Raw genomic sequence first — 57,671 nt, 5'->3', positions numbered from 1 at the left:
CAGCGTCCCGGTCTGCACGGCGCGGCCCGCGCGGATGATGGTCACGCGGTCGCACAGCTTCTCGACCTCGGCGAGGATGTGGCTGGACAGCAGGACCGTGGTCCCCCGCGCGGCCGCCTCGCTCACGCAGCGCTGGAACTCCAGCTCCATCAGCGGGTCCAGGCCCGACGTGGGCTCGTCCAGCAGCAGCAGCTCGACGTCGCTGGCCAGGGCCGACACCAGGGCGACCTTCTGCCGGTTGCCCTTGGAGTAGGTCCGGGTGCGCCGCGTCGGGTCCAGGTCGAAGCGCTCCAGCAGGTCGGCCTTGCGGGCGCGGTCGACCCCGCCGCGCAGGCTCGCGAACAGGTCGATGGCCTCGCCCCCGGTGAGCCGGGGCCACAGGTTGACGTCACCGGGCACGTAGGCCAGCCGTCGGTGCAACCGGACGGCGTCGCGCCACGGGTCGGCCCCGAGCAGCCGGGCCGTGCCGGTGTCGGCCCGCAGCAGCCCCAGCAGGACGCGGAGGGTGGTCGACTTGCCGGAGCCGTTCGGCCCGAGGAAGCCGTGCACCTCACCGGGCACGACCTGCAGGTCGAGCTCGTCGAGGGCGCGGACGGCGCCGAAGGACTTGCTGAGGGAACGGATGTCGATGACCGGGTCGGTGCTGGTCGCTGTGCTCATGCTGGGACCTCTCTACGTCTGGGACTCCCGGGTGGGTGGGGTCGGCGGCGAGGGATGCTCCGGGCCGCCGGACGCACCGGGGGCGGGCGGGTCGCCGATGTAGAGCAGGTAGGCGTCCAGGATGGTGTTGTCGGTCATGAGGCCGTGCGTGAACAGCTCGACCGACGGCAGGGCCGTGCGCTCCAGGTAGCCGTGGAGCATCCCCTCGAGGTCCGTGGGGTCCTGCGGCGGGTGGAGCGTCAGGTCCAGCAGCAGCGCCCCGAACCCCATCACCGTCAGGTAGCGCGCCCGCGCCTTCTCGTCCCGGCTCGGCACCATGGTCCCCGCCGCGACCCCCGCGGCGCAGTAGACCTCGGCATCGGCGGCGAAGTGGTCCACGAAGTCCCGGGCCAGGTCGCCGCCGGCCTGCAGGCTGCGCAGCGCGTAGCCGAGCAGGGGCGCGTAGTCGTCCATGGCGACCAGCTGCGCGAACAGGCTCGAGACCGTGGCCCCCGTGACGGCCTCGGTCTTGGCGTCCCGGATCGCCCCCAGCACGTGCTCGTCGCACGCGGCGCGGAGCCCGTCCTTGGACCCGAAGTGGTGGACGATCAACGCGGCGCTGACCCCGGCGTCCTTGGCGATCGCCCGCAGCCCCACCCCGAAACCGTGCACGGCGAAGCTCAGCACCGCTGCGTCCCGGATCCGGGCCCGCGCCGTCAGGTCGGCCTGCACCGTCGGGGCTGAACTCATGTTCAGTAGACTAAACGCGCGTTCAGCACCTCGGCAAGAGCATTCCGACCACCGGCCGGCCGTCGGCGGCGTCGCCTGAGGCGACGCGTCGATCAGGACCGGTCCGGGTCCACCTCGGCGAACCAGTCCGCGTAGTCCGTCGTCCGGGCCATGCGCCGGGTCAGGTCCGGGGCACCGCCGTCCCACCACACCGGGCCGCGCTCCCCCAGGGCGTGCTTGGCCGCGTCGACCCGGGCCCGGGCGTCCTCACGGGCGGCGTCGTCGCCGGACCTCATGGCGGTGCCCTTGTCGCGCCGGGCCGTCATCAGCTCGCGGGTCAGGCGTTCCCGCTCGGCCGCCGGCAACGACGGGTCCGACGTGCGCCACAACCGACCCCGGACCACCAGGTAGCGACCGTCCGGGGTGATCAGGGGCTCCACGTCTCCACGCTACGACGACCACGCCGTGACGACCCACCGACGACCCAGGGTGGCCGACCGGCAGCGGACGGCAGGAGTTCACCTGCCGTCCGTTGTGCGTTCCCCCGTGACGGGCCTTGACTGGGGCGTCCGCCGCCCTCGGCCCCAGGAGTCCTCGTGCGCAGCCGTCACCGTCTCGTCGCCCTGCTCGGCGCCGCCGCCCTCGTCGCCACCACCCTCACGCTCTCCGCGCCCGCCGGCGCCGGCACGAGCCCCGGCATCGCACCCGGTCCAGGCCGGGCCACCGCGGGCGACCCGCTCGTCTTCGGCCACCGCGGGGCCAGCGGCTACCGTCCCGAGCACACGCTGGAGGCGTACCGGCTGGCCATCGCCATGGGCGCGGACTACATCGAGCCGGACCTGGTCCCCACGAGCGACGGGGTGCTCGTGGCCCGCCACGAGAACGAGATCTCCGGCACCACCGACGTCGCGCAGAAGCCCGAGTTCGCCGACCGCCGGACCACCAAGGTCGTGGACGGCGTCTCCTACACCGGCTGGTTCACCGAGGACTTCACCCTGGCCGAGCTCAAGACGCTCCGGGCGGTCGAGCGGATCCCCGCGATCCGGCAGCGCAACACGCTGTACGACGGCCGCTACCAGGTGCCGACCTTCGACGAGGTGCTGCAGCTGGCCCGGGAGGAGTCCGAGCGCACCGGGCGCCGGATCGGCGTCGCCCCGGAGACCAAGCACCCCACGTACTTCGACTCCATCGGGTTGTCGCTGGAGGAGCCGCTGGTGCGCTCGCTGGAGGCGGCCGGGCTGCGCACGCCCGGGGCGCCGGTCGTGGTCCAGTCGTTCGAGACCGCCAACCTCAAGGAGCTGGACCGGATGACCCGGGTCCAGCTCGTGCAGCTGGTCGCGGGCAGGGGGGCCCCGTACGACTACGTGGCCGCCGGCCGGACCGAGACCTACGCGGACCTGCTCACCGACCAGGGGCTGCGGGGCATCTCGCGCTACGCCGACTGGATCGGGCCGGACAAGAACCGGATCGTCCCCCGCACGGCGGGAGGCACCCTCGCCGCGCCGACCGACCTGGTCGACCGGGCGCACGCCCGCGGCCTGCGCGTCGTGCCCTACACGTTCCGCAACGAGAACACGTTCCTGCCCGTCGAGCTGCGCGTGGGCACCGACCCGACCGCCTACGGCGACGCGTTCGCGGAGTACGAGCTCTTCTACTCCCTGGGGGTCGACGGCGTCTTCAGCGACAACCCGGACACCGCCGTCGAGGCCCGCGACTCCTGAGGTCGTCGGCGCCCGCGAGCTCAGGCCCGGCTGAGGCCGGGCCCGGGCGCGGGGTCCCACGGGGCAGCCAGGTCCGACAGCCGCGGTGCCCACAGCGGCGGGGTCACCCAGCGGACGTCCACCTGCGCGGTCTCCGACGAGCCGCGCAGGCGCAGCGTGTGGGGCGTCTGCAGCAGGGCGACATCCACGGCCAGCGTCCCGTCCGGCGTCCAGCCGACGCTGGTGGCCATCGGGACGCGGGTCACCTCCCGGCCGTCGTCGTCCACGACGGGCGCCTCGTCCCTCGACCAGCCGACCCCACCCACGACCATCGTCAGGCGCTGGTCGCCGTGGCGCAGGACCACCTCCCACCTCTCGCCCGCGCGGCTGACGAGCACCGACGTCGGCGCGGGCGCCTGCGTCGAGCTGCCGCTCCCCGCCCGCAGCTCGACGCCGTCCCAGGCGTCCGGGTCGGCCGGCGCCACCGCACCCTCGACCGCGGGCAGCCGCAGCCCGGCCAACCGCCGCAGCAGCACCTCGTCGGCGTCGGTGGACACCTGGGCGCCGTCGGACAGCGCCGGCAGCAGGTGGGTCCACACGGCCTCCAGGAGCGGCTGGACCGAGTCGCACTCCGAGGTGAGCGCCACCACGGCGTCCTGGTCGGGCAGCACGAGCCCGAGCTGGCCGTAGGCCCCGTCGGCGCGGTAGCCGTGCCGCGACCGCCACAACTGCAGGCCGTAGCCCAGCCGCCAGTCCGGGTCCTCCTCGTCGGGGGTGCCGACCTGCACGCGCGAGGCCTCCTCGACCCAGGACTCGGGCAGCAGCTGCTCCCCCGCCCACCGCCCCCGCTGCAGGTACAGCTGGGCCAGGTTCGCGATCGCGTCGACGCCGGCGTGCAGGCCCGAGTAGCCGATGTCACGTCCCGGCGGGTCCTGCTGCCAGGCGACGGGCCCGATGCCGAGCGGGTCGAGCAGACGCGGGCGCAGGTGGTCGCTCAGCCGTTGCCCGGTGACGCGTTGCAGGACCGCCGCCAGGGTGTAGGTGCAGGGCTGGCTGTAGGCGAAGTGCGTGCCCGGCTCGCGCTCGGGCGGCAGCCGCAGGAACCCGCGGACCAGGTCCTCGGGGTCCAGCGCCAACGCCGGCTCCAGCGCCTCGGTGAGGTGCCCGGCGGACATGCTCCCCAGGTGTCGCAGGGTGAGCGAGCGGCTGCGCGGGTCCGTGACGTCGGCGTCCAGCTCCGGGAAGTAGCTCAGCACGGTGTCGTCGAGGCCGACCAGGCCCTCGGCCACCGCCAGGCCCAGCGCCGTGGTCGTGAACGCCTTTGGACACCGAGTAGACCCGGCTGAGGGTGTCCGGGCGGTAGGGCGCCCACGCGCCGCGCGCGACGACGTGACCGTGGCGCAGGACGACCAGGCCGTGGACCTGCACGTCGGGCAGCTGCTCGACGGCGTCGACGAAGGCGGTGACGCCCCGGGCGTCGACCCCCTGCTCGGCGGGCGGGCTCACGGGCAGGGTCGCGGCTGGGACCAGGGGCGGGCTCACGTCCGGACGGGCGGTGTCGGGCACCCGTCGACCGTAACCCGCGGCGCCGGTGCGGTCGGCCTCGGGCCTCAGCGGCGGAAGTCGGCCACCGAGTCCTGCAGCTCGCGGGCCGTGACGACCAGGTCGTCGGCCGCGGCCTGGATCGCCTCGACGCCGTCCCGGGTCTCAGCCGAGCCCCGGGCCGCCTCGGCCACCAGGTCGGCGATCGAGCGCCCGCTGGACGCGGCACCGTGGATCGAGCGGCTCATCTCGCCCGTGGTCGCGGTCTGCTCCTCGACGGCGGAGGCGATGGTGGTCTGGTAGCTGTTGATGTCGGAGATGATCCCGGTCACCGTCCCCAGCGCCTCGACGGCGCTCGCGGTGTCGCCCTGGATGGTCTCGATGCGGCGCGTGATGTCCTCGGTGGCCTTGGCCGTCTCCTGGGCCAGCTCCTTGACCTCGCTCGCGACCACGGCGAACCCGCGTCCGGCCTCACCGGCCCGGGCGGCCTCGATGGTGGCGTTGAGCGCGAGCAGGTTGGTCTGGGCGGCGATCGCGGTGATCACCTTGACGACGTTGCCGATCTCGACCGACGACTCCCCCAGGCGGGACACGGTCTGGTTGGCGCTCTCGGCCGCGGACACGGCGGTCGAGGCCACCCGGGCGGCCTCGGTCGCGTTGTGGGCGATCTCGCGGATGGAGGCGCCCATCTGCTCGGCCCCGGCGGCGACGGCGTCCATCCCCGAGCTGACCTCCTCGGCGGCCGCGGTGACCTCGTGGGTCTGCGTGGTGGACCGCTCGGCGGTCCCGGCGATGACCTGGCTCGTCTCGGACAGGCTGTTCGCGGACTCCCCCAGCCGCGTCGACGCCGCCGTGACCCCGGCCACGACGTCGGACACCTTGACCAGGGTGCCGTCGATCGCCGCGGCCAGCCGGTCGAGCTCGTTGCCGCGGCCGTCGGCGTCCGGCGGGGCGAGGCGACGACCCAGGTCGCCGGTGCTCAGCACCTCGGTCATGGCCAGCAGCGGGCGGCTGATGCTGCGGGACACCAGCAGCGACAGCCCGGCCGTCACCAGGACGACCGGCAGCGACCACAGCAGCAGCGTGATGAGCTCGGCGCGGAAGGCGCCGTCCAGGTCGGCCACGTACACGCCCGAGCCCACGACCCAGCCCCACGGCTCGTAGCCGGCGACGTAGGAGATCTTGGGCTGCGGGGCCTCCTCACCCGGCTTGGGCCACATGTAGTCGACGAACCCGGCCCCGTCGGCCTCCACGACCTCGACGAACTCGACGAAGAGCCGCTTGCCGTTCGGGTCCTCGTTCTCCGTCAGGTCGGCGCCGTCCAGCTCGGGCTTCACCGGGTGCATGACCATCGTCGGGTTCATGTCGTTGATCCAGAAGTACTCCTCGCCGGCGTAGCGGACCTCACGCAGCGCGTCCTGCGCGCCCTGCTGCGCCTGCTCCCGGGTCAGCACCCCCGACGTCTCCTGCGCGCCGAAGAACGCCACGACGCCCAGCGCCGTCTCGACCGCGGACTGCGCCTGGCGCTGCTGCTCGCGCTCGATGGTGCTGCGGACCTGGGACGCCCCGATCACGGCCACCAGAGCCATGCCGACCACCGCCGCCACGACCAGGACGAGCAGCCTGGTGCTCACCTTCACCCGCCGGAACCGAGACACCATCTTCTGCACGACCTGTCTGACTTCTCACGAGCCCGACGGTCGGGCTCACAACGGGTGTTCGGCACCGGGCACCGGCCTCCTGAGCCGTGGCGTCCGTCCACCAGGGACCAAGGTCCTGGTGTGGCCCGATCGGCCCACCTCCCCGCACCGGCTGTCGGGGGCGGGCCGCACACTGAGCCTGTGACGGACTCCCGGGGCGCCGCGCCCGAGGTCCGGCGGCTGCTGCTGCGACGCCTCGACGACGGGGTCGAGGCCCTGGAGCTGGACGGGGCCAGGGTCGCCCGCCGTACGCAGGTGGCGACGAAGGACCTGCCGGCGTTCGTCGGCGGGCAGGAGGCCGACCGTCCTCGCTGGACCTGGGACGACACGGCCCGCTGGTACCCCGACCTGCTCCGGGCCGGCATCCGGGTGGAGCGGTGCGCCGACCTGCGGCTGCAGCACGAGCTGCTCCGTCGCTCCCCGCTCGTCGCGCCGGCTCCGGACCGCGACGGCCCCCGAGCCGACGAGGCCGCCGAGGCCGCCAGGTGGGACTCGCTGCCGCCGGTGACCGCGACCGAGGGCGCCCTGTTCGACGGCCACGAGGTCGACGACCTGGACCCCCTGGCCGAGCACGTCCGGCAGCAGCGGACGCTGGCCGCCGGCGAGCACCGTGCGCGTCTCGGGCTGCTGCTGGCGGCCGAGTCCTCGGGTGCCCTCGTCGCGGCCGAGCTGACCCACGCCGGGCTGCCGTGGCGGGCCGACGTCCACCTGGCCGTGCTGGAGCAGATGCTCGGGCCGCGACCGGGCCCGGGCCGGCACCCCGCGGGCCTGGAGCGTCTGCTGCAGCAGACGCGGGACGCCTTCGACGCGCCCACGCTCAACCCGGACTCGCCGGCGTCGCTGCTGCCGGCCCTGCGCGCGGCGGGCCTGGAGGTGACCGACACCCGTTCCTGGACCTTGGAGCGGCTGGACCACCCCGGCATCCCGGCGTTGCTGGAGTACAAGAAGCTGGCGCGCCTGCTGAGCACCAACGGCTGGCACTGGCTCGACACCTGGGTCGAGGCGGGCCGGTTCCGTCCGGAGTACGTGCCCGGAGGCGTGGTCACCGGGCGATGGGCCTCCCGCGGCGGCGGTGCCCTGACCATCCCGGCGCCGCTGCGCCCTGCGGTGGTGGCCGACGACGGCTGGTGCCTCGTGGTCGCCGACGCCGCGCAGCTCGAGCCGCGCGTGCTCGCGGGTCTGAGCCACGACCTGGCCATGGCCGACGCCGGACGCGGCTCCGACCTGTACGAGGGCATGGTCCGGACGGGCGCCGTGGCCACCCGGTCGGAGGCCAAGCTGGGGATGCTGGGCGCGATGTACGGCGGCACCCGCGGCGAGAGCGGACGCATGATCACCCGGATGAGCAGGGCGTACCCCGCCGCCATCGGCTGCGTCGAGGACGCCGCCCGGGCGGGCGAGCGCGGCGAGGTGGTGCGCACCCTGCTGGGTCGGGGCTCGCCCGTCCCGACCGGCAGCTGGACCCTGGACGCGGAGGACCGGCCCCGCGACGTCGAGGCCGAGGCCCGCGACCAGCGCGCCTGGGGCCGCTTCACCCGCAACTTCGTGGTGCAGGGCACGGCCGCGGAGTGGGCGCTGGCCTGGCTGGCGCGCCTGCGCAACCGGTTGTGGGCGCTGGGCGACGGGCTCGTGACCGACCGCCCGCACCTGGTCCTGTTCCTGCACGACGAGGTGGTGGTGCACTGCCCGCTCCACCTGGCCCCCGACGTCGAGGTCGCGGTCCGGGCGGCCGCGGAAGAGGCCGGTCGGCTGCTGTTCGGCGACTTCCCGGTCGACTTCCCGCTCGACGTGTCGACCGTCCGGTCCTGGGCCGAGGCCCGCTGAGGACGCTCAGCGGCGACGGACCAACGCCGACGGCTGCACCTGCACCGCGAACGGCCGCTCGAACCGCCCTCACGGGGGCATCACCGTCACAGCCGCCATGGTGCTCCTCCTCCCGGCGCACGTCACCGCCCTGCCCCGGGACGACGTCGCCTCGCGGGCCTCGTCCACAACCACTCGGGTGGCCGGCATGGCGCCGGCGGAACTGCTGGGTTACTCTTCAGTAACCTACGCAGGCGTAACCAAGGAGACCCACGTGAGCGGGACCACGAGCACCGACGTGAGCAGCACCGTGACCAGCACCGTGACCAGCACCGGCATCGACGCCGACGCCCTCCGTCGCGTCCTCGACGGACCGCACCACGCGCTGCGTGACGAGATCCGCGCCGTCCACGACGCCGACTGGTTCACCCCCCGCCTGCACGCCGACGACGAGGCCCACCGCACCTGGGTGCGCGAGGCCATGGCCCAGGTCGCCCGTACCCCGCACCAGCTGCTGGGCTTCCCGGCGGCCTACGGCGGCCACGACGACGTCGGCGCCTCGGTGGCGGCCTTCGAGATGCTCGGCATGGGCGACCTGTCGCTGACCGTCAAGGCGGGCGTGCAGTGGGGCCTGTTCGGCGGCGCCGTCCAGGCGCTCGGCACGAAGGCCCACCACGACCGCTACCTGCGCTCGATCATGGACTTCACCCTGCCGGGCTGCTTCGCGATGACCGAGACCGGGCACGGTTCCGACGTGCAGTCCCTGCGGACCACCGCGGTCTACGACCCGGCCGCGGAGGAGTTCGTCGTGCACACCCCCGACGAGTCCGCCCGCAAGGACTACATCGGGAACGCGGGCCGCGACGGCCGCCTCGCGGTCGTGTTCGCCCAGCTGGTGGCCGACGGCGAGGACCACGGGGTGCACGCCCTGCTCGTCCCGATCCGCGACGAGGCCGGCGGCGCCGTCCCCGGCGTCACCATCACCGACTGCGGCCCGAAGGCCGGTCTAGCCGGCGTCGACAACGGTCGGATCGCCTTCGACCAGGTCCGGGTGCCCCGCGACGCGCTGCTGGACCGCTACGCCCAGGTCGCCCCGGACGGGACGTACTCCAGCTCGATCGAGTCGGCGAACCGGCGCTTCTTCACCATGCTCGGCGCCCTGGTCCGGGGCCGGATCAGCATCAGCGGGGCCGGGATCAGCGCGACCAAGGTCGGCCTCGACGTCGCCGTCCGGTACGGCCAGGAGCGTCGTCAGTTCACCGACCCGACGACGGGCGAGGAGGTCCGCCTGCTCGACCACCCCTCGCACCAGCGCAAGCTGCTGCCCGCCGTGGCGCGTGCCTACGCCTTCACGTTCGCCCAGGACGACCTCAAGGACGACCTGCAGCGCTCCCACGTCGGCACCCTCGGCGAGCACGACGTCCGCCGGCTGGAGACCGACGCCGCCGCGGTCAAGGCCGGGTCCACCTGGAACGCCGCCCGCACGCTGCAGACCGCCCGGGAGTCCTGCGGCGGCAGCGGCTACCTCGCGAGCTCCCGCATCCCCGAGCTGCGCGCCGACACCGACGTGTTCACCACCTTCGAGGGCGACAACACCGTCCTCATGCAGCTGGTGGCCAAGAACCTGCTGACCGCCTACGCCGCGGGGGCCCGCAGCCCGCTCGGGCGGGCGCGCACCGTGCTGCGCTCGCTGCGGACCCGCGCGTCGGACCGGGTGCGGTCACCGCTGCGCGCCCGGCTGCTAGACCCCCGGGCCCAGGTGGCCCTGCTGGGCGACCGCGAGGACCACGTCCTGGACTCCCTGGCCCGTCGGCTGCGGGGGGCCGTCGCCGCCGGTGCGACGCCGGCCGCCGCGGCGTCGACGGTCCAGGACCACATGCAGACCCTCGGGCGCGCCCACGTGGACCGGCTCCTGGTCACGGCGTTCGAGGACCGGGTCCGACGCTGCGAGGACCCCGGGACCGCTGCCGTGCTGGCGCAGGTGCGCGACCTGTTCGTGCTGTCCCGCGTCGAGGAGGACCTGGCCTGGTTCCTCACCCACGGTCGCCTGAGCCGCGCCGACGCCCGCGCGGTCACCGACCACGTCGACCGGCTGTGCGCCGAGCTCCGCCCGCACGCCGTCGAGCTGGTGGACGCGTTCGGCGTCGACCCGGCCTGGGCGACCCGCAGCGAGCGCGCGAGCCGTCAGACGCTCGCGGCCTGAGGCACCGACCCGTCAGCGGGTCACCCGGCGAGCAGCCTCGCGTGCAGGTCGGCCACGCGGGCGGCGATGTCGTCGCGGACCAGCCGCATCCGCTCGATGCCCTCGATGCCCCGCTCCGACGGCTCGTCGGTCACCCAGGTCTCGAACCGCGTGCCCTCGACCGGTTCGACCTGGGCCTCCGGGCCGACGAGGACCACGACGTCGGCGGCGCGCAGCATCGCCTCGGTGACGGCCTTGGGGACCTGACCGCCCATGTCCGCGCCGACCTCGGCGAGCACCTCCTGGGACAGGCCGTTGACCGCGGCGCCGGGCCGCGTGCCCGCGGAGTCGACGACGACCGCGGCGCCCGCGGCCTTGCGCATCAGGCCGGCGGCCATCTGGGACTTGCCGCCGTTCTTGACGCAGACGAACAGGACGGACGGGGGCGTGGGCACGAGGGCTCCTCCTGATCAGGCGGGTACGGGCGAGGCGGTGAGGGCGCGCAGCTGCTCGGGACCCACCGGCGACCGGGTCACCCGTGGCAGCACGACCAGCCTGGCGCCGAGCCCGTCGGCCTCCAGCAGGTAGCGGTGCTCCTGGGCGGCCCGGGCGGCGAGGACCGGGTCGGTGGGTCGCGCGGCGGCCAGGCTCTGGTTGAGCACCCAGGCCGCGGGCGTGATGCCGCTGCGGGCCAGGTCCGCCTGCAGGTGCGCCGCCTCGTGCACCGGTGTCGCCTCGGGAAGGGCGACGAGCAGGACGTGGGTCCGGGCCGGGTCACGCAGCCGGTCCAGCAGGCTCAGGACGTGCTCGGGCATCGCCCCCGTCTGGCGGGCGAGCTCGCGGTGGTAGGTGCGGGCGGCGTCCAGCAGCAGCAGGGTGTGCCCCGTCGGGGCGGTGTCGACGACGACGAAGCCGTCCTGCGCCTCCGCGACGGTCCGCGCGAACGCGTGGAAGACGGCGATCTCCTCGGTGCACGGCGACGCGAGGTCCTCGGCCAGGACCGCTCGGGCGTCCTCGTCCAGCTCGGCGCCGGCGGTGGCCAGGACCTCGGCGGTGTAGGCGGCGGTCTCGGCCACCGGGTCGATGCGGGACACCCGCAGCCCCGGCACGGCCTCGCCGACCGCCTCGCTGACGTGGGCGGCAGGGTCCGTGGTGGTCAGGTGCACCCGGTGGCCCCGCTCGACCAGGGCCAGGGCGACGGCCGCGGCGACGGTGGTCTTGCCCACGCCGCCCTTGCCCATGGTCATGACCAGTCCCGCACCCGGCGCGGCCAGCGTCCCCACCAGGTCCTCGAACGGCGACCCGAGCACGAGGTCGACCGGGCCCGCGCCGTCGACCGGGGCGGGGGCCCGGCCCTGGGCCAGGTCCCGCAGCGCGTCCAGCCCGACCGGGCTCACGGTGCGCAGCTCGACGGTGGTGCGGGGCAGGTCGGCCAGCGCGGCGGGCACGCCGGCCAGGGCCTGGCGGGCCTGGGCGTGCAGGGCGGCGGCGAGGGGGTCCTCGACGCCGGGGGTCGCGCTGAGCAGGCCGTTGACGACGAGTCGCTGGCAACCCAGGCCCAGCGTGCGCAGCTCCGTGGACGCGCGGGCCGCCTCGGCCAGCGAGGCCGTGTCCGGTCGGGCGACGAGGACCAGCGTGGTGGCCGCGGCGTCCGACAGCGCCGCGACGGCCCTGGCGTAGCGGTCCCGCTGGGTGACCATGCCCGACAGCGGGCCGAGGCAGGAGGTCCCGGTGCCGTCGCCGATGAACGTGGACCACGCCGCGGGCAGGGCCAGCAGCCGCAGGGTGTGCCCGGTCGGCGCGGTGTCGAACACGACGTGGTCGTAGCCGGACGCCACCGCGTCGTCGGTCAGCAACGTGGTGAACTCGTCGAAGGCGGCGATCTCGACCGTGCACGCCCCCGAGAGCTGCTCCTCGACCCGCGCCACGGCGCTGTCGGGCAGCACCCCTCGGTAGGGGCCGATCACGCGCTCCCGGTACGCCGCGGCCGCGGCCTCCGGGTCCACGTTGAGCGCGGACAGCCCCGCCACCCCGGTGACGGGGGTCGCGGTCCGGCCCACCGGCTGGCCGAGCACCTCGGCCAGGTTGGAGGCCGGGTCGGTGCTGACCAGGAGCACCGACCGTCCCAGACCGGCCAGCCCGACGGCCGTGGCGCAGGCGGTCGAGGTCTTGCCGACCCCGCCCTTGCCGGTGAGGAACAGGAACCGGGTGGTCGTCGAGGCGACCAGCCCGGGGATGCCGACGACGGCCATCAGCAGCAACCGGCCGGGGGTGCCGCGGGGCCGTCGGCAGGCGCACAGCAGGCCTCGGTCGGGGGCAGCAGGTCGGCCCCGACCACGACCGGGCCGCCCGGGGCCGGCAGGCCGACGGCGGCGGCGAGGTCCTCGCGGGACAGCCAGCTGCCGGAGGAGCGCAGCCGGCCGTCGACCATGACGACGGGCAGCGCGTCCTCACCGCCGGAGGCGAGGACGGCCGCCACGAGCGGGGCGGCCACGAAGGCGCCGGGGTCCTGGGCCAGGTTGTGGCGGGTCACGTCGACCCCCTGGTCGGCGAGCCAGCGGAGGTCGGACTCGAACCGGGCCAGCGTCGGGTCCACCGCCGGCCCGCAGACCCCGGTCGAGCAGCACATCGCCGGGTCGTAGACCTCGACGACGCTCCGTGCCGGGGCGACCGGCTCCGGGCCGGTGGTCCCGGCGGCGGGCAGGACCGCCCGGATGACGGCGGCCTGGGCGTGGCTGTGCACCCGGTGGGTGGGCCGCACCTCGAGGTCCACGAAGCCGGCCGCGGCGAGCGCGGACCTGAGCTCGGACTCGGTCAGCGCACCCGCGATGCAGCCGGTCCAGGCGGCCATGTCGGCCTTGGTCGCCTCGTCCATGTCCTCGTCGGCGACCACGTCGGAGAACGCGAGCCGTCCCCCGGGACGCAGCACGCGGGCGGCCTCGCGGAGCACGACGGTCTTGTCGGCCGCCAGGTTGAGGACGCAGTTGGAGATGACCACGTCGACGGCGTCGTCGGGCAGCGGCACGTCCTCCAGGTAGCCCTGGACGAACTCCACGTTGGTGACACCGGCCGCGGCGGCGTTCGCCCGGGCCAGGTCGAGCATCTCGGTGGTCATGTCGAGCCCGATGGCGCGTCCGGTGGGCCCGACCCGACGGGCCGAGAGGAGGACGTCGCCACCACTGCCGGAGCCCAGGTCCAGGACGGTCTCACCGGGGTGCAGGTCGGCCACGGCCGTCGGCACCCCGCAGCCGAGCGACCCGGCCAGCGCGGCCTCGTCGGCGTCGTCGCCGGAGTACAGCGCCGCCCCGAACACCGCGGCCCCGGAGGCGTCGGTGGCGAGGTCCGCCGGGGCCGAGCCGCAGCAGCTGGTGCTCGTGGCGGCCTCCGCGTAGCGGGCCCGCACGGTCTCGCGGATGTCCTCGGGTGCGTTGCTCATGACGGTGTCCTCTCCGTGTTGACGGGGTGGCCGGCCGGTCGGCCGGCGGGGTCGCCGGCGGGACCACCGGCAGGACCGTGGTCCGGGGCGGCGCGGTCCGGGCGCTGGGTGAACCGTCGTCGCAGGGCGAGGCTGACGTACACCAGGCCGACGAGCACCGGCACCTCGATGAGGGGGCCGACGACGCCCGCGAGGGCCTGGCCCGACGTGACGCCGAAGGTGGCGATGGCCACGGCGATGGCCAGCTCGAAGTTGTTGCCGGCCGCGGTGAACGCCAGCGTGGTGGTGCGCTCGTAGCCCAGGCCGAGGGCGGCCCCCAGGGCGAAGCTGCCGCCCCACATCAGGGTGAAGTACACGAGCAGCGGCAGCGCGATGCGGGCGACGTCGAGCGGGTTGGACGTGATCTGGTCCCCCTGCAGGGCGAACAGCAGGACGATGGTGAACAGCAGCCCGTACAGGGCGAACGGGCCGATCCGGGGGATGAACCGCTCCTCGTACCAGGTGCGGCCCTTGGCCCGCTCGCCGACCAGGCGGGACAGGAACCCGGCCAGCAGCGGGATGCCGAGGAAGATGAGGACGCTGCGCGCGATGTCCCACGGCGAGGCGTCGATGCCGGTCTGGTCCAGCCCGAGCAGACCGGGCAGCACGTCCAGGTAGAACCACCCGAGCACGGCGAACGCGAACACCTGGAACACCGAGTTGATCGCCACCAGCACGGCCGCGGCCTCGCGGTCGCCGCAGGCCAGGTCGTTCCAGATGATGACCATGGCGATGCACCGGGCCAGGCCGACGATGATCAGCCCGGTGCGGTACTCCGGCAGGTCCGGCAGGAAGATCCAGGCCAGCGCGAACATGAGCGCCGGGCCCAGCACCCAGTTCAGCAGCAACGAGCTGGCCAGCAGCCGCTTGTCGCCGGTGACCACGCCGATCCGGTCGTAGCGGACCTTGGCCAGCACCGGGTACATCATGACCAGCAGCCCGATCGCGATCGGCAGGCTGATGCCGTCGACGGTGACGGCCTCGAGGACCTCGCCGAGGCCGGGCACCCCGCGTCCGAGCAGCAGCCCGACGAGCATGGCCACGCCGATCCATAGCGGCAGGAACCGGTCCAGCGTCGACAGCTTGGCGACGACGCCCTGGTCCTGGCGGTCGACGGTGACGGGGACGGTCACGCCGTGACCTCCGTGGGGACCGGGGCGGACGCGGCGGCCCGGACTTCGGGCGCGACTTCGGGCGCGACTTCGGGCGCGACTTCGGGCGCGCTGAGCTCGGCCGGCCCGAGCACCGCGGACAGCTGCACGAGGGCGGCGGGCACGACCCGGTAGTAGACCCAGGTCCCCCGTCGCTCGCACTCCATCAGCCCGGCCTCGCGCAGCACCTTGAGGTGGTGGCTGATGGTCGGCTGGGACAGGTCGAAGGCCGGGACCAGGTCGCAGACGCAGGCCTCGCCCCCGTCGTGGGAGGCGACCATGCTCAGCAGCCGGAGCCGGACCGGGTCCCCCAGCGCCTTGAACATCCGGGCGAGGTCGCCCGCCCAGTCCTGGGTCAGGGGCTCCTGGGCCAGCGGGCTGCAGCAGGCCGCGCTCTCTTGGTTCGACATGCGTCGATATTGACAGGCATCGATGCAGGGGGCAAGCCCGCCGGTCACGCCCTGCGGATAGTCAATTGTGACGACGACCCGGCGGGCCCGCCGCCCCGACGATCGAGCGAGCCGGCCCAGGCAGGGCCGGGCACCGGTCAGACAGGTCACACAGGTCATGGCTCCCCGCTCGGGGGGAGCGGGAATCGGAGTCGTCATGCGAAGCAACGTCCTCAAGGCCTCCCTCGCGGGGGTCGCCGCCGTCGCCCTGCTCGCGGGGGGCACCACGTACGCGTCCTGGTCCGACTTCTCGATCGACGAGGGCAACACCGTCGGCGCGGGCACCCTCACCCTGGTCGCCGGCGAGCAGGCCGGCAACGGCCCCCGGAGCCAGTTCGACAACGTCCGCCTCGCCCCGGGCGAGGACAAGGACGAGTGGATCAAGATCCTGTCCAGCGACGGCGACTCGGTCCCCAACGGCACCCTGTCCGTCGACATCGTCGACTACGTCGGCACCGAGGACGGCTGCGCCGGCAACAGCGAGGTGCTGGTCGACGCCGACTGCGCCGACACCACCAGCGGCGGCGAGTTCGACCGCTGGGCGCGCATCCAGATCAGCGCGTTCCGCATCGCCGACCAGGGCATGAACTGCTCCGACCGCGTCATCGGCGACCCGTGGTTCAACAACCGGGCGCAGTACACCGCCATCGCCCGGACCCGCCTGGACCAGGCCGTCGACCTGGGCAGCGTGACGTTCAAGAACGCCGCCGGTGAGGACGCCGTCCTGGGCGCCGGGAACGCCCTCTGCGTCGGGGCCGCCGTCCTGATGCCGCAGAACGCGACCAACGCCAGCCAGGGCGACAGCGGCGAGTTCTCGCTGCGCTTCGACCTCGTGCAGACCGACCAGCCCATCCGCTGACCCAGCGTCCCGCCCCGCACCACCCGGACCTCGGCACCACCTCACCCATCCAGCACCTGACCCAGACGGAGACATCATGAACAGCAACGTCATCAAGGCCTCGCTCGCCGGGGTCGCCGCCGTGGCCCTGCTCGCCGGTGGCACCACCTACGCCTCCTGGTCCGACTTCTCGATCGACGAGGGCAACACCGTCGGCGCCGGCACCCTGACGCTCGACGTGGTGGCGAACCCCAACAGCTCGACCACCTTCGACAACCTGCGTCTGGCCCCCGGCCAGGGCAAGGACGAGTGGGTCCGCGTCGTCTCCAACGACGGCGACTCGGTCCCCAACGCCACCCTCGCGGTGGAGCTGCTGGACCTGCAGGGCACGGAGGACGGCTGCAACGGCAACGGCGAGGTCCTCGTGGACCCCGACTGCGCGGACACCGCCTCCGGCGGGGAGTTCGTCCGAGACGCGCAGATCAAGGTCGTCGCCTACCAGGCGCCCGCGACCAACCGGTGCGGCACCAACGTCCAGGGCGGCGGCGAGTACACCGGCAGCGGCGTGACCGGCAGCGGTCTCAAGGAGTACGCCGCCATCACGACGCGGAGCCTCGCCGCCGCAGGCGGGGCCGGCAGCCTGACCTTCAAGGACAGCACCGGTGCCGACGCCGTCCTCGCGCCCGGTGCCGCCCTGTGCGTCGGTTCCAGCATCGTCCTGCCGCAGAGCAGCGACAACGCCACCCAGGGCGACAGCGCGAGCTTCTCCGTCCGGTTCGACCTGGTGCAGAGCAACCAGCCCGCCAACTGAGCACACGCGGCCCCCGACCGTCGTCACGGTCGGGGGCCGCACCCCCCTCGTCACCCCTCCCGGGCCCCACACCAGTCAGAGGAGCCGACATGGCACCCGTGCTCCGCATCGCAGGCCGCGTGCTCGGCTGGCTCGTGCTCCTCGCCGTGGCCCTGGCCGTCGTCGCCGTCGTGGTCGTGCCCCGGGCCGGCGGCGCCCAGGCCCTGACCGTCCTCACCGGCAGCATGACCCCGTCGCTGCCCGTGGGCTCCGTCGCCGTCAGCCGCCCCGTCGACCCGTGGACCGTCGAGCCGGGCGACGTCATCAGCTTCCAGGTGGCCCCCGGCGACCCGACGCTGGTCACGCACCGCGTGGTCGAGGTCGTCACCGACGACGGCGAGCTGGAGTTCCGCACCAAGGGCGACGCCAACGACGGGGACGACCCGGACCTCGTCCCGGCCGGTGCCGTGGTCGGCGAGCTCTGGTACCACGTGCCGTGGGTCGGGCACCTGACGGTGCGTGCCGGTGACCCGGCCGTCCTGCTCGCGGTCGCGGTCCTCGGCCTGCTCGCCTACGCCGGCTACCACCTCATCGCCGCCTTCCGCCCGGCCCGCCGGGGCCTGAGCCGGCACCTCGTGCTGGCGTCCGCGACCGGTCCGACCGCCCGCGCGGTGCTCGACGTGGCCCGCGCCAACGGCGGGCGGCTCGTCACGCCGGCCACCGACCCGCGCCGCCTGCCCGACGAGATCACGGTCGAGTGCGTGGTCGACCCCGACGCCGTGACCGTGCTCGAGCGCGCCCTGCGCGACGCCGGGGCCACGTCCGTCGCGACCGCCTCGGTCCAGCTCCCCGCCCCCGGCCGCCGGCCCGCCCCGTCCTCGGCCGACCACCAGGTGGGGACCACGGCGTGAGGCGGCTCAGCCCTCCGAGCACCCGGCTGGGTCGCGGCGCCCGTGTCGTCGGCGCCCTGCTGGGCGTCCTGGCCCTGGGCCTGGTGCCGGTCCTGCCGAGCACCCCGGCGTCGGCCCGCCACGACGCGACCGGCCGCCCCGTCGTCACCGTGCACGGCAGCGAGGCCACGAACCGGGTGGTGGTCAGCGAGATCGTGCCCGGCACGTCCCGCACCGTCGTGCTCGCGCTGGACCCGCGGACCCCGGTCCGCGACGTCCACCTGGCCGTGGCCGACGTGGTCGACGACGACCACGGCTGCCTGCGCCCGGAGGTCGCGGCCGGCGACACCACCTGCGGCCCCGGCGGCGGTGAGCTGTCGGCGCACCTGACCCTGCAGCTGCACCCCGGGTCCCTCGTGGCCGGCCAGTGCCGCCCCCAGCCGGTGCCGCAGGTGCCGGCGACGCCGTTCCTGGACGCGGTGCACACCCAGCTCGTCGCCCGGGCCCGGGGGACCGGGTCGACGTGCGCGCTGCTCACGGTCGCGCACGTGGACTCCGCGACCGACAACCTGACGCAGGGCGACACCGTCGCCTTCGCCCTGGTGGTGGGGGCGGGCCGGCCCGCGGCCACCCGCAGCCCCGGTCCGCTCCACGGGCTGACGCAGCGGCTGCCCGGGCGCGGTCCCGTCGACCTCGGCGGTGGACGGCCGTGAGGCACGCGCGACGCCGCAGCGGCGCGGTCCCCCACCTGCGGGGGCGTCGCCGGGGCCTGGTCACCCGGGCCTGGGCGCTGCCGCTGGCCGTGGGGCTGGTCGTCGTCACCGCCGCCGGGCTGGGCGCGACGACGGGCCGCACCCTGGCGGCCTGGGCGGACACCGCCGTGCTGCCCGGCGGCGCCCTGGCCGCCGCCACCGTGATCGCGACGACGACCGAGCCCACGACCCCGCCGGGACAGGCGGTCGAGCACGTCGGCTGGCCGTCGACGGGGGCCCCGCTCCGGTTGAGCGTCCGCAACGACGGCACCGTCGAGCAGGACCTCGTGCTGGTGGTCGGGGCGTTGGCCGACGACGGCCTCCCGCCCGCGGGGCAGCGTCCCCGCTCCTGCCCGGGGTCGGTGTGGCGGACCGCGACGGTGGCCGTCGACGACGTGCCCGCTGCCCCGGTGTGCCGCGTCGCCGGGACCCCGGTGGCGGTCGACGTGCCCGTCGGCGGCACCACGACGCTGGTGCTCGCGGGACCGCGCGGCGGCACCGCCGAACCGCTGCACGTCGTGGCCCTGGACAGCGCGAGCGGCCGGTTCGTCGACACCGCCGTCGTGGTGGACGTGACGCCGCCCGGTGCGGGGGCCCGGACCGCCGTCGCCCCGGCGGACCCCGTCGGGCCCGTCGGACCGCCCGCGCCCCCCGGCGGCAGCGGCTCCGGCGGCGCACCTGCCCCCGACGCGCCGCAGCCCGCTCCCGCGCCGCCGGCCCCGACCGTCGAGCCCGCCGACCCTGCGCCGTCCACCCCGCCTGCGCCGTCCACCCCGCCGGCGCCGCCCGTCCAGACCACGCCGCCCGTCGGGACCACGCCGCCCGTCCAGACACCGCCACCCGTGCAGACCGAGGCGCCCGTCGGGACCGAGGCGCCCGTCGGGACCACGGCGCCCGTCGGCGTGCCGTCGAAGGTGCCCGGCGAGCCCGACGCCGGCCCGTCAACGGCCCCCTGAGCGGCGCTCCCACCACCCCGAACGATGGGCGAGGGCCGCCGCCTCCAGCTGCGAGGCGACGCCGAGCTTGCTGAGCACGGCACGGACCTGGGCTCGCACGGTGGCCAGGCTCACCACGCGCTGCCGGGCGATGTCCGCCGCGCGGCGACCCAGCACGATGCCCTCCAGCACCTCGGCCTCGCCCGGGGTCAGCCGGTCGAACGGCTCCATCGCCGCCGACCGCTGCTCCCGCTGCCTGCGCGCGGCGCGGACCAGGTGCTCGCGCCTGGCCCGGTCGAGCACCGGGCGCCCGGACTCCACCAGCTCGACCGTGCCCACCAGCACGTCCAGCGGGACCGACTTGTCGAGGACGGCGACCGCGCCCGCCAGCAGGCACGCCCCGAGCCGGGCCTCGTCGGTCGCACCGGTGACGACCACCACCGCGTGCCCGGCGGCGTGCAGTGGCGCCACCAGGTCGTCGCCGAGCCGGTCCCGCCCGAGGTCCAGGTCGAGCAGCACGGTCGCGGGGGGCAGGTCGCGGGCCGTCGCCTCGACGTCGTCGAGCGGGCCCAGGACGGTGACCTCCCGGCCCGAGTGCCGCAGCACCAGCGCCACGGACTGCGCGAGCAGGGCGTGGTCCTCGACCACGACCACCCGGCGCGGCACGACCGGGCTCAGCGCACGCCTCGGGCCGTCGGCACGGCGGCCGCGGTGGCGGAACCCCCCGGACCGGTCCGCCTGCCGCGACCGTCGGCGGCGGGCAGGTCGAGCACGAAGCGGGCCCCGTGGTCGCCGAGCAGACGGCAGTCGCCCCCGGCGGCCCGCGCCAGACGCCGGACGACGGGCAGGCCGAGCCCGTCGCCGGCACCGGGACCGCCGCAGATCCCCGACCCGAACACCGTCGCCCGCAGCGACGCGGGGACACCAGGACCGTCGTCCTCGACCGTGATCCGCACGTCGGAGCCGTACGGCGCGGCGCCGAGCCTCACGGTCGCACCGGGCGCGTGGACCAGCGCGTTGGTGAGGAGGTTGGCCACGACCCGGGCGAGCGCGTCCTCGTCCAGCCCGACGAGCGTCCCGCTCGGCTCCCAGACCAGCCGCTGCCCGCGCTCGCGGAACAGCACCACCAGGGGTCGGACGACGTCGTCCACGGCCGTCGTCGACGTCCGGGCCGTACCGGGGCGCGACAGCAGGCGCTCGAGACGGGACAGCTCGACGGCCACCCCCTCCTCCAGGTCGGCGCGGTCGAGCGGGTCGAGCCGGTCGGCCAGCTGCTCGATGGCCGCGGCCGCGCTGCGGATCCCGGCCACGCTGGAGCGGGCGTCGTGGAGCTTCTCGGCGTGGCCCTGCAGCACGGCCTCGTCGGCGGCCAGCCGGAGGCTCAGCTCGCGGTCCCGGCGGACGACGGCGTCCAGGGCCCGTCGGGTGTCCACCAGCGCGCAGCGCCCCACCAGGGCGGCGGCGACCAGGACGAGCACGTGCATCGACGTCGCGGCGGCCTGCTCGGCCCCCGGCAGCGGGACCAGGTGGGCGAGGCCGCGCCCGACGGCGCCCAGGACGAGGGCGAGGAGCAGCACACCGGTCACCGTCGCCCACCGTCGGGGCAGCGCACCCGGCCGGACCAGCACCCGGAGCGCGCCGGCGGCCCACACCACCGCCGACGCGGACCAGACGGAGCTGGACCACGCCGGCAGCTGGGCCGGCGGGACGAGGGCGACGAGGACCGCGGCGGTCAGGACCGCCAGGACGGCGGCGGCCGCCGTGGCCACCGAGGTCCGGACCAGCACGCGGCCCGGGCGCAACCCGCTGTCGACCTCCCCGGTGGTCGTGGCGGCCACCACCACCGGGACGGCGAGCAGGGCCACCAGCAGCGGGCTCGCGACGGTGACGGTCTCGACGGCCAGGACCAGGTCCTCGGCCCGGGTCACCACGGTGGCCCCGCCGCCGAGCACCAGGAGGGCGGCCGACAGCAGGCCCTCGGGCGCCCGACCGTCCAACCGCCAGCGCACCAGCCCCGCCACCCCGGCGGCCACCAGCACCCAGGTCACCAGGTGGCGCAGCAGCGACGCCGTGGACGGGTGGACGAGCATGTCGCCGGACAGCCGCAGCAGGGCCGCGGTGGCGGCGTCCGGCAGCGTCAGCAGCACGAGCACGGCGAGCGCCAGGAGGGCGAGGACGGTCGTCACCGGCCCGACCGCCCGCCGCCACCCCCGGTGGCTGCGGGCCCCGCCCGGCCCCCGCGTCGGGGCGGCGACGGGGTCGGCGCCGGCGGTGGGCACCCCCGGCTCGCCGAGGTCGTCGGTGGCGGCGGGAGGGGTGGACGGGTGCGCGACGACGGGGTCGTGGCGACGCCGGCGGTCGGGTCCCCGGTAGACCTGGGGGACCGCTCCGACCACTGCCACGAGCTGGACGTTAGGCCAGGTCGGGCGACGGGCGGCGCGACGGGCACAGGGACTGCCCGAAGGGACTACCCGGGTTCCACCGGACGACCCATGGGGGTGGACGCGCAGGTCAGGGGCGGTTTCGCCCGATTGTGACGAATGGCCGGACGAATGGTCGGGCGGGCCGGCGGGGTCAGCGACCGGGTGGGCCTGCCCGGCGGCCCGGGGCGGCGGTCGACGGCCTCGGCCAGCGGCTGAGGGCGACCCGGACGGCCTCGACGCAGGCCTGGCCGTGACGACGGCCCGCGTCGTCGTCCGTCCCGGGGTCGAGCCCCCAGGTACGGGGGTCGGCGGCCAGGGCCGCGATGCGGTCGACCACGACCTGCGAGACCACCCGCGGACGCCGGACCAGCCAGGTCACGAGGTCGTCGTCGGTGAGGACCGTCACCCGCCGGGGCACCTCGGTGGCCCGGACCGAACGGGCCCCCACGAGCACCACCACGCCGCGGACCGCGACGTCGTGACCGGCGGCGGCGCCCAGCGTGGCCGCCACGAGCCGGACCTGGCGCTCGACCTCGCGGACGTGGCCCACCGGGCGGCCGTCGGCGCGCACCTGGCAGGCGTGCACGCTCACCCGTTCCCCGGCGTGGTGGGCGGTGCGGACCACGACGACCCCGTTCGGTCCCACGACCAGGTGGTCGACCCCCAGGGGACCACCGACCGGGACGGCGTGCAGGACGTGGCTGCGGGCGTCGAGCCCGCCCAGCAGGGCGGCCACCCGCTGCTGCGCGGCGACGGCCCGGTACCAGCGGCGCAGGGCGGCGGCGCGCGGGGCTCGGACGACGAGCCCGCCCGGGCCCTGCGCCGACGCGTCGTGGTGACGGGCCAGCTCGCGGGCGACGAGCTCGCCGGGCACCCGGGCCGACAGGTCCGACCCGCACCTGCGGTCCTCGTGACGGCAGGGGCCCGAGCAGGGCGTGGCGGACGGCTGGGGCCGGCGAGGGGTCACGACGAGGCCGGTGACGACGCGGCGTCGCAGCAGCGGCCCCCGCCCTGTCGCGGGGCCCTGCACCGGTGCCGTCGTCGCTGCCACCACCGGTGCATCGGCACGCGTGCGCCGCGACCTGAGGGCCGGGGTGATGACACCCGCCGCCCGTCGTCCCTACTGTCCTGCCATGGCCGCATCCCCCGGTGGTGACACCCTGCGCCGTGCCGGTGCGGCGGCATGGTCCTGGCTCGGCATCATCGGCCTCGGCGCCGTCCTCGTGCTCGGGCTGTCCGCCGTGGCCGGGCTGGTGGTGCCGTTCGTGGTGGCGGTGGTGGTGGCGGTGCTGCTCGTCCCCCTGGTCGACCTGCTGCAGGCCCGACGGGTCCCCCGGACCGTGGCCGCCCTGCTCGTGCTGCTCGGGTTCCTCGGGGTGCTGGTGGGGGTCATCTGGCTGGCCGTCTCGGCCGTGGCGTCCCAGTGGTCGGTGGTGACCGGCGACCTGCGGGCCGGGCTGGCCTGGGCCGTGCAGCAGCTGGACGGGCTGGGCATCGACGTCCAGTCCCCCGCCACGCTGCTGCGGCGCGGCCTGGAGGTGGCGGGCACCCTGGCGCTGGGCCCGGCCAGCGCCGTGGTGGGGGCCCTGGGCTCCATCACGTCGTTCCTCATCGGCACCACCATCTCGATGTTCCTGCTGTTCCTGATGCTGGCCGACTGGCACCGGTTGACGGGCTGGACCCACCAGCGGCTGTGGGTCCCGGCCCCGGTCGGCCACGGGATGGTCACCGACGTCGTGGACTCGCTGCGCCGCTACTACCTGGCCCTCACCCTGTCCAGCGTCGTGGTGGCCCTGGTCATCACGGTCACGGCGTGGTTGCTGGGGGTGCCGCTGGCGCTGGCGATCGGTGTGGTCACCCTGGTCACGTCCTACGTGCCCTACCTGGGGGCCATCTTCTCCGCGGCGGTCGCCGTCCTCATCGCCCTGGGCGCCGCCGGCCCGTTCGAGGCGGTGGTCCTGCTGCTGGTGATCCTCCTGGTGCAGAACCTGGTCCAGACGGTGATCCAGGCCAAGCTGACCGGCGCCGCCCTGCAGCTGCACCCGATCGTCACGTTCTCGGCCACGATCGTCGGCGCCGCGGTCGCCGGGATCCTCGGCGCGTCCCTGGCCGTGCCGGTCCTGGCCGGCGCGCGCAGGGTCGTGGCCCGGTTGCGGGACCACCGCGAGGCCGCCGCCGCGGCCGGGGCGGCGCTGTCACCGCCCGCCGTACCGACCAGCGACACGGCACGCGGGCCCGACGGTCAGGACGACCCCGGGACGGCTCCGCCGTCGCTGGTCGGTACACCGACCCCGCCACGCCCGCCCAGCTCGACGTAGCGGTGCTCGAGGGGCGCCTCCGAGCCCGCGACGACGCCCTCCCCCGTCGGTACCACCGGCACCCTCGGCAGGGCGTCCGGCAGCCCGTCAGGACGCCCGCACCCCCGGCTCGGCGGCGGCGAGCTCGGCCAGGTCGGCCGCGACGCCCTCGGGGGCGCGGCCCTCCCGGCGGTCGGAGGTGACGACGGGGTGCTGCGCCGTCCGCAGCAGCCGGGCCCCGGCCCGCTCCAGGGCCTGCACCAGGTGGACGTCCTCGCCGGTGACGACCTCGGGGTAGCCGTCCACCGCCAGGTAGGCGTCGCCCCGCACCCCGAGGTTGGCGCCGTGGACGTGCGGGTGCCCCTCGACGTGCTGCTGCTGCTCGGTCCAGCGGGCGGCCAGCTGGTCCCGCGGTGAGGACAGCACGACCGTCCCGACCCGGGCGTGGAAGCCGGCCTCGGCCGCCCGGACCTGCTCGAGCAGCCACCCCGGCGGCACGGTCGAGTCGGCGTCGGTCCCGGCGATCCAGGTCGTCCCGGGCCGGCCGCCCCCCGTGCCCGCCTGCTCCAGCAGGTGGGTGGCCCCCCGGCGCCGGGCGGCACCGACCCCGACGGGCTCGGTGCTGATCAGGTGCGGCAGCGGCAGGTCCGGGGACCAGGTGGCCGCGCGGGCCGCCTCCGCGCTGCCGTCACGGCAGCCGTCCAGCACCACCACCACCGTCAGGTGCACCCCCGGGCGGGCGGCCCGCAGCGCGTCCGCGGCGGACCCCAGCGAGCGCAGGCACCGCCCGAGCAGCCGCTCCTCGTCACGGACCGGCACCAGCACCCCCAGGTGCGAGAGCCCGGTCAGGGCCGACGGCTCCGACCCGTCCGGGACGCTCACCCGAGCCAGCCCTCGGCCCGGGCGACGGACGCCTCCCCGGACGTCCACACGTCCAGCAGCAGGTCGGGCTCCTCGTGGTGGGCGAGGTGGGCGAGGCCGGTGCCGCCGAGGCACTCGTGGACGCCGGCGGCCGTCCCGGGGTAGCCAGGGGCGGGGTGGCGCCAGTGGCAGGCCAGCAGGACCCCGCCCGGGGCCAGGCCGGCCACCGCACGGTCGGCGAGCTCGGCCAGGTCGTCGGCCCCCAGGTAGTAGCCGACCTCGGACACCACGATTAGGTCGAAGGTCCCGTCGGGCCACTGCCCCGGCACCCACCGCTGCTGCAGCGTGACCGCACCGGCCTGCGGCGAGGCCGACAGCCGCTCCCCCGCCAGCGCGACCGCGCGGGGGTCGCCGTCGCAGGCCAGCAGCTGCTCGCAGCGCGCGGCCAGCCGCTCGGTGAGGTGCCCGGCGGCGCAGCCGAGCTCCAGGCCGCGCCCGAACCGCTCCCGCGGCAGGGCCGCCATCACCAGGTCCCGCTTGCGCCGCTCGTACCAGCGGTCCGCGATGCGCCACGGGTCGTCGTCCTGCGTCCACCGGTCGGCGAAGTACTCCGGCGGGAGGGTCACGAGGCACCTGCGGTCGGCGTCGGGCTGCAGAGGACCACCTCGAACGGGCGGGCGAACCGGGCCAGGACGGTCGCCGGCAGGACGGCGCGGTCGACGTCGGCCGGGCCGAGCGGGTGCACCTGCGTGACGAAGCGCTGCACGGCCGTGGACTTGGCCGTGCGGGCGGTCTCGTCCAGGGCGACGGTGCGGGCGTGCGGCCATCGCGCCCCCACCTCGGCCGGCTCCGCCCAGTGCCAGGCCCAGATCGGCACCTCCCACACCGGCACGCCGTGACGGCGGCCCGCGGCCAGCGCCACCCGGCCGCAGACCTCGTGGTCGGGGTGGCCGTCGGCGTGCCAGGGCGCCACGACCAGGTCCGCCGCCGTCCCCGTCAGGGCGTGGTCCACCGCGGCGGCGACGTCGTCCTCGTGCGGCTGCAGACCGGAGTCCGGCAGCGCGAGCCAGGTCGTGGTGCCCTGCAGGCCGAGCTCGCGGCGCGCGTCCTCCGACTCCTGCCGGCGGCGGCGGGCCAGGTCCTCCGGCGCCAGCACGGTGCTGCCGGGGTGGGAGGCCTCGCCGTCGCTGGCCCACACCACGTCGACCTGCCAGCCGTCCCGGCCCAGCAGGTGCAGCAGCCCTCCCGCCCCGAGCACCTCGTCGTCGGGGTGGGCCGCCAGCACGAGGGCGCGCGGGCGTCCGCCGCCCGGGCGCACCGGCGGCACCGCCGGGGCCCAGCCCGTCGCCGCCAGCCACGGCAGCCACGAGGTCTCCGGGGTGCCCTCCCCCGCGATGACCGTCACGCGGGCGCACCGGTCGACGCGGGGACCCTGGCGGTCACGGCCAGACCGCCGAGCACCGCGAGGTCGCGGTCGCCGTGGCTCTGGCGCACGTACACCTGCAGGTCGGCGACGGCACAGGCGTGCTCGGCGTCGGTGGCCAGCGGGCCCGGTCCCGTGGCCCGGCCCGTCTCGTGGAGGGTGACCTCGACCGCGGTCTCCACCGCGGCCCGGCTGCGGGCCGCGGCCAGCCGCGCCACCGCCATCCGCCCGGCGTGGTCGGCGTCACCCCCACCGGAGGCGTCGTGACCCCCGGCGGCGTGATCGCCGGCGTCGTGCTCCCCGGCGGCGTCCGCGAGCCGAGCCACCTCGACCAGCGTGCACCAGGCCGCGTGCTGCGCGGCGTCGACGCGACCCAGCGAGGCCAGCACGAGGTCGCTGCCGTGGCGGGCGGCCGCCCGCTCCAGCGCCTGCGACACCCGCCGCGCCCCCCCGAGCCAGACCGCCGCCACCCCGGCGGCCCCCCACCAGAAGCCGAGCCGGTCGAGGTAGGCGTCCGGGCCCCCGACGGGCCGTGCCGGTACGTCGTCCAGGTCGAGGTCGCAGGTGGCGGACCCGGACATGCCGGCGGTGGGGGCCCACCGGCTGGGGCGGGCCGTGACGCCGGGGTGGCGCGGGTCGACGGCGAACAGCCGGTAGCCGTCCTCGGCGTGAGCGGTCACCAGCGCCCGCTCGCAGGTCCCGGTCCCGCTGCACCAGGGCTTGGCGCCGGTCAGCGACCAGGACGCGTCCGTGCCGCCGGCACGGCCGGCCCGCAGCGGCGCCTGGGGCGGGTCGGCGGCCCAGACGCCCCACAGCTGCCGGTGCGCGCCGGGGACCGGGACGTCGGCGGGCACACCCAGCAGGTCGGCCAGGACGGCCTGGGCGTCGACGTGCGCCTCGGCCAGGCGGGCGACCACGAGGTCGGCCTCGCCCAGGTCACGCAGGCGGGCGAACCGGTCCAGGGTGCGGCCGGAGCCCGGCAGCGGCAGGTCGAGCCCGCCGTCGTCCAGCAGGCTCGTCACGTCCGTCACGTCCGTCACGTCCGACCTCCTGCGCTCGTGGGGCAGGTCCGCGGCGTCGCTCACGGGACGCGGGGTACCCGCTCCGGAGCGTGCCACGCAGCGAGGCCCGGCACGAGCCGGGGCGACCGCCCCACCAGGGCACGGTCGCCGCCCGGCACGGCCGGCGGTCGCTCAGCGGTGGATCAGAGGTAGCCCATCGGGTCGACCGGGTTGCCGCCCTCGCGCACCTCGAAGTGCAGGTGGCAGCCGGTGGACACGCCCGTGGTGCCGACGAAGCCGATGGTCTCGCCGCGGGACACCGGGCCGCTGGTCACGGCGAAGGCCTCGAGGTGGGCGTAGGCCGTGCTCAGCCCGCCGCCGTGCTGCACCACGACGATATTGCCGTAGCTGCCGTTCCACTTGGCCGACTCCACGACGCCGTCCTGGGCCGCGACGACGGGGGTGCCGCAGCCGGTGGCGATGTCGGCGCCCTTGTGGAGCTTGCGGGTGCCGTAGACCGGGTGGACGCGGTAGCCGTAGGGCGAGCTGAAGCGCCCACCGGTGGGCTGCGCGAACTGCCCGGAGCCCATGACGGTCGTGGGCAGGGCGGCCTCGAGGTTGCCGCTGCGCGAGGCCTGCTCGAGGTTGCGGGCCTCCTCGGCGGCCAGGCGGGCCTGGTTCTCGGCCTCGACCAGGGCGAGCGCGTCCTCGGCGCCGGCGAGCTGCGCCTCGATGTCGGCCCGACGCTCGGCCAGGTCGGCCTCGAGGGACTCGACCTCCGCGAGCTCGCTGACGGCCGTGGCCTGGGCGCGCTCCAGGGACACCTGGGCGTCCTCGAGGTCGCTCAGCGAGGTCGCCTGACGCTCGGCCACCATGGTCAGGGTCTCGGTGCCCTCGGCGTAGTCGGCGCTGCCGGACAGGGCGGTCAGGCGGGGGTCCACGCCCCCGCGCTTGAAGGTCTCGACGGCGAGACCGGCGAGCTCGGTCTCCATCTGCTCGATGACGGCGGCCTGGCTGGCGACGCGGGCCTCGGCGGCCTGCACGCGTGCGCGGGACGACTCGAGGCGGGCCTCGACGGCCTCGTACTCGACGGAGGCGGCGTCGACGTCCTCGGCGAGCTCGGCGACCTCGGCCTTGGCCGACTCGACGTCGGCCTCCGTGACCTCGCTGGCCTGGGCGGCCAACGGGACCATCAGGGTGGCTGTCAGAGCGGTCGCTGCGAGCAGGGCGCAGCGGGGAAGTAGATCACGCACAGGTGTGTCCTCCGGGCAGGGGTGAGCCGGTGTTCAGGTAACAGACTGGTAACGAGGGTAGCGGGGGGCCTGGGGCCGCTCCACCGTCCCTGTGGATGACGCCCGTCCGGGTGAGGCCGGGCGTCATCCGCCGTTCGTCTCGGTCAGAGGCGGACCGCGGTGTTGAAGGGCTGGTACTCGAGGTTCTGGATCTTGACGACGTCCCCGGCGGACGGCGCGGCGACCATGCGGTTGCCGCCGATGTAGATGCCGACGTGGCTGATCGGGGAGTAGGTGAAGACGAGGTCACCGGGGCGGAGGTCGCCGCGGGAGACCCGCGTGCCCATGCCCGCCTGGGCCCGGGAGCTGTGGGGCAGCGAGACGCCGACCTGGGACCAGGCCGCCGAGGTGAGACCGCTGCAGTCGTAGGAGCCCGGACCGGACCCGCCCCACTTGTAGGGCTTGCCCATCTGGGCGCAGGCGAAGCCGAGGACGGTCGCGACCCGGTCGTCCGGGACGGCGACAGAGGTGCCACCGCAGTTGATGGTGCCCGACGACGTGAGCTGCGCCCCCGTGGAGCCGGAGTCGCTGGAGCCGGAGCTGGTCGAGCCGGAGCTGCTGGAGCCGGACCCGGCGTCGTCCGACGCGGGGCCGGAGTCGTCGGAGGCCGACCCGGAGGTGGACTCCGCGGCGGCGGCCTCGGCGGCGGCGGTCTGGGCGGCCGCGGCCTCGCGGGCCCGGGTGGCCCGTTCTGCGGCGGCGCGACGGGCGGCCTCGATCCGGGCGGCCTCGGCCTCGGCGGCGGCGAGGACGTCCTCGGCCCCCGCGAGGCGGGCCTCGATCGCGGTCTTGCGCTCGGCCAGGTCGGCCTCCATGGCCTGCACCTCGGCCAGCTCGCCCGCGGCGGTGGCCTCGAGGCGGACCAGCTCCTCCTGCGCGCCCTTGAGGTCGGTCAGCGAGGTGGAGCGACGCTCGGCCCCCGCGAGACGGGCCTCGATCGCGGTCTTGCGCTCGGCCAGGTCGGCCTCCATGGCCTGCACCTCGGCCAGCTCGCCCGCAGCGGTGGCCTCGAGGCGGACCAGCTCCTCCTGCGCGCCCTTGAGGTCGGTCAGCGAGGTGGAGCGACGCTCGGCCATCAGCGTGAGGGTGCTCGAGGAGGTGGCGAACTGACCGGGGTCCCCCAGGACCACGGCGAGCTGCGGGTCGACCCCGCCCCGCTTGAAGGTCTCGACCGCGAGCGCCCCGAGCTCGGCCGTCATGTCCTCGATGGCCTTGGCCTGGCTGGACACCCGGGTCTCGGCCGCCATGACGCGGTCCTTCTGGGCGTCGAGCTGGACGCGGATCTCGTTGTAGTCCTCGGCGGCGATCTCGACCTCACGGCCGAGCTCCTGGACGTCGGTCCGGGCGGTGTCCACGTCGACATCGGTCGCCTGGGCCGCAGGAGCAGCCACGAGGCTCATGGCGAGCAACGTGGCAGCGCCGAGGGCGCAGCGGGAGAGCAGGGAAGGCACTGGTGTTTCCTCCGGGCAGGCTGGGGGAACTAGCCGGGCGAGCACGAGCAGGCAGGCGGATCTGATAACGAACTGGTCACGGACCCTACATGAGGACCTGGGCCCGTGGGCCCATGGAACCTCATGAGGGTCCGTCGCCGCCCCCGGACCACCCACCGACACCGCCCCCTCACCGTCGCCGGGCGCCGGGCCGACCGCCGGAGAACAGCGCGTCCGCGGGGCCTGCCCGCGGCCCGCACCGGCGCGGGCACCGAGGGACCCGGACGGCCCGCCGACGTCGGGTACCGGCCCGCCCGACGACCGCCCGGCCGCTCCGGCGGTCACAGCCGTCTACGCGGTGGTCGATGACCACCGCTGACGCACCGGGTCATGACGTCGCCCCCGCGTCCGCGCAGGTGGCAGGCATGATCACCGACGCCGGGCCGGACCTGAGGTGCGCATGCTCCCCCCGGGGGCACGGGTCGAGGGACGGACCGGGTCATCGTGGTCAGACGCCGCCGTGACCGGGTCCCACCCGTCGGGCCCACGCCATCGGACCTCTCGGTCCGCGGTCGTCCTGCCGCCTGCCAGCGGTCGCGTCCGGGCACCCCTGCCCACCGGCGTCCGGGGAGGTACCCCGCCGCCGCCGGACCAAACCTTGAGCGTCGTGCGGTGTGAGAAAGACCGCACGCCCGTCCTAACTCGGGACGGTCGTCAGGACAGGAAGTCCACCAGCAGCGCCCCGAGCTCGTCCGGCGCCTCGACCGGGACCCAGTGCCCGACCCCCTCGATCCGCTCGTACCGCCAGGGGCCGGTGACGTACCGGGCCGAACCGGTCATCTGCGCCTCCGTCAGCGCGGGGTCGCCCGTGGACCAGACGCCCATCACCGGGCACGCGAGGGTCGAGGAGGGACGCGCGGGCCGCCGGGGGTCGACGCGGCGCCGGCGGCGACCGGGCAGGCGCGGGCGCGGGCGCGGCAGGCGGATGTTGGCCCGGTACCAGGACAGGGCGGCGGTCAGCGCGCCCGGTGAGGACATGTCCTCCACCTGCCGGGCCAGGTCGGGGACGTCGGCGGGCGAGGCCCCGCCCCAGGCGGCGTGGCGCAGCAGGTACCAGCCGCCCGCGGGGAGCAGCCGCTCGGCCAGGCCGGGCACGAGGAACACGGGGATGTAGGCGCCCTTGACCTGCTGGGCGAGCCCGGCACGACCACGAGCGGCCGGGTGGCCCACCGACACCGCGACCAGGCGGTCGACCCGGTCGGGCCTGGCCATGGCGTACGCCCAGGCCAGCACCGCCCCCCAGTCGTGACCGACGACGGCGGCACGGTCGACGTCGAGCGCGTCCAGCAGGCCGGTGACGTCACCGACGAGGTGGCGGACCTCGTAGGACGCGACGTCGTCGGGCCGGTCGCTGTCGCCGTAGCCCCGCAGGTCCGGTGCGATCACGCGGTGGCCCGCGGCCGCCAGCGTCTCGACCTGGTGGCGCCACAGCCACCGGCTGTCCGGGAACCCGTGCAGCAGGAGCACGACCGGGCCGTCCTGCGGCCCGGCCTCCGTCACCGCCAGCGTGACCTGCCCGACGTCCACCCGGCGCTCCCGCGTCACCATGACGACCAGCCTGGCACGGCCGTCGGGCGCGCACCCCGGGCTACTGCAGGGGGAACGTCGGCTGCCACCACGCGGGTCGGTCGTCGACCTCGACCCGGTCCACCCACTTGACCCACCAGAAGCCGCGCCGGCCGGGCACCACCAGCCGCAGCGGCGCCCCCAGCTGCTCCAGCAGCGGCTGCCCCGCCATGGTGTGCGCCAGCAGCACCCGGTCCAGCTCGTCCGGGGCGAACCGCCGCGAGTAGCCCGTGGCAGAACGGACGACGACGCTGCCGCCCGCGGGCACCGGGCCCACCAGGTGGGCCAGGGTCGGGCCGGCCCACTGCTGGTCGGAGTACCAGCCGGACGTGCAGTCGATGACCGCCCGCACGTCGGCGGCGGGCTGCTCGCGCAGCTCGGCCACCGTCCAGGTACGGATGCGGTCGGGGGTGGTGACCGTGAGCCGCCACGCCCCGGGGTCGACGTCGGGCACCCGGTCGGACAGCCAGATCGTGGGCCGCGGCAGGTCCGAGGCGTAGGAGCCGGTGAACCGTCGGCGGGCACCGGGCAGGTCGGCGAGGCGGACCAGTCCTTCCACCGCGGCCCACGCGGCGCCGGCGACCACGAGCAGCCCTCCGCTGCGCAGCAGCAGCCGGCGGTCCAGGTCGGTGCGACGGACCGGCTGACGGTGGCTGGTCGCGTGCCAGGCCAGCAGGGGCAGCAGCAGGAGGCCGGCCGCCACGTGCCACCACATCATCAGCTGCCCGGCCGCCGCGGTGACGAGCCCGGTGGAGTGCAGGACCCCGGTCAGCAGCGCGAGCACCGTCAGGGCGGCCAGGGCGGCCGAGAGCCACCGGCTGCGACGCGAGCGGGACCAGCCGGAGCGGATCACCGGCGCCTTCCACCGCACCAGCAGGACGACGAGGAGACCGCCGACGCCGTGCGCGACGACGACCCACGCCTGGGTGGGCTCCCCCACCAGCCACGAGCCCACCCCGCTCAGCAGGACCAGGGCGAGGACCAGGAGCAGGGCGAGGTTGGTCAGCCGACGCGGGACGGGGCGACGGCGCCGGGCGACGCCTGTCGCGGGGGCTGCGGCCACGTGACCAGTGTGCGCCCGGTCGGCGAGAGCACCCGGGTGAGCTCGTCCAGGGGCACGGGCCGGGAGATGAGGAACCCCTGGACGGTGTCGCAGCCCGCCTCGCGGACCGCGTCGAGCTGCTGGTCGGTCTCGATGCCCTCCACGGTCACCGACAGGCCCAGGTCGTGGCAGACCTGCACCACGGCGCGGACCATCCGTCGGGTGCGCTCCGAGGTGGCCACGTCCGCGACGAACGACCGGTCGAGCTTGACGATGTCGACCGGCAGGCGCATCAGGTGGCTCAGCGAGGAGTACCCGGTGCCGAAGTCGTCCAGGGCGATGGTGTGGCCCGCGGCGCGCAGGTCCTGCAGCAGGCCGCCCACCCGGTCGGGGTCGTCGACGACGGCGGACTCGGTGAGCTCGACGACCACGCGGGCGGGGTCGGTGCACCGCTCGGCCAGGACGGTCGCGACGTGCTCGACGAAGCCGTCGTCGGCCAGCTGCCGGGGCGACACGTTGACGTTGACCCGCATCCCCGACCGACCCGCCGCGTCCAGCGCGGCCAGGTCGGCGCACGCCCGGGCCAGGACCCAGCTGCCGATCGGGACGACGAGACCGGTCTCCTCCGCCACGGGGATGAAGTCGCCGGGTGGGACCAGGACGGGGCCGCGCTGCCACCTCACCAGCGCCTCGGTGCCGGTGACCTGGCCGCCGGCCAGGCTGACCAGCGGCTGGTGGTGCAGCCGCAGCTCGTCGTTGCGAACGGCGTCGCGCAGGGCGTCGACCAGCTCGGCGCGGTCCCGCCGCAGCTGCAGCCGTCGCTCGTCGTGCACGACCACCGCGCCCGCGCCCCGACGCTTGGCCTCGTGCATCGCCGACTCGGCCAGGCGCAGCGAGTCGTTGCCGCGCTGCCCGGCCGTGGACACCGCCCCCATCCCGGCCACGAGGCGGACCCGGCGCCCGCGTACCTCGACGCCGGTGTCCAGGACGTGCGCGACCCGTCGGGCCACGTCGCCCGGCGGGGCGACGAAGGCGGGTGTGACGACGGCGAACACGTCGGCGCCGAAGTGGGCGACGAACGCGCTGGGGTAGCTGCGCAGCTCGACGGCGTCGGCGACGGCCCGCAGGACCTCGTCGGCGTAGTCGTGGCCGGCCTCGTCGTTGACCGCGCCGAACCCGTCCAGGTCCAGCAGCACGATGCTGAACCGGTCGTCGGGGCCGGCGCCGTCCAGGTGCCGCTCGACGGCGAGCCGGTTGGCCAGACCGGTGACGCGGTCGTGGAAGGCCAGGTGCTCCAGGATCGACGCCCGGGCGACCCGGTCGGTGACGTCCTGGGCGTTGACCACGACCCCGCCGACGGCGGGGTCGTCGGACAGGTCCGTCAGGGACACCGACACCCAGGTGGGCGACGCGGTCCCGGGCTGCCCTCCGGGCTGCTCGCGCAGGCGCAGGTCGACCCGGACGGTCTCGCCCCCGCTGCCCGCCGTCCGCGCCAGCGCCTGCTCCGCCTGAGGGCGTTCGTCGTCGGCGACCAGGTCGACGAACGGCACCCCCAGCAGGTCGGTCGGGTCGGCCAGACCGACGATGCGGGCCGCAGCCGGGCTGGCGAACGTGACGACGCCCGACGTCAGGACCAGGATCATGTCGTCGCCCTGACGCACGAGGGCCGCGAACCGGCGCTCGGTGCGGGCGGCGGCCTGCTGGGCGGCGGAGCGGTCCTGCTGCTCCTGGACCAGGTGGCGCACCGCACGCTCGAGGTCGCGGCGGGACGCCCGTCGCAACGACACGGCGAGCACGCCGGCCAGCACCACGGCGGCCGTGGCCGCGACCACGGCGAGCGCCTGCTCGTCCCGACGGGCGGCGACGGCCTGCGCGTTCTGCTCGTAGTACTGGGCCTCGAACAGCGTCTCCAGGCGCTGCAGCGAGTCCTCGACGGTCACGGCGTCGGCTCGGGCGGTGGGCGCGGACCGCTCGAGCCGTCGCTCGTCCACGACGCCGACGGTGCCGGCGACACCGCTGTCGACGGCCAGCTCGTCCAGCCCCACCTCGACGCGGTCCGCAGACGCGACCGCCCGGGTGAGGCTGCTGCCGGTCTCCGGAGGGAGGTCGTGGGCCTGCAGGTCGTCCAGCCGCTGCTGCAGGGACGCGATCCGCGACCGGGTCTCCTCGACGGGGATGCCGTCCTGCGCCTCCAGCTGCAGCCGCAGCAGGAGCGCGTCGCGCCGGGCGTCGGAGACGTCGCCCAGGACGTCCTGCGCCACGGCGAAGCCGTCGGCCGTCGACGACAGCGCCCACACCGTCCGCAGCCCGAGCAGCTGGGCCCCGGCCACCACCGCCACGAGCAGCGTGAGCAGGACCAGCTGCCGCCGGCCCAGGCGCCGTCGGGACAGCCTCTCGGTGCCGGGAGGTCGTGCAGGCACAGCGGGACCTCCAGACGGGGTGACGGGCCGGGCTCAGGGCTCCGGTGGTGTTCGGCCGCCGGCCGCCGTGCCTGAGCCCCCGTCCCGCACGTGACCCGGTCGGCGGCCCCGGCGCCCCGCGCCCGGACGGGCCGGCCGGGGCTGCGCCGCTCGGGGCAGGACCTGCCCGTCTCACCCCGTACACTTCTGCCCGGTCGCGTGCAGGCACGCGCCGGCCGCCTTAGCTCAGTCGGTAGAGCGACGCACTCGTAATGCGTAGGTCATCAGTTCGATTCTGATAGGCGGCTCCGCGCTCCACCCCAGGTCAGAGGCCATCAGCCTTGACCCCTTCTACCACCGGCGCCGATGCCGGGTCGGGATTTGCCCCCGTTGTGCCCCCGAGGACCCCACCGAGGCGGTCCGCGGTGTCCCACAGGCTGCGGTCCATCAGGTGCCCGTACAGGTCGACGGTCATGCTCGCGGTGGCGTGCCCGAGGACCCGCTGCACCACCTTCACGTCGGCCCCGGCCGCGATCCACACGCTCGCCGCGGTGTGCCGTAGGTCGTGGATCCGCAGCGGCGCGAACCCCAGGTCGCCCGTCACCCGCGCCCAGCCCGAGTCCCGCCGCCAGTTCGACAACCGCAGCTGCTCCCCCTCCGGCGAGCCGAACAACAGCCCGGCCTTCGCCCGCCGACCGATGGCACGGTCGATCACCGGACGCAGCTCCCCCACGACCGGCACCGTCCGCGCCCGGTTGTTCTTCACCGAGTCGGTCACCAGCCGGCCCCCGCCGCCGGCACTCGTCGTCGCCCGCTGCACCCGCACCCCGAGCCCCGGCACCTCGATGACGTCGGACACCCGCAGCGCCGCGACCTCCGACCACCGCAGCCCGGTCAGACCGAGGAACAGGACCAGGTCGCCGTCCCGCTCCCCCATCGCCACCGCGAGCGTCCGCAGCTGCTCGACCGACAGCGCCTTCGGCTCGTGCACCGAACGTCGACGGGGACCCCCTCTGCGATCGCGGGGTGGTAAGTAGCCTGTAGGACCGGTTCGGCTACCCCGCTCGGACTGACTGCCGTTGCCGTCAACCCGCGGTGCGGCACCATCCCTGACATGGGAAGCGCACGCGCCGGTGGTCACGACCCTGCTGGGGCCGCTCCGACGGGTAAGGAGGCCGCCCCGGAGCGTCGGCGGGCGGACGGGGTCACGTCGCGGGGCCGTCGTTCGCGGAGTGCCCGGTTGCGGCGGGCACTCCTGGCGTGGGCGATCCACTCAGTGGTGATCGTCCTCATCGGCCTACCCCTGTGGTTCGGCCTCGTGTGGGGCGCGACAGGCGACAGGCCCGCGGTCGGCTGGCAGACACTGGTGGTCTTCTCCGTGCTCGCGCCGGTTCTCACGGTCTTCCTGGCGATGGTCCCAGTCACGTTCTGGAATCTGCCGCCGGCCGTGCTCGTGTGGCGGAGGTTGTGGCGCAGCGTCCGGCTGAGTCGGCCGTCGGCTCGGCGGTCGTGGGAGGCGCGGTACGGGCACACGCAGACGCTGAACGCGTGGGATCTGTGGGGGGCCACCGACCCCATCGGCGCCATCTCGGACACCGACGAGGCGTTGCGCCGCGAACGAGCGGACCGCAAGGATGCCCGGCGCGAGCAGCGCCGCGACGGGCGGCGCTAGGGCGACCCTGCCCAGCAGCGGGTGTCGGGCCGGCCTGGCCGGGCGGGGTAGTACGACCCGCGATCGGAGCGGCCCGTGTCTCCGGTGACTCAGCGGCGGAGTGAGGCCGGCGCGCGCTGGGCGGGGTCGAGCTGGGCCCCGGCGCCGGTGTCGTAGCCGGAGCGCTGCGCAGGCGGTACCCCGCGACGGGCGTCGCGCCAGTCGCGCAACAGGGTCGTGTACCTGCGGGCGTCGTCGGCGCCGTTGAGGTGCAGGCGGGCCAGGCCGAGCAACGCGGTCGTTCGGCGGGCGTTGCGCAGGACGACGCTGCGGGAGTCGAGCATGTCGCGGACGCGGCCCAGGTGGGCGTCCAGCGCCGCGGTGGAGTAGTGCGCCGGCAGCAGGTGACGGACCGCAACCTGGGCGGACACGGTGGCGTCCTTGTCGGCGACCCACGCGGCGGTCTCGGGGTGCTTCGCCCAGACCGTGCCCTTGAACGCCTGCCAGCCCTGCGGGCTCCGGAACGCGTCGTTCAGCGCCGCCATCCGCACCGAGCCCGGGCGCAGGAAGTCGGCCACTCCACCTCGGTGGCCTGGTGGTATGCGGCCAGGGCCCAGACCCGGGGCCGGCCCTGACCTGCGGCCGGGTAGCCGTAGGCGCCGAGCACGTTGAACGCCATCGACCGCTCACCGGTCCACGTGTTCGTGACCATGAACCGCGTCGCGCCCAGCACCAGGGTCTCCGGCCAGGACCTCTCCGCGTGCGCCTCGAGCACGACCGGGGCGAGGGTGTCGAGCCACTCCGCGACCGTGTTGCCACCCCGGGCTGCGCCGTCGCCGAGGTCCCGTCCGGAGCGGGCCCGGGCCCGTAGCGCAGCCTGCTGGTAGGACACCCCGGTCCCGACCGCGGCGAAAGCCGCGGCGACCTCGCGGACGGGGAACCCGTACTTGCGACCGGTGACCGGCCCTCGGTGGGCGGGGACCTCGCTATCGCAGGTGTCGCAGACCCCGGTCGGGGTCACCTGCCGGGGCAGTTCAGGGACGAACCGGTGGTAGGCGGCGGTGCCGACGCAGCGAAACCGCTCGCGCCGCGGTATCCCGTAGTGCCCGTCCTTGACGACCCGGCGGTCCTCATGGCCGGAGCGGGGGCACGGCGGCAGGTCGGTGGCCGGGCCACCGAGCAGTCGAGGCAAGAGCCCTCCCGGGCATCAGCGGCAGCAAGCCTGCCGTGCGCCCGGACGCTACCCCGAGCTCCTGACAGGTATCACACGGCAATCGCAGAGGGGGCCGGGGAGCCCGCACCTTGGCCGCGGCTACCGGGTAATCCGCTCGTCCGCCATCCCGTGGTCCAGGACCGCGGAAGATGGCCAGCGCGGGTCACCGTGGCCGGCGCCAAGCCCTGAGCCGTGACCAGTGCCTCGATTCACTCCGACACGTCCGCCTGCTTGGTCGTGACGGCAACTGGCTTGGACCAGTTTGTGGGATCCGGTGGTGTCCCGGACCGACGACCGATCCGACGACCGGCGCCGCCCCGCCAGTCGTGTCATTGCCGACGCCCTGCGCGAGCGGATCGAGAGCGGGGACCTCCCCGAGGGCGGGCAGCTGCCCTCCGAGCGGCAGCTGGCCGCGTGGTTCGACGCCGCACGCAACACTGCCCGCGAGGCCGTCAGGATCCTCACCGACGAGGGCCTGGTCATCGCCCACCACGGCCAAGGGGTGTTCGTTCGCCAACGTCACCCGCTCATCCGGCTCGGAATCGACAGGTACTCACCGCGGCACCGTGACCTTGGGCTGTCCCCGTTCCTGCTCGAATGCCAGCGCCAGGGCAAGACCGGCAGGTTCGAGGTCTTGTCGATCACCCAAGAACGCGCGTCGTCGGACGTCGCAAGCCGACTTGGGACAGTGGACGGTGACGACGTTGAGGTCACCCGCCGCGAGAACGTCTTCTACGCCGACGACGACCCGGTCTACCGCGTGAGCACCTTCCTGCTGGCGGCACTGACCCATGGCACCGACCTGAGCGAACCCGTGATCGACCACCCCTACGGCATCCACGGCCGACTCGAAGAGACCGGCCACACCATGACTCGCATCCTCGAGGACGTCACCGCACGAATGCCCACCCCGGATGAGGCCAACCGGCTCGCCCTGCCCAAGGGCTCACCAGTCCTCGACGTCTGGCACACAAGCGTCGACCAGAACGGTGACCCCTACGAAGTCACCAGGTTCGTCATGCGCGCAGACCTAACCGCGCTGCACTACAACACCCCCGTCGAATGAACCCCACACTCGCCGGAACGCTCCGCATTACAGCCCTAGCCCTCCTCTGGGGCAGCAGCTTCCTCTGGATCGACTTGGCGCTCGACGGACTAAGCCCCGTCCAAATTACCGTCGCCAGACTCATGCTCGGCGCGGGGCTTCTCGCCATGGTGGCGCGTCACGACGTCGCCACGGTTCTTGCTCGACGCGACGTCTACGTCCCACTGTTCATCGCCGCCCTACTAGCCAACGCGGTCCCGTTCACGCTGTTCGCTGTGGCGCAACAGACCATCCCCTCGAACCTCGCTGGTGCACTCAACGCCACCACACCCATCTGGTCGCTGGTCGTTGCGCTGGGAGCTCGCACTCAGAAGCGCACAGGCATCGTCCAGGTCGGGGGACTGCTACTGGGCTTGACCGGCACCACGATCATTCTGTCGCCGGGAGGCAGTGACGTTCCCCTCTTTGGTGCTCTGATGGCTCTATTGGCCGCTGCGTCATACGGGGCGGGGTACGTCTTCATCGCCGCGCGGCTCACTCCCACAGGACTTCCGAACTCTGGCATGGCCGCCACACAGCTGATTACAGCCGCCCTGCTCATGTCGATCACCGTGCCGCTCGCCGGGCTCACACCCGTCGCACTATCGCCGCAGGTGGCTCTCGCCGTCCTCGTCCTAGGGATCGGTGGCACTGGACTCGCCTACCTGCTGCTGTATCGGATCATCGCGGACGATGGCCCGGTGGCGGCCTCGACTGTGACCTACCTACTGCCTGTTGTGGCCATCATCCTCGGGGCGGTGGTGCTTCAGGAGCCGCTGACTCCGACACTCCTCATCGGGAGCGGCCTCGTGCTCGCAGGGGTCGCTCTGGCGCGACGTGGCAACGCCGCGCCCCGTCCATCTTGACGCGCGTAGAGAACGCCCAGCTGCGCCGAGCAGCGATCGTCAGCCAGCCATAACAACCGACGCGAACGTCCTAGTGGCGTCTTTCTAGTCGCGCTGAGCCACCTTCCGGTCGTGGCTCCGACGGCTGAGGACCCCGACACCGAGGACCATGCCGACGCCCGCGGCTACGAGGAGCAAGCGACTCGGCGTGGAGCCAGGCCAGAGCCCCGGTGCCACCCTGAGTTGAGCCAGCAGGAGCCCTAGGACCCGCTAGCCGTACCGCCAATCAGGGTGCGCTTCATCCTGGGACGGTAGCGACGAGCCTGCCCACACCCTGACGGTCAGCGGAGCAACGCGTCGTGCGAAGTGTCGAGCTCGAAGCGCGGTCTCACTATCGAAGCTTCTGGTTCAGATCCCAGTCCTTCGTCTCATTAAACCCCTTGCACGGCCCGAGGTCAGCGTCACAGTTGAGTCCACCGCGCTTTGCGGACTGAATCACGCTCGGGTTGTCATGTAGCCGTCCCATATCCACGGTCTTTTCGACGATGCGCGCCAACGGATACCGTGGACGCGCGACGAAAGAGACCTCACCAGCCTTAACCCTCCGTGCGATAGCGTGTGCTTCCGCGCGGAACGCTTCGCCCGCAGGGTGCTCGCACTCCATCGAGTCGCAGACAGGACAACTCCCTTCCGCAGTACGTCCGGCAATTTGCGAGTAGAGTTGACCCGCCTGATGATCGCAATCTTCGACCAGCTCGCCGCAGACCGAACACTCGAAGTCGCTGACGAGGCCAGCGGACACGCCCATGCGTAGGTGCGAGATGATGATGGGGCAGTCAGTCCAATAGTCGTCTCCACGCAAGACAACAGGGCAACCGAAGAGACCCCGATTTACGAACGCCGCCCGGTGAATAGCCGCGTGCGCCTCCTCCCTGAGCTTGTGATCTTCAAGGTAGTTCAGCGCGTCCGTCGCGGCCTTCACCGACTTCTTTATGTGCGGCTCCATCGCGTCGAGCGTGTACTTGTTCGTCTCCACGCGGAATCGATCCCAGTGCTCCCGTTTGTCGCGCTGAACGGCACTGCGCAGATCGTCATCGGATTCGACAAGTTCGAAGTCCATTGCGGGCATGAACGTGGTGCGGGTAGACAGCAGTTCCATGGCCTCGGCGTACTGGCAGATCGCGACCTTGAGTGCCTTTCGACCGTGATGGTCGAGGTACTTCTCTCGCAAGGGTCCGCCCGATGGCGGGATTGGTCCGGCCTGCAAGATCACCATCTTGAACTGCTCGCCCCTGCGCTTAATCACGACGGTCACGCCTATTACTGCTCGAGGTCCCGTTCCGGCCTCGTTCTCGGCTGGAACTCTTTCAGTGCTTCTATCACCTCGGCGCCGCTGCCTTCAATCATGTAGTTGCGACCCGTAGAAGTTTCGGCAACCGTCACCTTCAACGGCAGTTTTTCAGCTGCCTCCAACTCCCATCCTTGGGAGTCGGCTCGGTAGCTGATGTAGAGAGAGACCGTGAGGATAAGCCAGTCGCTTGCCATCTGTAGGCACGCCAGACCCAGCGACCACATCTCTGCGTCGATGCTGTACTCCGCGAGGTACTCACGCTTGCCGCTGGATGTCGAGAACTCAACCGGCACTCCTTTGGACCGTGCGACCTTGGGTAGGTACCTCACGGTTTCGTTGTAGCGAGGGGTTTCCGAGCCCTCGGCAGGCGTACGTGTGGGAATTACGGGCTCTTCCCAGTTGAGGGTGTAGTCAGCGGGGCGGTGGGCGAGGGAGCAGTCGGCGCGTCGGTGCCCGGATAGAGGTCGAGGCCTCCCGAGGATGGAAGTTCTCACGCTCACCATCCAGGAAGACCTCGACGTGCCTGACGCTACCTTCGCGACCCCTGACCTGACGACGTTCTGCCGCCTCGACGAACTCGGCCTCGAGGTCGTCGGCCAGCACCTGCAGCCGGACCGGGCAGTGCTCGCCTGCCGGGTCCTCGAGCCCGACAGGTGGTGCCGGGAGTGCGGCTGCGAAGGCAGAGCGCGAGACACGGTGACGAGGACGCTGGCCCACGAGCCGCTGGGCTGGCGCCCGACGACGCTGCTGGTCACGGTCCGCCGCTACAAGTGCGCCAGCTGCGGCCACGTCTGGCGCCAGGACACCAGCCGCGCCGCCGAACCGCGCGCCAAGCTGTCCCGGACCGCGCTGCGATGGGCCCTGGTCGGCCTCGTCTGCCAGCACCTCACCGTCGCCCGCCTCGCCGAGGCACTGGCCGTGTCCTGGACCACCGCCAACAACGCCGTCCTCGACGAGGGCCAGCGCGTCCTGATCAACGACCCGGACCGCTTCGACGGCGTCCGCGTCATCGGTGTCGACGAGCACGTCTGGCGACACACCCGCCGCGGCGACAAGTTCGTCACCGTCGTCATCGACCTCACCCCGGTCCGCGACAAGACCGGCCCGTCACGCCTGCTGGCCATGGTCGAGGGCCGCTCCAAGCAGGCGTTCAAGACCTGGCTCGCCGCTCGGCCGAAGGCCTGGCGCGACGGCCTGGAGGTCGTCGCGATGGACGGCTTCACCGGCTTCAAGACCGCCACCACGGAAGAGCTGCCCGAGGCCGTCGCGGTGATGGACCCCTTCCATGTCGTCCGCCTCGCCGGGGACGCCTTGGACCGCTGCCGGCGCCGGGTCCAGCAGGACCTGCACGGTCATCGCGGCCGCAAGGACGACCCGCTCTACCGCGCCCGCCGCACCCTGCACACCGGCCACGACCTGCTCACCGACCGCCAACGCCAACGCCTGACGGCGCTGTTCGGGGTCGAGGACCACGTCCAGGTCGAGGCCACCTGGGGCATCTACCAGCGCATGATCGGCGCCTACCGAGAGCCCGACCGCGGCCGCGGCAAGCACCTCATGACCAAGCTGATCGAGTCCGTCACCGCCGGCGTCCCGACCCCTCTCATCGAGCTCCGAACGCTCGGGCGGACGCTGAATAAGCGGGCCGAGGACGTGCTGGCCTACTTCGACCGACCCGGCACCAGCAACGGCCCCACCGAAGCGATGAACGGCCGCCTCGAGCACCTCCGCGGCTCAGCCCTCGGGTTCCGGAACCTCACGAACTACATCGCCCGCAGCCTGCTCGAGACCGGCGGGTTCAGACCTCGACTACACCCTGGAATGGGATGAGCCGAATTACGTAGACGACGTCAGCTTCGACGATCTCGGGCAGCGATCCGGGAAGGGGAGTCCACTCACCCTCAGAAACTTGTCTGGCCATGAGTCAAGTCTAGCCAATCCACGCGACTCACCTTCTGTTGCGCAGGGTTCGATCCTAAGCCGGGCCGCGACGCCGCGCGCGGCGCGCCCTGACAACCGCCAACTTCTGTTCCAAAGCTTGCTTATTGCTGGGTTGAAGACTCAGCTGCCTCTCAAGCCTCGATATCTCTCCTCGCTCAGCTCGGTCTAGCCGCCAAGACCAGTACACGCGACGCCACCAAGGCTCACGGAGTCGATCGAAGCGAGAGGGGGCTGGTCGGCCCGCCGGTTGGGGATTGTTCAGCATCGGCGGCGACCCGCCGTTCTTCATGTGCCACCTGTCCTCAAACCTACGCGCGTCCTCATCGACCATGTGGACCTTCAGCCCGTTAGTATGCGTAGTCCAGCGGCGCATGGAGTTGCGAATGTGACCCAACTCCTCAGCGATCTGATGCATACCCTTCTCCTGGAAGGTTAGCAATCCAAACCGATAGTTGAGATCCAGCACGTACGACAGGCTTTGCCTACCCCGCCCCTTAGAATTTGAAAAGGTGACGCGCGCCTTGTAGGACATCGGGAGTCCAGACTCTTTACGTTCGTGCGTCAGATCAAAGAGTGCTCTGACTTGGCGACCAGGAGGCAGGGTCGGAATTCCCTCCTTTAACAATATCGAGTTCTCAATCTCGTGACCCCGCTGTTTCTTGCTGGACTCTAAAGGTGGGTCAAATTCAACGCGCACATTCGTTGCTATGGTTTTGCCGGAGTTCTCTATAACTAGCTCAATGGCGTTCTGCCAAACTGGACTTGACTCGAAGTCCACCAGCACGACGGGCTGAGCTTGCTCAATCCGCAGCAGTCGCGCGTGACGGACCTGAATGAAGGCAAAGACCGCCGCGACGATGGCCACCGCCGCAGTTATGACCTGCGCTGCAGCCGCATACTGCTCCGCGTTCCACGCCCCTAGCCACCCAGTCATGACCGGACCCTACTCGCAACCGGAGCCGCTCATAGGCGGGGTCGTGCCCTGCTCCATTGACCTCTATGTGATCAAGGGCCGCGCTGCGCGCGGCCGGCCTGGCGCGTGTCACAGATTGCCGACCCAACCGCGCGTTCCTCTAGGTGTCCAGCGACGCGGGTTCCTCGAAGCGTCACCGGAGGGAGACCGATCATGCTCGCCAGCGTGACCGAAGCCATCGTGTGACAAGTTGCAATGGGAACCCATCTGGATCCGACGTCGGCACCAAGAACCTGGGTCGACCGCAGGTCAGAACCAGCAGCAGTAGGAGGCCTGCGCCGGCGTTCATGCTGAGAAGGACGTCGTGCACCAGCGGGTCTACGGGAACGCCCATGAGGTCTATCCCAGCTGGTATAGACCAGGCGGCGAACGTGGTCGAGAAAACAAAGAGGACCGGATATAGACCAGACTCTAGAAGCAATGCCTCTACTGGCTCGGAAACCTTCTTGCGGGCGTAGGCGGCTCGTGCCCTGCTGAGAAAGTAGAACCAGAAAGAGACGCCCATGCACATCAGCAGCACTCCCAGGGCTGCGTCACTCATGCCACGAGTCTCCCTCACGGGGATAGCGCCGGAGACCCGAACGTGAGAAGTCCATGCCGGGCTCGCCTTGGCCGTCACGCGATCGAAGGTGCGGTTGGCGCAGCACGCCAATACCCCGGCCTCGGCTCCGGGATGCACGGGGGGCACCAGGGTGGGGTCAGACCCCTGCCCCCCAGGTGCCCCAATCGTTCTCGGCGCAACCAACAGCACGTGCGGACCGACCCCGACAAACGACCAGGTCAGACCCCGCACGTCATGCCTGCAGACGCGGGGAACCCTCTCGTAATGCGTAGGTCATCAGTTCGATTCTGACAGGCGGCTCCGCGCTCCACCCCGTCCGGTTCCCCAGGACCTGCCCACGTCGCGCCTCTCGTCACGTCGCTGGTTCGCAGCCCACCCGCGGACCAGCACGTCGGCTGGGCCAATCCCCGGCGCCGACCCGGCCTCCGGGCCTACGGTCGAGGCGACTCATCGCCGAGAAGCCGTGCCCGGGAGCCAACGATGTCTGCACGGTTCAACGCGCCGCCCGGCTGGCCGCCGCCCCCCGCGGGCTGGACACCACCGCCCGGCTGGACGGCGGACCCGTCCTGGCCGCGCCCTCCGATCGGCTGGCCCTTCTGGGTCGACGACGTCGCGGAACGGCCAAGCCAGCCACCGGCGGCCCCGACGGCTTGGTTCGCACGCAAGCGCGTCCTGGTCCCGGCCGGCGCGGTGGCGATGCTCGTCGCCGGCACCATGTCGCTGGCGACCCTCGGCGCCATCCTCCCCGACGCCGAACCCGTCGCGAGCCCTGCCCTCTCGACCGAGCCCAGCGTGGCCGCGGACGAGGTGGCCGCCGAGGCCGCCCTGGCGGCCGAGGCACGAGCGCAGGAAGAAGCCGCAGCCGAGGCCCTCGCCGCCGAGGAGGCAGCGGCGGCGCTGGTCGTCGCCGAGGAAGCAGCCGCCGCGGAGGCCGCCGCCGCTGAAGCAGCGGCCGCGGAGGCCGCCGCGATCGAAGCCGCGGCCGTCGAGGCTGCCGAGGTGGAGGCCGCCCTCGCCGCGGCGACCTGGGTCGTCACCGACATCGTGGACGGCGACACCATCGACGTCCTGCAGAGCGACACGGTGGAGCGTGTCCGGATCATCGGCATGGACACCCCCGAGCGCGGGGAGTGCGGCTTCGCCGAGGCGTCGGACGCCCTCGCCGAGCTGGTCCTCGGGGAACGGGTCGTCCTGACCGCGGGCGCCCGCGACGACCGGGACCGCTACGACCGGATCATCCGTTACGTCGACCGGGAGTCCGACGGCCTGGACTCCGGCCTCGCCCTCATCGAGTCCGGTCACGCCATCGCCCGCTACGACTCGCGCGACGGGTACGGCGCGCACGACCGCGAGCCCGCGTACGTCGCCGCCGACGACGCGTCCGGCGCCCCCACCGTGTGCGCCGATCCAGCCCCGGTGGCCCCCGCTCCGGCCCCCGCCGAGGCGGGCCCCGCGCCCGCCCCGGCGGCGGACGCCGGCCCGTTCCAGAACTGCGACGCCGTCCGGGCCGCCGGCCGCGCACCCATCAGGGACGGAGACCCTGGCTGGGACCCCAAGTTCGACCGCGACGGCGACGGCGTGGGCTGCGAGTGACGGACGCGCGGTAGGGGCTGCGGCGCCGTTCCTACCGCGGCGCGTCCTGCGGTCGGCCCCGGCTCACCCCGCCGTGGCGACCTGCAGCGGCCCCGGAAGCACCCGACGCACGACGTCGGTCAGCGTGACGATGCCGACGAGGTCCGCTCCCTGCTCGACCACGGCGAGCTGCTGACGCTGCTCACGCATCTGGCGGAGCAGCTCGTAGACCGGCGTCGCCGCGTCGACCCGGTACACCGGGCGCGCCAGGTCCACCGCTCGCGCGCCGACGTCCGCCTGCATGGTGTCGCGGACGTGGACGACGTACGCCAGCCGGCCGACCTCGTCGGTCATGAGGATGCGCAGGTGACCGGAGGACTGGGCGGCAGCGCGGACGTCCGCCACGGCCGCGTCGGCGCGGACGGCCGTCGGCTCGGCGTTCGGCGACGTGATGTCCCCGACCGTGAGCCCCTCGAGCTCGAGCACCCCGGACAGCTGGGTGCCCAGCTCGGACTCCAGCACACCGGCCCGCTCGGAGTACTCGACGAGGCTCCGGATCGTGTCGGCGTCGCGCCCCCCGACGGCGGCCTTGTCGACCGGCTCGACCCCGGTGCGGGCCACCAGGCGGTTGGCGATCTCGTTGACCCACAGCAGGAACGGCCGGACGGGCCAGACGAAGACCCGCGAGGGGACCCCGATGACGCGGGCGGCGAGCTCGGGGTGGGCGATGGCCCACGACTTGGGTGCCATCTCGCCGATGACGAGGTGCAGGAACGTCACGATCAGCAGGGACAGGGCGAAGGCGGCGCCGCCCGCGAGCCACGACGGCAGGCCCAGGTCGGACAGGACCGGGCCTAGCCAGGAGTCCATCGCCGGCTTGGTGACGGCCCCCAGCGCGAAGGTGCAGGCCGTGATGCCGAGCTGCGCCCCGGCCAGCATGACCGTCAGCTCGTTCATGCCCCGCAGGGCCGCGCGGGCGTGCGGGCTGCGCACCGCGTCCTGCTCGAGGCGGTGCCGGCGGGCCCCGAGCAGCGCGAACTCGATGATCACGAAGAAGGCGCTCAGCACGATCAGCAGCACCGTGACGGCGGTGACTCCCCAGACGTTCACCGGTGGTCCTCCTCGTCGTGGGCGTCCGGGCTGTCCTGGGCGTCGGCCGCCACGGGTGCACCGACCGGGGGCAGGTGGACCCGCAGCACGCTCGGCACGTGGCGCTCGACCTCCACCACCTCGATCTGCAGCCAGCGCGGCCGGAGGTCCTCACCCACCATGTCGGCGGCCTCGTGCGGCAGCTCCAGGGTGACGGTGGCACCGAGGGCCGGCAGGTCCCCGCCGTGGGCGATGAGCAGACCCGCGAGGGTCTCGAAGTCGCCCCTGGGCAGGTCCCGTCCGATGACCCGCTCCGCCTCGTCGATCGGCAGGTCGCCGTCCATCACCCAGGCGTCCTCGCCGTCGGCCGATGCGGTGACGTGGTCCACGGCGTCGTGCTCGTCGCTGATCTCCCCGACGAGCTCCTCGGCGAGGTCCTCCATCGTCAGCACCCCGCTGAAACCGCCGTACTCGTCGATGACGCACGCCAGCTCGTTCTTGCTGGCGGTCAACCGGTCCAGCGCGTCGGGCAGCGGCATCAGGGTGGGGACGATCAGCGCCGGACGCATCAGCGTGCTGACGGGACGGTCGTCGGTCGGGTCGGCGAGCAGCACGTCGGACAGGTGCACGACGCCGAGGGGCTCCTCCTGCTCCCCGACGACCGGGTAGCGGGTGTGCCCGCTGGACATCAGGGCCCACATCTCGGCCACGGACGTCTCCGGTCGCACCACGCCCACGCGGACCCGGGGGATCATCGCGTGCTCGACGTCGCGGTCGGGGAAGTCGAGGATCCGGTCCAGCAGGACCGACAGCTCGTCCGGCAGGTCCCCGCTCGTCCGCGAGTCGCCGATGATGTACTCCAGGTCCTCGGCCGTCGCGCTGCTGTCGACGTCGTGGACGGGCTCCACTCGCAGCAGCCGCAGCACGGCGTTCGAGGAGATGTCGAAGAAGGCGATGAGCCACCCGAAGACGGCCAGGTACAGCTTCGTCGAACGGGCCAACGCCTTGGAGAGCGGTTCCGGGTTGGCGATCGCGAGGTTCTTGGGGAACAGCTCGCCGAAGATCATCTGCACGACGGCCGCCAGGACCAGCGCGGCCACCGTGCCCACGGCGACGCCGACCCCGGTCGGCACGCCGCCTGCGCCGAGCAGCGTGCCCAGCGACTCCCCGATGAACGGCTCGGCCACGAAGCCCACGAGCAGGCCTGTCACGGTGATGCCCAACTGGGCCCCGGACAGCATGAACGACGTCCGACGGGTGACGTCCAGCGCCCGCTTGGCGCCGTCGTCACCGTTGTCGGCCGCGGCCCGCAGCCGGGACCGGTCCACCGACATGTACGCGAACTCCTGGGCCACGAAGTAGCCGTTCGCGGCGATGATCACCGCGGTCAGCACCAGGCCTAGGAGCAGGAGCAGGATCGCGCTCGTCACGTCATCACCCCCGCCCGCACGTCGTGAGTCGAGCGCCTGCGGGGGATGCGTCTATGGCTGGGGTCTTCGGGGGCGGACTCCTCAGGAGCCGTCTCGACGAGGACCTCGGGACGAGGAGTGGCTGTGCTGCTGGGCACGGTGTGATCGACCTTCTCTGTTGGTGACGAACAGGTCACAGGATAGATGGTCGGCCACGGGAGGGCGCGCGCGGCGATCCGCGCCCCCCGCCACGGCGAAGGGCCCCCGCACCGGCTGGTGCGGGGGCCCTTCGTCACCTGGTCAGGCCAGGACGTGCCGTCCCGGGCGGCGGCGGGTCAGGACCAGCAGGACGACGCCGAGCGCGAGGACGAGACCGCCCCCGGCCAGCACCGTGCCGGTCTCGACCCCGGTGCGCGCCAGCGCCGTGGGACCGGTCACGGGCGCGACGGTGGGGGTGCCCGCCGTCGGCTGCGCGACCTGGGGCCCCGGGTCCAGGGGCACCGCGGGCACCGCGGCGGCCACGGTGACCGTGACGGTGGCGGGGTCGCTGGTCACGCCGTCCGCGTCCGTGACGGTGTAGCTCAGCTCGGCCGCACCGGCGAAGCCGTCGGCCGGGACGAACCGGATGCCGGCCGCGTCGACCGTGGCGGTGCCCGTGCTGGCCGGCGGCTGCGTCCGCAGCGCCCACTCGAACGGTCCGGTGCCGACCGGTGCGTCCGGCTGGACCCTCACCGGCGTGCCGGAGGGGGTGCCGGCGGCAGCGGCCAGGGCGCGCGGGGCGACGAGGATCTCGATCGGCTCCGGCTGGCTGACGACACCGTCGGCGTCCGCGACGGAGTACTGCGCGAGGACGCGGCCGGAGGTGCCGGGGGCCGGCGAGAACGTGACCGCCCCCGAGCTCGCGTCGATGGTCATCGTGCCCCGCTCCCCGTCGGGCAGGGCGGTGAGGGTCCACTCGAACGGACCGGTGCCCACGGGCTCCGGGAGCTGCACCGTGACCGGGTCCCCGGTCACGGTCCGGCCGGCACCGGGCTCGGACGTCGGGCGGATCTCGATGACCACCTCGACCTCCTCGCTGGTCACGCCGTCCGCGCCGGTCACCGTGTAGTGCAGCACCAGGCGGCCCGACGCCCCGGCGCGGGGCGTGAACGTGATGGCCCCCGTGTCGGGGTCGATGTCGGCGACGCCGAGGGGCGTCTCAGGGTCGGGGTCGGTCAGCTCGAAGGTGAACGGGCCGGTGCCGGTCGGCGCCGGCGGCTGGTAGGTCACGGGCGAGCCGGCCGGGCCGTCGGCCTCACCTCCGCCACCACCACCCCCGGGACCGGACGGTCCCGCCACGGGCAGCACGGTCAGGTCCACGGTGACGGGCTCGCTGGCCAGGCCGTCGGCGTCGAGCACGTGGTAGGCGAAGGTGCCCCGGCCGGAGCCGACCCCCGTCACGGTGACGGTCGGGACCGCACCGGGCGTGCTCGGCTCGACCGTGGCCAGTGCGGCCGCCGGCTCGTCGTCGACCACGACGGTGAACGGGCCGGTGCCGAGAGCCGCCGCGAGCTCCACCTCGGTCGTGGTGCCGGACGCGACCTGCGCCGTCCCGCCCTCCGCGACCGGGTGCACGTCGAGCCGCACCTCGGCCGGGGCGCTGGTGCGCACCGACTCGTCGGTGGAGCCGTCGACCGTGGCGGTGTAGGTCGCCCGCAGGTGCCCGCTGGCGCCGGCGTCCGGCAGCAGCGACAGGTGGACGGTGTCGGTGCTCACGGTGCCGACCGGGGCGTCGCCGTCCAGGACGGCGATGCGGGGGGTGTCCGTCCCGTCGACGACGGGGTCCACCAGCTGCGCGACGGGTTCGAGGGCCGCCGTGGCGGGCTCCCCCACCACGTCGTGCGCGACGGGCCGCACGTCGAGGGTGATGACGGCGGACACGCTGCTCAGGTCGGTGCCGTCGACCACGCGGTAGTGGACCTCGTGGCGGCCGGCCACCGCGGCGGTGGCGACCAGGGAGCCGTCGACGACCTCGACGCCCACGTCCTCGGCGTCCTGCTCCAGCACGACCGTCAGCGTCTCGGACCCGACGACGTCGGGGCGCCCGAGGTCGATCGGCACGCCGACCGCGCCGTCACCGGCCAGGTCCGGCGCGAACGGCAGGACCACGAACGTGGCGTCCTGCGCCTCGCCCTCGGTGCCGGAGCCGTCGGTCGGGCGGAACGTGACGACCGAGGTGCCGCTGGCGCCGGGGTCGGCGGTGAAGGTGATGACGCCGGTCTCGGGGTCGATGGTGGCCGCCCCCAGGTCGCCGTCCTCCCCGTCGACGATGCTCCAGGTGGTGCTGCCGCTGCCGGTCGAGGTCGGCTCGCCGGTCACCAGCGTGGCCTCGCCGTCCGCGTCCAGCGAGCCGTGGGCCGCGAGCACGCCCGCGGTCGGGCGGACCGTGACCTCCGCGGTCACGGGCAGGCTGGTGACGCCGTCAGCGCCGGTCGCGCTGAGCGACAGCGTGGTGACGCCGCTGACCCCGGCGTACGGGGTGAACGTGACCTCGCCGGTGCGGGCGTCGACCGTCGCGGTGCCGAGCTCGGTGGCGGCCCCGGCCAGCAGCCAGGTCCAGTCACCGTCCGCGTCGGGGGAACCGAGCACGTCGGGGGCCGGGAGCGTCACCGGGTCGCCGGCGTCGGTCGCGCCGGCCACGTCCTGCGCGACCGGGCGCACCTGGACCGTGACGGGGTACGTCTCGGAGGTCGCCGCGGGGTCGCTCGCGTCGGTGACGGTGTACGTACCGACCACGCGGCCGCTGGCCCCGCCGGTGACGACGACACGCACGCCGTCGTCGGTCGGCTCGACCGCGCCCGGCCCGGAGGTGCGGTCGGCGTCGAAGGTGAAGGGTCCGTTGCCGTCCGGCTCGGGGACCAGGTCCACCGTCCGGGCGTCCGCGGTGGCCTCGACGACCTCGGACAGCGCCACCGAGGTGGGCCGGAAGGTGGCGTCCACGGTCTGCACGCGGGAACCGGGGGCCGTGCTGGCGGTGGCCGAGGCCATGGTCGTCGTCACGGGGTAGCGGCCGCTGCGCACCGCGGTCGTGGTCATCGACACCACCGGCAGGACGGTGCCCGGCTCGAGCGGGTCGACGGTGGTGTACGAGCAGACGACGGGGCGGACCTCGGTGTCGCAGCTCCAGCCCTCGCCGGTCGCGTCGGTGTACGACAGCTCCGCCGGCCCGTCGACGGTCAGCGTGATCGGGCCGTTGTCCGGACCGCCCAGGTCGTCCAGGGACGGGGACATCGTCAGGCTGCCGGTGGTGCCGACCGCGGTCGCGGCGTGCGAGGTGGTCTGCTCCAGCAGGGACGGCAGCGGGTTGACCGTGGAGACCTCGATGCCCTGGATCTCGTGGATGTTGGTCGAGCCACCGGTCGAGGCGGCGAAGCCGAACTTGAAGCTGGGGGCGGCCTTCACCTCGGCGGGCACCGGCACCGTGATGAGCGGGGTGGTGGAGACGGCGAGCGCAGCCTCGTCGTCCGCGACGAAGACCTTGACCTGCGGGTCGGCGACGGGCTGGCCGTCCAGGTCGACCGTGGGCTCGATGATGACGCGGACGGCCTTCTGCGACCAGGTCTTGGTGGTCAGGCTCGGGACGTCGTCCAGCAGCACGGGCTCGTGCAGGGTGCAGTAGCCCCCGCTCCAGGAGCCGCCGACCAGCGTGCCGGGCCCGCGCACGGCGATGCTGTTCCGGTAGGTCGTGTACGGGTTCGAGGTGACGTAGCCCGTGCAGCCTGCGTTCTGGGTCTCGCGGGGCCAGTTGCCCCAGGTGTCCAGGCCGATGCCGAGCAGCCCGGAGGCCACGCCCTGCTGCGGGCTGCCCCCTGTGTTGTTGGCGTACCCGAGCGACCCGCCGGTGCCGCCCGCACGGGTCAGGTCCGTGCGGCCGTCGACGAGGAAGAAGCTGATGCCGTCGGCGCCCGGGTTCGAGCCGCCGTACTGGAACTGCGTGAAGCTGACGTCGAGCCCGGCCGTGAGGCTGCGCGGCTTGTTGAACAGCGCCGCCCCGGACCTGCCGGTCTGCGCAGGGGTCAGACGCAGCCTGGCGGCCCCCGAGTCCGCCGCGGCCGGCAACGGCAGGTTGCAGCCGGGGATCCCGCTGCTCGCGGTGTCCGAGGCGGTGCCGGCGGTCAGGCAGGCTCGGTTCGCCCCCTGCCCCTCGGGGGCGACCCAGTTCTGGCTGGTCGTACGCTTCTGGAAGGTCTCGGTGAGCAGCACGGTCCCGTCGTCGGCCGCCGCGTAGGAGGGCACCCCGGTGGCGACGGTGAGCGGCACGACCAGGGTGCCGAGCAGGGCGGTGGCGACGACCCGGGAGACATGGCGCCGGGCGCGGTGCCGGCCCTGTCCGGGCAGGAGCAGCGAGAGGCGCACGAGGGGTCCTTCGGGAGCAGGCGGAGGGCGAGACCGCGATCGCGGCCCCTGATGAGTCGGCCTCCCGGTGACCCTGAGTGAGCCGCAGGGGCCGGTTCACCCGTCCGGCGGATGCGCACGACCTCGGCCGAGGACGCTGCGGGCCTTGCCGCCGCTGCGAGCGGGTGACGACACTCGGGGCGTGAGCAGCCACAGCACCCCGGCGCAGGACGGCACGGCTGCCGCCGCGACCGTCGGCCGTCACGAGACGCACCGGCAGGTCCTGCGTCGGGAGTTCCTGGCCGCGGCCCTCTACATGGCGCTGGTCCTGCTGGCGGGACTGGTCGTCGTGCCCACCGGGTACCTGCCGTCGGACCGGACGATCGTCGCGACCATGCTCGGCACGGCCGTCGGGCTGGTCCTCGCGCACTGGCTCGCGTTCCGGCTGGCCTCGCACGTGTCCGACGCGAGCGGGGTCTGGCCGGGGTCGGCCGCGCAGGAGGCGGGTGCGCAGGTGCTGGGCGGCCTGGCGGTCGCGACCGCCGGCGCCGTGCCGTTCCTGCTGCTGGACGGGACGACGGCGCTACGGCTCTCGCTGCTCGCGCTCGGGGCGATGCCCGCGGTCGTCGGGCTGGGGATCGCCCGCAGCCGAGGACGCTCGTGGCTGAGCAGCGCCTTCTTCGCCGCCGCCGTCCTGGTCCTGTCCCTGGCGGTCGTGCTGGTGAAGTCGCTGCTGGGTCACTGACGCAGCAGGGCCACGAGCTCCTCCGCACGGTCGGGGTGGTCGACGAACGGGTTGCGGTTGCCCTGCCGCTCGTGGATCGCGGCGTTGCGGTGCCGCTCCCAGTCCCCCGCCGGGTCCTGCGCGTGCCAGAGCAGCAGGTCGTCGTAACGGGCGGGGTCCAGCTCGTCGGGCTCGATCACCCCCGGGTAGCGCAGCGCGACGAACAGCAGGGCCCGCGCCGCGGCCCCCTTGCCCTGGGCGGGTTCGAACCCCGCGTCGGTCCGCTTGCCGCAGTCCGGCCGGACGGCGTCGGCCAGGACCCCGTCCGGGAGGTCCGGCTCGGGCTCCGGCTCGGGCGGCCAGTCCGGCAGCTCGACGAACGGGGTGTTGCCGCGAAAGCTGTTGCAGCGCGACTCGCAGGCGAACAGGTGGTGCAGGTCGCCCCGCATCGGCTCGGCCCGACCGAACCAGCTCTGCGGGACCACGTGCTCGCAGTTGTACGGCAGCGCCGCCTCGAGCTGCTCGACCAGCTGGTCGTGGGTCTGGTCGGTGAGGCCCTCCAAGGACGCCGCCCGCCGGTGCCGCCGGTCCAGGACCTCGGCGTCCGCGCGGATCAGCTCGGCGGGGTCGAAGACCTGTCCGGTGTACAGGCTCCGCAGCGTGAGGTCGGGCTGCAGGTCGACCCACGGGTAGACCTCGACGCTCGGGCGGTACCGGGGCCGACGCTCGTGCGTGCGGGCCACCAGGTCCCCCCAGCCGTGCGGCGGTACGTCGCCGTAGTAGGCGGTCGCCGCCTGCGCGTCCGCCTCGACGTCGAGGTACGGCCGTTGCTGCGCCTGTTCCAGGGTGTCCAGCGCGAGGTCGACCTCGTGCACGGCCTCGGGGGTGTGCGTCCACGACGGATCGTCCATACGACGTGGGTACGCCCGGGAGGGCGGACCGTCAACCACCGCGACGGATGAACCGTCAGGCGACCGGCGGGAGCACCACGCGGAGCACCGGGTCCTTGGCCGAGCGGCGGTCGCCGCTGGAGCGGCCGGTCAGGCGGCGGCCCAGCCAGGGCAGCAGGTGCGTGCGGGCCCACACCAGGTCGGCGGCCGCCGACACCCGCCGCGGGACCGGCACCGCCGCCGGTAGCGGCTCACGCCACCACCCTACGGGACCGCCGAGCAGGTCCGGGCGGTCCACCCCCAGCTGCTCCAGGACGGCCGCCGCCACCCGGGTGTGGCCGTCGGCGTTCAGGTGCAGCCGGTCCAGGTCCCACACCCGGCGGTCGGTCAGCACCGCCGCGGCCCCCATGTCGACCAGCGTGGCCCCGGAACGGTCCGCGACCTCGCGCACGTGGTCGTTGAAGCGGGCGAACCGGTCGGCCAGCCAGTCCGCCAGCCGCCCCTTCCCCCCGGCACGTCCGACGGCCGTGAAGAGCAGCACCTGCGGGACCGACGCGACGACACCCGCCACGGCGCGGTCGTAGCGGCGGGTCAGGTCGACCAGGTCGGTGCCGCGGCGCAGCACGTCGTTGGGCCCCGCGTGGAAGCTCAGCAGGGTGGGCTCCATGGCCAGGGCCGCGGGCACCTGGTCGGCCACCACCTGGTCGAGCAGCTTGCCGCGCACCGCGAGGTTGGCGTAGCGGACCGTCCCGGGGGCGTCCCGCCGGGCCAGCGCCACGGCCGTGCGGTCGGCCCACCCCACGTGCTCGCCGTCCGCCCGTCGCCCGTCGCTCATCCCCTCGGTGAAGGAGTCCCCCACGCAGACCAGCCGTACCTCGTCATGCTGCACGGGTCCGTGCTACCCGCTCGGGCGTCGTCCTGCCAACCCGGGGGCCGTCCTGGGGGCGGCGGCACGAGACGATCGGCCGATGTCGACGCAGCCCGGCACGCGCACCTACCGCAACCCGGTCGTCCCCGGGTTCCACCCCGACCCCAGCGTCTGTCGGGTCGGCGACGTGTTCTACCTGGTCACGAGCAGCTTCGAGTACTTCCCGGGGATCCCGGTCCTGCGCAGCACCGACCTGGTGCACTGGCAGCAGCTGGGGCACGTGCTCACCCGGACCTCGCAGCTGGACCTGCGTGGCGCCCGCGCCTCCGGCGGCGTCTACGCCCCGACGATCCGGTGGCACGACGGCACGTTCTACGTCACGGCGACCGACGTGTCCGGCGGCGGGCACCTGCTCGTCCACGCGCAGGACCCGGCCGGGCCGTGGTCGGACCCCGTGCCCGTGGACCAGGACGGCATCGACCCCTCGCTGTTCCGCGACGTCGACGGGACCTGGCTGTTCACCTCGACCGCCGAACCGGTCCCCGGTCACGGCCACGAGGCCGAGCCGGGCTTCACCCGTGGCGTCCAGCAGTCCGTCGTCGACCCGCTGACGGGCGAGCGCCGCGGCGACGTCCGGTTCCTGTGGGCGGGCACGGGCGGACGGTTCCCCGAGGCGCCGCACCTGTACCGGCGCGGTCGCTGGTACCACCTGCTGCTGGCCGAGGGCGGGACGGAGCCCGGCCACATGGTCACCGTCGCCCGGTCGACCTCGCCGTGGGGTCCCTGGCAGCCCTCGCCCCACAACCCCGTGGTCAGCCACCGCAGCTCGCCGCACCCGCTGCAGTCGGTCGGGCACGCCGACCTGGTCGAGCTGGCCGACGGGACCTGGTGGGCGGTGCTGCTGGGGACGCGGCCGGTCGGCGGGCGGCACCACCTGGGCCGGGAGACGCTGCTGGCGCCGGTCACCTGGCCCGAGGACGGCTGGCCGTCGATCGGCGTCGACGGGCGGGTGCCGCTGGAGCACCCGGCCCCGGACCTGCCGCCCTCGCCGGCGGACCCGGCGTCGACCGTGGACGAGTTCGACGGTCCGACCCTGCCGCCGCGCTGGAGCACGCTGCGCCGACCGCTCACCGACGCCGAGGCGTCCCTGACGGCGAGCCCGGGGGCGCTGACGCTGCGGGGCGGACCCGACTCGACCGACGACCCGCTGCTGGTGGCGGTGCTGCGCCGGCAGCAGCACGTGGACTGCTCGGTCGTCGCCGACCTCGACGTCGACCCGGTGGGTGAGGACGAGGCCGGGCTGCTCGTGCGGATGGACGAGGACCATCACGTCGAGCTGGCCGTGCGCGTGGTCGACGGGCACCGCCGGGCGCTGGTGCGCAACCGCGTCGGCCCGCTGCAGCAGGTGACGGCCGCCGTGGCCGTCGACCCCGGCCCGCTGCGGCTGCGGGTCGACGCGGACGCCGAGGCCTACCGGTTCTCCGTCGAGCACGGGGAGGCCCGTCGGGTCGACCTGGGCGCGGCGCCGGTGCGCTACCTGAGCACCGAGGTCGCCGGTGGGTTCACCGGGGTCCACCTGGGCGTGTACGCCAGCGGGAACGGGGCGCCGGCTCGCGGGGCGGCGCGCTGGACGCGGTTCGCGTACACGGCCGGTCGGGCCGGTTGAGCCGACCCGGCCGGGCCGCCCCGCCCTGCGTCCCCGCCCTCAGCCGGCCTCCCCGTCCGCACGCCGACGCCGACGGACCCGGACCACCAC

General features: G+C 74.0%; 51 protein-coding genes and 1 tRNA gene (2 of these 52 running past the window's edge). 17 read left to right on the top strand and 35 right to left on the bottom strand.

Annotation, left to right across the window (positions count from 1 at the left end):
* The 3 genes from ACR80Q_RS02490 to ACR80Q_RS02480 form a co-directional block, all read right to left on the bottom strand.
* Positions 1-660, bottom strand: the 5' portion of a protein-coding gene (locus tag ACR80Q_RS02490) for an ABC transporter ATP-binding protein (protein ID WP_435375961.1). The gene continues 294 nt to the left of window position 1, outside the view; the window shows 660 of its 954 coding nt (coding positions 1-660); the start codon lies at positions 658-660; its stop codon lies beyond the left edge, outside the window.
* A gap of 12 nt (positions 661-672) precedes the next feature.
* The gene (locus ACR80Q_RS02485) at positions 673-1,389 is read right to left on the bottom strand and encodes a TetR/AcrR family transcriptional regulator (RefSeq protein WP_435375960.1); all 717 of its coding nucleotides are present in this window, start codon (positions 1,387-1,389) and stop codon (positions 673-675) included.
* 92 nt (positions 1,390-1,481) lie between these two features.
* Positions 1,482-1,808, bottom strand: coding sequence for a biopolymer transporter Tol (locus ACR80Q_RS02480; protein WP_435375959.1), 327 nt, complete (start codon positions 1,806-1,808; stop codon positions 1,482-1,484).
* Positions 1,809-1,964: 156 nt separating this feature from the next.
* On the opposite strand from ACR80Q_RS02480, the gene ACR80Q_RS02475 reads away from it, so the two are divergent.
* The gene (locus ACR80Q_RS02475) at positions 1,965-3,089 is read left to right on the top strand and encodes a glycerophosphodiester phosphodiesterase (RefSeq protein WP_435375958.1); all 1,125 of its coding nucleotides are present in this window, start codon (positions 1,965-1,967) and stop codon (positions 3,087-3,089) included.
* A gap of 20 nt (positions 3,090-3,109) precedes the next feature.
* Here ACR80Q_RS02475 and ACR80Q_RS02470 read toward each other — a convergent pair whose 3' ends face one another.
* Together ACR80Q_RS02470 and ACR80Q_RS02465 are read right to left on the bottom strand one after the other, a co-directional pair.
* Complete coding sequence (locus ACR80Q_RS02470) at positions 3,110-4,357, bottom strand: serine hydrolase domain-containing protein (protein ID WP_435375957.1); 1,248 nt, start codon at positions 4,355-4,357, stop codon at positions 3,110-3,112.
* A 321-nt stretch (positions 4,358-4,678) separates the two neighbouring features.
* Entirely contained in the window at positions 4,679-6,244 is a 1,566-nt protein-coding gene (locus tag ACR80Q_RS02465) for a methyl-accepting chemotaxis protein (RefSeq protein WP_435375956.1), read from the bottom strand.
* Between the two features lie 207 nt (positions 6,245-6,451).
* On the opposite strand from ACR80Q_RS02465, the gene ACR80Q_RS02460 reads away from it, so the two are divergent.
* On the top strand, positions 6,452-8,134 hold the full coding sequence (locus ACR80Q_RS02460; protein WP_435375955.1) for a bifunctional 3'-5' exonuclease/DNA polymerase: 1,683 nt from the start codon (positions 6,452-6,454) through the stop codon (positions 8,132-8,134).
* Positions 8,135-8,387: 253 nt separating this feature from the next.
* A complete protein-coding gene (locus tag ACR80Q_RS02455; RefSeq protein ID WP_435375954.1) occupies positions 8,388-10,316 on the top strand; it encodes an acyl-CoA dehydrogenase family protein in 1,929 nt (642 codons plus the stop codon).
* Between the two features lie 20 nt (positions 10,317-10,336).
* Here ACR80Q_RS02455 and ACR80Q_RS02450 read toward each other — a convergent pair whose 3' ends face one another.
* The 5 genes from ACR80Q_RS02450 to ACR80Q_RS02430 are packed head-to-tail and all read right to left on the bottom strand — an operon-like array spanning position 10,337 to position 15,331.
* Positions 10,337-10,750, bottom strand: a complete 414-nt coding sequence (locus tag ACR80Q_RS02450; protein ID WP_435375953.1) for an arsenate-mycothiol transferase ArsC — start codon at positions 10,748-10,750, stop codon at positions 10,337-10,339.
* A gap of 15 nt (positions 10,751-10,765) precedes the next feature.
* Positions 10,766-12,547, bottom strand: a complete 1,782-nt coding sequence (gene arsA / locus ACR80Q_RS02445) for an arsenical pump-driving ATPase (RefSeq protein ID WP_435375952.1) — start codon at positions 12,545-12,547, stop codon at positions 10,766-10,768.
* Complete coding sequence (arsD, locus tag ACR80Q_RS02440; protein WP_435375951.1) at positions 12,547-13,731, bottom strand: arsenite efflux transporter metallochaperone ArsD; 1,185 nt, start codon at positions 13,729-13,731, stop codon at positions 12,547-12,549. The genes arsA and arsD overlap by 1 nt, the downstream gene beginning before the upstream one ends.
* Positions 13,728-14,903 carry an ACR3 family arsenite efflux transporter gene (gene arsB, locus ACR80Q_RS02435; protein ID WP_435375950.1) on the bottom strand — a complete coding sequence of 392 codons (1,176 nt, stop codon included), beginning with the start codon at positions 14,901-14,903 and terminating at the stop codon, positions 13,728-13,730. Before arsB ends, arsD begins: the two co-directional genes overlap by 4 nt.
* Positions 14,900-15,331, bottom strand: coding sequence for an ArsR/SmtB family transcription factor (locus tag ACR80Q_RS02430; protein WP_435375949.1), 432 nt, complete (start codon positions 15,329-15,331; stop codon positions 14,900-14,902). The genes arsB and ACR80Q_RS02430 overlap by 4 nt, the downstream gene beginning before the upstream one ends.
* 196 nt (positions 15,332-15,527) lie before the next feature.
* Here ACR80Q_RS02430 and ACR80Q_RS02425 point away from each other — a divergent pair, with 196 nt between their 5' ends.
* From ACR80Q_RS02425 to ACR80Q_RS02405, 5 genes are all read left to right on the top strand, one after another.
* A complete protein-coding gene (locus tag ACR80Q_RS02425) occupies positions 15,528-16,229 on the top strand; it encodes a SipW-dependent-type signal peptide-containing protein (protein ID WP_435375948.1) in 702 nt (233 codons plus the stop codon).
* Between the two features lie 76 nt (positions 16,230-16,305).
* Positions 16,306-17,019 (top strand): SipW-dependent-type signal peptide-containing protein, encoded by a 714-nt coding sequence (locus ACR80Q_RS02420; protein WP_435375947.1) that lies wholly within the window; start codon positions 16,306-16,308, stop codon positions 17,017-17,019.
* 89 nt (positions 17,020-17,108) lie between these two features.
* Positions 17,109-17,909: a signal peptidase I gene (locus ACR80Q_RS02415; protein WP_435375946.1), complete on the top strand. Its 801-nt coding sequence runs from the start codon at positions 17,109-17,111 to the stop codon at positions 17,907-17,909.
* The gene (locus ACR80Q_RS02410) at positions 17,906-18,601 is read left to right on the top strand and encodes a hypothetical protein (protein WP_435375945.1); all 696 of its coding nucleotides are present in this window, start codon (positions 17,906-17,908) and stop codon (positions 18,599-18,601) included. Before ACR80Q_RS02415 ends, ACR80Q_RS02410 begins: the two co-directional genes overlap by 4 nt.
* Positions 18,598-19,596 carry a hypothetical protein gene (locus tag ACR80Q_RS02405; RefSeq protein WP_435375944.1) on the top strand — a complete coding sequence of 333 codons (999 nt, stop codon included), beginning with the start codon at positions 18,598-18,600 and terminating at the stop codon, positions 19,594-19,596. Before ACR80Q_RS02410 ends, ACR80Q_RS02405 begins: the two co-directional genes overlap by 4 nt.
* Here ACR80Q_RS02405 and ACR80Q_RS02400 read toward each other — a convergent pair.
* The 3 genes from ACR80Q_RS02400 to ACR80Q_RS02390 form a co-directional block, all read right to left on the bottom strand.
* Entirely contained in the window at positions 19,582-20,241 is a 660-nt protein-coding gene (locus ACR80Q_RS02400) for a response regulator (RefSeq protein WP_435375943.1), read from the bottom strand. The genes ACR80Q_RS02405 and ACR80Q_RS02400 overlap by 15 nt on opposite strands.
* Before the next feature lie 8 nt (positions 20,242-20,249).
* A complete protein-coding gene (locus ACR80Q_RS02395) occupies positions 20,250-21,977 on the bottom strand; it encodes a sensor histidine kinase (protein WP_435375942.1) in 1,728 nt (575 codons plus the stop codon).
* A gap of 172 nt (positions 21,978-22,149) precedes the next feature.
* Positions 22,150-23,049: an NERD domain-containing protein gene (locus ACR80Q_RS02390; RefSeq protein ID WP_435375940.1), complete on the bottom strand. Its 900-nt coding sequence runs from the start codon at positions 23,047-23,049 to the stop codon at positions 22,150-22,152.
* Positions 23,050-23,131: 82 nt separating this feature from the next.
* Here ACR80Q_RS02390 and ACR80Q_RS02385 point away from each other — a divergent pair, with 82 nt between their 5' ends.
* On the top strand, positions 23,132-24,316 hold the full coding sequence (locus ACR80Q_RS02385; RefSeq protein ID WP_435375939.1) for an AI-2E family transporter: 1,185 nt from the start codon (positions 23,132-23,134) through the stop codon (positions 24,314-24,316).
* A gap of 87 nt (positions 24,317-24,403) precedes the next feature.
* On the opposite strand, the gene ACR80Q_RS02380 is transcribed toward ACR80Q_RS02385, so the two are convergent.
* From ACR80Q_RS02380 to ACR80Q_RS02340, 9 genes are all read right to left on the bottom strand, one after another.
* On the bottom strand, positions 24,404-25,177 hold the full coding sequence (locus ACR80Q_RS02380) for a glycosyltransferase family 2 protein (protein WP_435375938.1): 774 nt from the start codon (positions 25,175-25,177) through the stop codon (positions 24,404-24,406).
* Positions 25,174-25,782 carry a class I SAM-dependent DNA methyltransferase gene (locus ACR80Q_RS02375; RefSeq protein ID WP_435375937.1) on the bottom strand — a complete coding sequence of 203 codons (609 nt, stop codon included), beginning with the start codon at positions 25,780-25,782 and terminating at the stop codon, positions 25,174-25,176. The genes ACR80Q_RS02380 and ACR80Q_RS02375 overlap by 4 nt, the downstream gene beginning before the upstream one ends.
* Positions 25,779-26,561 carry a PIG-L deacetylase family protein gene (locus tag ACR80Q_RS02370; protein ID WP_435375936.1) on the bottom strand — a complete coding sequence of 261 codons (783 nt, stop codon included), beginning with the start codon at positions 26,559-26,561 and terminating at the stop codon, positions 25,779-25,781. The genes ACR80Q_RS02375 and ACR80Q_RS02370 overlap by 4 nt, the downstream gene beginning before the upstream one ends.
* Complete coding sequence (locus ACR80Q_RS02365) at positions 26,558-27,664, bottom strand: acyl-CoA dehydrogenase family protein (protein WP_435375935.1); 1,107 nt, start codon at positions 27,662-27,664, stop codon at positions 26,558-26,560. Before ACR80Q_RS02365 ends, ACR80Q_RS02370 begins: the two co-directional genes overlap by 4 nt.
* Positions 27,665-27,783: 119 nt before the next feature.
* Positions 27,784-28,833 carry a M23 family metallopeptidase gene (locus tag ACR80Q_RS02360; protein WP_435375934.1) on the bottom strand — a complete coding sequence of 350 codons (1,050 nt, stop codon included), beginning with the start codon at positions 28,831-28,833 and terminating at the stop codon, positions 27,784-27,786.
* A gap of 143 nt (positions 28,834-28,976) precedes the next feature.
* The gene (locus tag ACR80Q_RS02355) at positions 28,977-30,323 is read right to left on the bottom strand and encodes a C40 family peptidase (protein WP_435375933.1); all 1,347 of its coding nucleotides are present in this window, start codon (positions 30,321-30,323) and stop codon (positions 28,977-28,979) included.
* Between the two features lie 693 nt (positions 30,324-31,016).
* The gene (locus tag ACR80Q_RS02350) at positions 31,017-31,910 is read right to left on the bottom strand and encodes an alpha/beta fold hydrolase (protein ID WP_435375932.1); all 894 of its coding nucleotides are present in this window, start codon (positions 31,908-31,910) and stop codon (positions 31,017-31,019) included.
* 40 nt (positions 31,911-31,950) lie between these two features.
* Positions 31,951-32,991, bottom strand: a complete 1,041-nt coding sequence (locus tag ACR80Q_RS02345; protein ID WP_435375931.1) for a molybdopterin-dependent oxidoreductase — start codon at positions 32,989-32,991, stop codon at positions 31,951-31,953.
* Positions 32,931-35,390 (bottom strand): putative bifunctional diguanylate cyclase/phosphodiesterase, encoded by a 2,460-nt coding sequence (locus ACR80Q_RS02340; protein WP_435375930.1) that lies wholly within the window; start codon positions 35,388-35,390, stop codon positions 32,931-32,933. Before ACR80Q_RS02340 ends, ACR80Q_RS02345 begins: the two co-directional genes overlap by 61 nt.
* Positions 35,391-35,604: 214 nt before the next feature.
* Here ACR80Q_RS02340 and ACR80Q_RS02335 point away from each other — a divergent pair.
* A tRNA-Thr gene (locus ACR80Q_RS02335) sits at positions 35,605-35,677 on the top strand.
* A 17-nt stretch (positions 35,678-35,694) separates the two neighbouring features.
* On the opposite strand, the gene ACR80Q_RS02330 is transcribed toward ACR80Q_RS02335, so the two are convergent.
* On the bottom strand, positions 35,695-36,360 hold the full coding sequence (locus tag ACR80Q_RS02330) for a tyrosine-type recombinase/integrase (RefSeq protein ID WP_435375929.1): 666 nt from the start codon (positions 36,358-36,360) through the stop codon (positions 35,695-35,697).
* A 288-nt stretch (positions 36,361-36,648) separates the two neighbouring features.
* Between ACR80Q_RS02330 and ACR80Q_RS02325 the strand changes: the two genes are divergently transcribed.
* Positions 36,649-37,041 (top strand): hypothetical protein, encoded by a 393-nt coding sequence (locus tag ACR80Q_RS02325; protein ID WP_435375927.1) that lies wholly within the window; start codon positions 36,649-36,651, stop codon positions 37,039-37,041.
* An 89-nt stretch (positions 37,042-37,130) separates the two neighbouring features.
* On the opposite strand, the gene ACR80Q_RS02320 is transcribed toward ACR80Q_RS02325, so the two are convergent.
* Together ACR80Q_RS02320 and ACR80Q_RS02315 are read right to left on the bottom strand one after the other, a co-directional pair.
* Positions 37,131-37,598, bottom strand: coding sequence for a hypothetical protein (locus tag ACR80Q_RS02320; protein ID WP_435375926.1), 468 nt, complete (start codon positions 37,596-37,598; stop codon positions 37,131-37,133).
* Positions 37,553-38,212: a hypothetical protein gene (locus tag ACR80Q_RS02315; RefSeq protein ID WP_435375925.1), complete on the bottom strand. Its 660-nt coding sequence runs from the start codon at positions 38,210-38,212 to the stop codon at positions 37,553-37,555. The genes ACR80Q_RS02320 and ACR80Q_RS02315 overlap by 46 nt, the downstream gene beginning before the upstream one ends.
* A 298-nt stretch (positions 38,213-38,510) precedes the next feature.
* Here ACR80Q_RS02315 and ACR80Q_RS02310 point away from each other — a divergent pair, with 298 nt between their 5' ends.
* Positions 38,511-39,299: a GntR family transcriptional regulator gene (locus tag ACR80Q_RS02310; protein ID WP_435375924.1), complete on the top strand. Its 789-nt coding sequence runs from the start codon at positions 38,511-38,513 to the stop codon at positions 39,297-39,299.
* The gene (locus ACR80Q_RS02305; protein ID WP_435375923.1) at positions 39,296-40,183 is read left to right on the top strand and encodes a DMT family transporter; all 888 of its coding nucleotides are present in this window, start codon (positions 39,296-39,298) and stop codon (positions 40,181-40,183) included. Before ACR80Q_RS02310 ends, ACR80Q_RS02305 begins: the two co-directional genes overlap by 4 nt.
* 370 nt (positions 40,184-40,553) lie before the next feature.
* Here the strand turns inward: ACR80Q_RS02305 and ACR80Q_RS02300 are convergent, their stop codons facing one another.
* Positions 40,554-41,477, bottom strand: a complete 924-nt coding sequence (locus ACR80Q_RS02300) for a hypothetical protein (protein ID WP_435375922.1) — start codon at positions 41,475-41,477, stop codon at positions 40,554-40,556.
* Positions 41,478-41,482: 5 nt separating this feature from the next.
* The gene (locus ACR80Q_RS02295; protein ID WP_435375921.1) at positions 41,483-41,842 is read right to left on the bottom strand and encodes a hypothetical protein; all 360 of its coding nucleotides are present in this window, start codon (positions 41,840-41,842) and stop codon (positions 41,483-41,485) included.
* 190 nt (positions 41,843-42,032) lie between these two features.
* On the opposite strand from ACR80Q_RS02295, the gene ACR80Q_RS02290 reads away from it, so the two are divergent.
* A complete protein-coding gene (locus tag ACR80Q_RS02290) occupies positions 42,033-43,343 on the top strand; it encodes an ISL3 family transposase (protein WP_435375920.1) in 1,311 nt (436 codons plus the stop codon).
* A gap of 145 nt (positions 43,344-43,488) precedes the next feature.
* On the opposite strand, the gene ACR80Q_RS02285 is transcribed toward ACR80Q_RS02290, so the two are convergent.
* Positions 43,489-44,388, bottom strand: coding sequence for a DUF8453 domain-containing protein (locus ACR80Q_RS02285; RefSeq protein ID WP_502306122.1), 900 nt, complete (start codon positions 44,386-44,388; stop codon positions 43,489-43,491).
* Positions 44,389-44,578: 190 nt separating this feature from the next.
* On the bottom strand, positions 44,579-44,968 hold the full coding sequence (locus tag ACR80Q_RS02280; RefSeq protein ID WP_435375918.1) for a hypothetical protein: 390 nt from the start codon (positions 44,966-44,968) through the stop codon (positions 44,579-44,581).
* A 501-nt stretch (positions 44,969-45,469) separates the two neighbouring features.
* Between ACR80Q_RS02280 and ACR80Q_RS02275 the strand changes: the two genes are divergently transcribed.
* Positions 45,470-46,582, top strand: a complete 1,113-nt coding sequence (locus ACR80Q_RS02275; RefSeq protein WP_435375917.1) for a thermonuclease family protein — start codon at positions 45,470-45,472, stop codon at positions 46,580-46,582.
* Between the two features lie 63 nt (positions 46,583-46,645).
* On the opposite strand, the gene ACR80Q_RS02270 is transcribed toward ACR80Q_RS02275, so the two are convergent.
* From ACR80Q_RS02270 to ACR80Q_RS02260, 3 genes are all read right to left on the bottom strand, one after another.
* Positions 46,646-47,671 carry a CNNM domain-containing protein gene (locus ACR80Q_RS02270; protein WP_435375916.1) on the bottom strand — a complete coding sequence of 342 codons (1,026 nt, stop codon included), beginning with the start codon at positions 47,669-47,671 and terminating at the stop codon, positions 46,646-46,648.
* Positions 47,668-49,080, bottom strand: coding sequence for a hemolysin family protein (locus ACR80Q_RS02265; RefSeq protein ID WP_435375915.1), 1,413 nt, complete (start codon positions 49,078-49,080; stop codon positions 47,668-47,670). The genes ACR80Q_RS02270 and ACR80Q_RS02265 overlap by 4 nt, the downstream gene beginning before the upstream one ends.
* Positions 49,081-49,359: 279 nt before the next feature.
* Positions 49,360-53,454 (bottom strand): Ig-like domain-containing protein, encoded by a 4,095-nt coding sequence (locus ACR80Q_RS02260; protein WP_435375914.1) that lies wholly within the window; start codon positions 53,452-53,454, stop codon positions 49,360-49,362.
* A 181-nt stretch (positions 53,455-53,635) separates the two neighbouring features.
* Between ACR80Q_RS02260 and ACR80Q_RS02255 the strand changes: the two genes are divergently transcribed.
* The gene (locus ACR80Q_RS02255) at positions 53,636-54,178 is read left to right on the top strand and encodes a hypothetical protein (protein WP_435375913.1); all 543 of its coding nucleotides are present in this window, start codon (positions 53,636-53,638) and stop codon (positions 54,176-54,178) included.
* Here ACR80Q_RS02255 and ACR80Q_RS02250 read toward each other — a convergent pair.
* A complete protein-coding gene (locus tag ACR80Q_RS02250) occupies positions 54,172-55,068 on the bottom strand; it encodes an endonuclease I family protein (protein ID WP_435375912.1) in 897 nt (298 codons plus the stop codon). The genes ACR80Q_RS02255 and ACR80Q_RS02250 overlap by 7 nt on opposite strands.
* Before the next feature lie 55 nt (positions 55,069-55,123).
* Positions 55,124-55,936 carry an SGNH/GDSL hydrolase family protein gene (locus tag ACR80Q_RS02245; protein ID WP_435375911.1) on the bottom strand — a complete coding sequence of 271 codons (813 nt, stop codon included), beginning with the start codon at positions 55,934-55,936 and terminating at the stop codon, positions 55,124-55,126.
* Positions 55,937-56,015: 79 nt separating this feature from the next.
* Here ACR80Q_RS02245 and ACR80Q_RS02240 point away from each other — a divergent pair, with 79 nt between their 5' ends.
* Positions 56,016-57,581, top strand: a complete 1,566-nt coding sequence (locus tag ACR80Q_RS02240) for a glycoside hydrolase family 43 protein (protein WP_435375910.1) — start codon at positions 56,016-56,018, stop codon at positions 57,579-57,581.
* Between the two features lie 39 nt (positions 57,582-57,620).
* On the opposite strand, the gene ACR80Q_RS02235 is transcribed toward ACR80Q_RS02240, so the two are convergent.
* Positions 57,621-57,671: the end of a DedA family protein gene (locus tag ACR80Q_RS02235; protein WP_435376042.1), read on the bottom strand. Its footprint extends 540 nt past the window's final position; only the last 51 of its 591 coding nucleotides appear in the window; its start codon lies off the right edge, out of view; its stop codon occupies positions 57,621-57,623.

The organism is Aquipuribacter aurantiacus (assembly GCF_051216895.1).
Classification (GTDB): Bacteria; Actinomycetota; Actinomycetes; order Actinomycetales; family JBBAYJ01; genus Aquipuribacter.
The sequence above is the reverse complement of the archived record's forward strand: the minus strand, read 5'-3'. Positions and strand labels throughout refer to the sequence as shown.

What these genes read in the sequence shown, in the direction of transcription:
- ACR80Q_RS02485 (WP_435375960.1), bottom strand. Translation starts at nt 1,389, where the DNA reads ATGAGTTCAGCCCCGACGGTGCAGGCCGACCTGACGGCGCGGGCCCGG.
- arsA (WP_435375952.1), bottom strand. Translation starts at nt 12,547, where the DNA reads ATGGCCGTCGTCGGCATCCCCGGGCTGGTCGCCTCGACGACCACCCGG.
- arsD (WP_435375951.1), bottom strand. Translation starts at nt 13,731, where the DNA reads ATGAGCAACGCACCCGAGGACATCCGCGAGACCGTGCGGGCCCGCTAC.
- ACR80Q_RS02430 (WP_435375949.1), bottom strand. Translation starts at nt 15,331, where the DNA reads ATGTCGAACCAAGAGAGCGCGGCCTGCTGCAGCCCGCTGGCCCAGGAG.
- ACR80Q_RS02425 (WP_435375948.1), top strand. Translation starts at nt 15,528, where the DNA reads ATGCGAAGCAACGTCCTCAAGGCCTCCCTCGCGGGGGTCGCCGCCGTC.
- ACR80Q_RS02420 (WP_435375947.1), top strand. Translation starts at nt 16,306, where the DNA reads ATGAACAGCAACGTCATCAAGGCCTCGCTCGCCGGGGTCGCCGCCGTG.
- ACR80Q_RS02415 (WP_435375946.1), top strand. Translation starts at nt 17,109, where the DNA reads ATGGCACCCGTGCTCCGCATCGCAGGCCGCGTGCTCGGCTGGCTCGTG.
- ACR80Q_RS02385 (WP_435375939.1), top strand. Translation starts at nt 23,132, where the DNA reads ATGGCCGCATCCCCCGGTGGTGACACCCTGCGCCGTGCCGGTGCGGCG.
- ACR80Q_RS02350 (WP_435375932.1), bottom strand. Translation starts at nt 31,910, where the DNA reads ATGGTGACGCGGGAGCGCCGGGTGGACGTCGGGCAGGTCACGCTGGCG.
- ACR80Q_RS02305 (WP_435375923.1), top strand. Translation starts at nt 39,296, where the DNA reads ATGAACCCCACACTCGCCGGAACGCTCCGCATTACAGCCCTAGCCCTC.
- ACR80Q_RS02285 (WP_502306122.1), bottom strand. Translation starts at nt 44,388, where the DNA reads ATGACTGGGTGGCTAGGGGCGTGGAACGCGGAGCAGTATGCGGCTGCA.
- ACR80Q_RS02280 (WP_435375918.1), bottom strand. Translation starts at nt 44,968, where the DNA reads ATGAGTGACGCAGCCCTGGGAGTGCTGCTGATGTGCATGGGCGTCTCT.
- ACR80Q_RS02275 (WP_435375917.1), top strand. Translation starts at nt 45,470, where the DNA reads ATGTCTGCACGGTTCAACGCGCCGCCCGGCTGGCCGCCGCCCCCCGCG.
- ACR80Q_RS02250 (WP_435375912.1), bottom strand. Translation starts at nt 55,068, where the DNA reads ATGGACGATCCGTCGTGGACGCACACCCCCGAGGCCGTGCACGAGGTC.
- ACR80Q_RS02240 (WP_435375910.1), top strand. Translation starts at nt 56,016, where the DNA reads ATGTCGACGCAGCCCGGCACGCGCACCTACCGCAACCCGGTCGTCCCC.